General features: G+C 42.3%; 46 protein-coding genes and 1 pseudogene (1 of these 47 running past the window's edge). 27 read left to right on the top strand and 20 right to left on the bottom strand.

The window, feature by feature from the left end:
- On the bottom strand, positions 1 to 2,030 hold the 5' portion of the coding sequence (locus H6F42_RS01980) for a phycobilisome rod-core linker polypeptide (protein ID WP_190397668.1). It extends 721 nt beyond the left edge of the window; only the first 2,030 of its 2,751 coding nucleotides appear in the window; its start codon is at positions 2,028 to 2,030; the stop codon falls past the left edge of the window.
- A gap of 221 nt (positions 2,031 to 2,251) precedes the next feature.
- On the opposite strand from H6F42_RS01980, the gene H6F42_RS01985 reads away from it, so the two are divergent.
- Positions 2,252 to 2,815 carry a Uma2 family endonuclease gene (locus H6F42_RS01985; RefSeq protein ID WP_190397669.1) on the top strand — a complete coding sequence of 188 codons (564 nt, stop codon included), beginning with the start codon at positions 2,252 to 2,254 and terminating at the stop codon, positions 2,813 to 2,815.
- A gap of 46 nt (positions 2,816 to 2,861) precedes the next feature.
- On the opposite strand, the gene H6F42_RS01990 is transcribed toward H6F42_RS01985, so the two are convergent.
- On the bottom strand, positions 2,862 to 4,826 hold the full coding sequence (locus H6F42_RS01990) for a hypothetical protein (protein WP_190397670.1): 1,965 nt from the start codon (positions 4,824 to 4,826) through the stop codon (positions 2,862 to 2,864).
- A gap of 305 nt (positions 4,827 to 5,131) precedes the next feature.
- Between H6F42_RS01990 and trpC the strand changes: the two genes are divergently transcribed.
- The 7 genes from trpC (at position 5,132) to H6F42_RS02025 (ending at position 10,968) form a co-directional block, all read left to right on the top strand.
- Entirely contained in the window at positions 5,132 to 6,004 is an 873-nt protein-coding gene (gene trpC, locus H6F42_RS01995) for an indole-3-glycerol phosphate synthase TrpC (protein WP_190397671.1), read from the top strand.
- Positions 5,992 to 7,038, top strand: coding sequence for a DNA cytosine methyltransferase (locus H6F42_RS02000; protein WP_242018291.1), 1,047 nt, complete (start codon positions 5,992 to 5,994; stop codon positions 7,036 to 7,038). The genes trpC and H6F42_RS02000 overlap by 13 nt, the downstream gene beginning before the upstream one ends.
- Positions 7,025 to 8,044, top strand: coding sequence for a hypothetical protein (locus tag H6F42_RS02005; RefSeq protein WP_190397672.1), 1,020 nt, complete (start codon positions 7,025 to 7,027; stop codon positions 8,042 to 8,044). Before H6F42_RS02000 ends, H6F42_RS02005 begins: the two co-directional genes overlap by 14 nt.
- Before the next feature lie 150 nt (positions 8,045 to 8,194).
- The gene (locus H6F42_RS02010) at positions 8,195 to 9,070 is read left to right on the top strand and encodes an alpha/beta fold hydrolase (RefSeq protein WP_190397673.1); all 876 of its coding nucleotides are present in this window, start codon (positions 8,195 to 8,197) and stop codon (positions 9,068 to 9,070) included.
- A gap of 163 nt (positions 9,071 to 9,233) precedes the next feature.
- Positions 9,234 to 9,635: a Holliday junction resolvase RuvX gene (gene ruvX / locus H6F42_RS02015; RefSeq protein ID WP_190397674.1), complete on the top strand. Its 402-nt coding sequence runs from the start codon at positions 9,234 to 9,236 to the stop codon at positions 9,633 to 9,635.
- A 198-nt stretch (positions 9,636 to 9,833) separates the two neighbouring features.
- Positions 9,834 to 10,283: a photosystem I reaction center subunit II PsaD gene (locus tag H6F42_RS02020; protein ID WP_190397675.1), complete on the top strand. Its 450-nt coding sequence runs from the start codon at positions 9,834 to 9,836 to the stop codon at positions 10,281 to 10,283.
- Positions 10,284 to 10,821: 538 nt separating this feature from the next.
- Positions 10,822 to 10,968, top strand: a complete 147-nt coding sequence (locus tag H6F42_RS02025) for a chlorophyll a/b-binding protein (protein WP_190397676.1) — start codon at positions 10,822 to 10,824, stop codon at positions 10,966 to 10,968.
- A gap of 123 nt (positions 10,969 to 11,091) precedes the next feature.
- Here H6F42_RS02025 and H6F42_RS02030 read toward each other — a convergent pair whose 3' ends face one another.
- Both H6F42_RS02030 and mnmG read right to left on the bottom strand, forming a co-directional pair.
- Positions 11,092 to 11,922, bottom strand: coding sequence for a YheC/YheD family protein (locus tag H6F42_RS02030; protein WP_190397677.1), 831 nt, complete (start codon positions 11,920 to 11,922; stop codon positions 11,092 to 11,094).
- A gap of 81 nt (positions 11,923 to 12,003) precedes the next feature.
- On the bottom strand, positions 12,004 to 13,935 hold the full coding sequence (mnmG, locus tag H6F42_RS02035; protein ID WP_190397678.1) for a tRNA uridine-5-carboxymethylaminomethyl(34) synthesis enzyme MnmG: 1,932 nt from the start codon (positions 13,933 to 13,935) through the stop codon (positions 12,004 to 12,006).
- A gap of 251 nt (positions 13,936 to 14,186) precedes the next feature.
- Between mnmG and ctpC the strand changes: the two genes are divergently transcribed.
- A complete protein-coding gene (gene ctpC / locus H6F42_RS02040) occupies positions 14,187 to 15,452 on the top strand; it encodes a carboxyl-terminal processing protease CtpC (protein ID WP_190397679.1) in 1,266 nt (421 codons plus the stop codon).
- 115 nt (positions 15,453 to 15,567) lie between these two features.
- Here the strand turns inward: ctpC and H6F42_RS02045 are convergent, their stop codons facing one another.
- Together H6F42_RS02045 and H6F42_RS02050 are read right to left on the bottom strand one after the other, a co-directional pair.
- Entirely contained in the window at positions 15,568 to 16,020 is a 453-nt protein-coding gene (locus H6F42_RS02045) for a hypothetical protein (protein WP_190397680.1), read from the bottom strand.
- A gap of 240 nt (positions 16,021 to 16,260) precedes the next feature.
- A complete protein-coding gene (locus tag H6F42_RS02050) occupies positions 16,261 to 16,917 on the bottom strand; it encodes a response regulator transcription factor (protein WP_190397681.1) in 657 nt (218 codons plus the stop codon).
- A 232-nt stretch (positions 16,918 to 17,149) separates the two neighbouring features.
- Between H6F42_RS02050 and H6F42_RS02055 the strand changes: the two genes are divergently transcribed.
- The gene (locus H6F42_RS02055; RefSeq protein WP_190397682.1) at positions 17,150 to 18,202 is read left to right on the top strand and encodes a T4 RnlA family RNA ligase; all 1,053 of its coding nucleotides are present in this window, start codon (positions 17,150 to 17,152) and stop codon (positions 18,200 to 18,202) included.
- 76 nt (positions 18,203 to 18,278) lie between these two features.
- On the opposite strand, the gene H6F42_RS02060 is transcribed toward H6F42_RS02055, so the two are convergent.
- Positions 18,279 to 19,166, bottom strand: coding sequence for an ion channel (locus H6F42_RS02060; RefSeq protein WP_190397683.1), 888 nt, complete (start codon positions 19,164 to 19,166; stop codon positions 18,279 to 18,281).
- Between the two features lie 178 nt (positions 19,167 to 19,344).
- On the opposite strand from H6F42_RS02060, the gene sfsA reads away from it, so the two are divergent.
- The 11 genes from sfsA (at position 19,345) to H6F42_RS02115 (ending at position 31,698) form a co-directional block, all read left to right on the top strand.
- Complete coding sequence (sfsA, locus tag H6F42_RS02065; protein ID WP_190397684.1) at positions 19,345 to 20,094, top strand: DNA/RNA nuclease SfsA; 750 nt, start codon at positions 19,345 to 19,347, stop codon at positions 20,092 to 20,094.
- Between the two features lie 562 nt (positions 20,095 to 20,656).
- Positions 20,657 to 21,181, top strand: a complete 525-nt coding sequence (locus tag H6F42_RS02070) for a hypothetical protein (RefSeq protein ID WP_190397724.1) — start codon at positions 20,657 to 20,659, stop codon at positions 21,179 to 21,181.
- Positions 21,182 to 21,290: 109 nt separating this feature from the next.
- Positions 21,291 to 22,424 (top strand): tetratricopeptide repeat protein, encoded by a 1,134-nt coding sequence (locus H6F42_RS02075; RefSeq protein WP_190397685.1) that lies wholly within the window; start codon positions 21,291 to 21,293, stop codon positions 22,422 to 22,424.
- A 276-nt stretch (positions 22,425 to 22,700) separates the two neighbouring features.
- On the top strand, positions 22,701 to 22,925 hold the full coding sequence (locus H6F42_RS02080; protein WP_190397686.1) for an RNA chaperone Hfq: 225 nt from the start codon (positions 22,701 to 22,703) through the stop codon (positions 22,923 to 22,925).
- A gap of 271 nt (positions 22,926 to 23,196) precedes the next feature.
- On the top strand, positions 23,197 to 24,321 hold the full coding sequence (tgt, locus tag H6F42_RS02085; RefSeq protein WP_190397725.1) for a tRNA guanosine(34) transglycosylase Tgt: 1,125 nt from the start codon (positions 23,197 to 23,199) through the stop codon (positions 24,319 to 24,321).
- A 50-nt stretch (positions 24,322 to 24,371) separates the two neighbouring features.
- The gene (locus tag H6F42_RS02090) at positions 24,372 to 24,701 is read left to right on the top strand and encodes a LapA family protein (protein WP_190397687.1); all 330 of its coding nucleotides are present in this window, start codon (positions 24,372 to 24,374) and stop codon (positions 24,699 to 24,701) included.
- A gap of 146 nt (positions 24,702 to 24,847) precedes the next feature.
- Positions 24,848 to 26,581 (top strand): iron uptake porin, encoded by a 1,734-nt coding sequence (locus H6F42_RS02095; RefSeq protein WP_190397688.1) that lies wholly within the window; start codon positions 24,848 to 24,850, stop codon positions 26,579 to 26,581.
- A 226-nt stretch (positions 26,582 to 26,807) separates the two neighbouring features.
- Entirely contained in the window at positions 26,808 to 28,004 is a 1,197-nt protein-coding gene (locus H6F42_RS02100) for a BMP family ABC transporter substrate-binding protein (protein ID WP_190397689.1), read from the top strand.
- Between the two features lie 81 nt (positions 28,005 to 28,085).
- Positions 28,086 to 29,174 carry an ABC transporter permease gene (locus H6F42_RS02105; RefSeq protein WP_190397726.1) on the top strand — a complete coding sequence of 363 codons (1,089 nt, stop codon included), beginning with the start codon at positions 28,086 to 28,088 and terminating at the stop codon, positions 29,172 to 29,174.
- Between the two features lie 87 nt (positions 29,175 to 29,261).
- A complete protein-coding gene (locus tag H6F42_RS02110; RefSeq protein ID WP_190397690.1) occupies positions 29,262 to 30,188 on the top strand; it encodes an ABC transporter permease in 927 nt (308 codons plus the stop codon).
- A 205-nt stretch (positions 30,189 to 30,393) separates the two neighbouring features.
- The gene (locus H6F42_RS02115; RefSeq protein WP_190397691.1) at positions 30,394 to 31,698 is read left to right on the top strand and encodes a DNA cytosine methyltransferase; all 1,305 of its coding nucleotides are present in this window, start codon (positions 30,394 to 30,396) and stop codon (positions 31,696 to 31,698) included.
- Between the two features lie 49 nt (positions 31,699 to 31,747).
- On the opposite strand, the gene H6F42_RS02120 is transcribed toward H6F42_RS02115, so the two are convergent.
- The 3 genes from H6F42_RS02120 to H6F42_RS02130 all read right to left on the bottom strand — a co-directional run bounded on the left by H6F42_RS02120 (position 31,748) and on the right by H6F42_RS02130 (position 35,074).
- On the bottom strand, positions 31,748 to 33,469 hold the full coding sequence (locus tag H6F42_RS02120) for an NAD+ synthase (protein ID WP_190397692.1): 1,722 nt from the start codon (positions 33,467 to 33,469) through the stop codon (positions 31,748 to 31,750).
- Positions 33,470 to 33,533: 64 nt separating this feature from the next.
- Positions 33,534 to 34,154, bottom strand: a complete 621-nt coding sequence (locus tag H6F42_RS02125) for a CPP1-like family protein (protein ID WP_190397693.1) — start codon at positions 34,152 to 34,154, stop codon at positions 33,534 to 33,536.
- A 233-nt stretch (positions 34,155 to 34,387) separates the two neighbouring features.
- Complete coding sequence (locus H6F42_RS02130; protein ID WP_199288864.1) at positions 34,388 to 35,074, bottom strand: Uma2 family endonuclease; 687 nt, start codon at positions 35,072 to 35,074, stop codon at positions 34,388 to 34,390.
- A 215-nt stretch (positions 35,075 to 35,289) separates the two neighbouring features.
- On the opposite strand from H6F42_RS02130, the gene H6F42_RS02135 reads away from it, so the two are divergent.
- Both H6F42_RS02135 and H6F42_RS02140 read left to right on the top strand, forming a co-directional pair.
- The gene (locus H6F42_RS02135) at positions 35,290 to 36,276 is read left to right on the top strand and encodes a sodium-dependent bicarbonate transport family permease (RefSeq protein WP_190397694.1); all 987 of its coding nucleotides are present in this window, start codon (positions 35,290 to 35,292) and stop codon (positions 36,274 to 36,276) included.
- Between the two features lie 533 nt (positions 36,277 to 36,809).
- Positions 36,810 to 37,124: a P-II family nitrogen regulator gene (locus H6F42_RS02140; protein WP_190397695.1), complete on the top strand. Its 315-nt coding sequence runs from the start codon at positions 36,810 to 36,812 to the stop codon at positions 37,122 to 37,124.
- Positions 37,125 to 37,185: 61 nt separating this feature from the next.
- Here the strand turns inward: H6F42_RS02140 and murJ are convergent, their stop codons facing one another.
- The 4 genes from murJ to glyS form a co-directional block, all read right to left on the bottom strand.
- Positions 37,186 to 38,895 carry a murein biosynthesis integral membrane protein MurJ gene (gene murJ, locus H6F42_RS02145; RefSeq protein ID WP_190397696.1) on the bottom strand — a complete coding sequence of 570 codons (1,710 nt, stop codon included), beginning with the start codon at positions 38,893 to 38,895 and terminating at the stop codon, positions 37,186 to 37,188.
- Positions 38,896 to 39,305: 410 nt separating this feature from the next.
- Positions 39,306 to 39,605, bottom strand: coding sequence for a 2Fe-2S iron-sulfur cluster-binding protein (locus tag H6F42_RS02150; RefSeq protein WP_190397697.1), 300 nt, complete (start codon positions 39,603 to 39,605; stop codon positions 39,306 to 39,308).
- A 153-nt stretch (positions 39,606 to 39,758) separates the two neighbouring features.
- Complete coding sequence (locus tag H6F42_RS02155; protein WP_190397698.1) at positions 39,759 to 40,061, bottom strand: 2Fe-2S iron-sulfur cluster-binding protein; 303 nt, start codon at positions 40,059 to 40,061, stop codon at positions 39,759 to 39,761.
- Positions 40,062 to 40,552: 491 nt separating this feature from the next.
- On the bottom strand, positions 40,553 to 42,679 hold the full coding sequence (gene glyS / locus H6F42_RS02160; protein ID WP_190397728.1) for a glycine--tRNA ligase subunit beta: 2,127 nt from the start codon (positions 42,677 to 42,679) through the stop codon (positions 40,553 to 40,555).
- A gap of 572 nt (positions 42,680 to 43,251) precedes the next feature.
- Here glyS and H6F42_RS02165 point away from each other — a divergent pair.
- Both H6F42_RS02165 and H6F42_RS02170 read left to right on the top strand, forming a co-directional pair.
- On the top strand, positions 43,252 to 43,947 hold the full coding sequence (locus tag H6F42_RS02165) for an aldehyde oxygenase (deformylating) (RefSeq protein ID WP_190397699.1): 696 nt from the start codon (positions 43,252 to 43,254) through the stop codon (positions 43,945 to 43,947).
- Positions 43,948 to 44,022: 75 nt separating this feature from the next.
- A complete protein-coding gene (locus tag H6F42_RS02170; RefSeq protein ID WP_190397700.1) occupies positions 44,023 to 45,042 on the top strand; it encodes a long-chain acyl-[acyl-carrier-protein] reductase in 1,020 nt (339 codons plus the stop codon).
- Positions 45,043 to 45,129: 87 nt separating this feature from the next.
- Here H6F42_RS02170 and H6F42_RS02175 read toward each other — a convergent pair whose 3' ends face one another.
- The 3 genes from H6F42_RS02175 to H6F42_RS02185 all read right to left on the bottom strand — a co-directional run bounded on the left by H6F42_RS02175 (position 45,130) and on the right by H6F42_RS02185 (position 46,374).
- A complete protein-coding gene (locus H6F42_RS02175) occupies positions 45,130 to 45,282 on the bottom strand; it encodes a hypothetical protein (RefSeq protein ID WP_190397701.1) in 153 nt (50 codons plus the stop codon).
- Positions 45,283 to 45,446: 164 nt separating this feature from the next.
- On the bottom strand, positions 45,447 to 46,064 hold the full coding sequence (locus tag H6F42_RS02180; RefSeq protein ID WP_190397702.1) for a rhomboid family intramembrane serine protease: 618 nt from the start codon (positions 46,062 to 46,064) through the stop codon (positions 45,447 to 45,449).
- A gap of 151 nt (positions 46,065 to 46,215) precedes the next feature.
- The gene (locus H6F42_RS02185) at positions 46,216 to 46,374 is read right to left on the bottom strand and encodes a hypothetical protein (protein ID WP_190397703.1); all 159 of its coding nucleotides are present in this window, start codon (positions 46,372 to 46,374) and stop codon (positions 46,216 to 46,218) included.
- 348 nt (positions 46,375 to 46,722) lie between these two features.
- Between H6F42_RS02185 and H6F42_RS02190 the strand changes: the two genes are divergently transcribed.
- Positions 46,723 to 47,235, top strand: a complete 513-nt coding sequence (locus H6F42_RS02190) for an RNA-binding protein (protein ID WP_190397704.1) — start codon at positions 46,723 to 46,725, stop codon at positions 47,233 to 47,235.
- A 225-nt stretch (positions 47,236 to 47,460) separates the two neighbouring features.
- On the opposite strand, the gene H6F42_RS02195 is transcribed toward H6F42_RS02190, so the two are convergent.
- Positions 47,461 to 48,855 (bottom strand): hypothetical protein, encoded by a 1,395-nt coding sequence (locus tag H6F42_RS02195; RefSeq protein ID WP_190397705.1) that lies wholly within the window; start codon positions 48,853 to 48,855, stop codon positions 47,461 to 47,463.
- 284 nt (positions 48,856 to 49,139) lie between these two features.
- On the opposite strand from H6F42_RS02195, the gene lipA reads away from it, so the two are divergent.
- Positions 49,140 to 50,000 (top strand): lipoyl synthase, encoded by an 861-nt coding sequence (lipA, locus tag H6F42_RS02200; RefSeq protein WP_190397729.1) that lies wholly within the window; start codon positions 49,140 to 49,142, stop codon positions 49,998 to 50,000.
- 262 nt (positions 50,001 to 50,262) lie between these two features.
- Here lipA and H6F42_RS02205 read toward each other — a convergent pair whose 3' ends face one another.
- Entirely contained in the window at positions 50,263 to 51,453 is a 1,191-nt protein-coding gene (locus tag H6F42_RS02205; protein ID WP_190397706.1) for a 5-(carboxyamino)imidazole ribonucleotide synthase, read from the bottom strand.
- Positions 51,454 to 51,593: 140 nt separating this feature from the next.
- Positions 51,594 to 51,869: pseudogene (locus tag H6F42_RS22050) on the bottom strand (transposase); the annotation flags it as partial.
- Between the last annotated feature and the right edge of the window lie 209 nt (positions 51,870 to 52,078).

Consider the following 52,078-nt stretch of genomic DNA (forward strand, 5'->3'; position numbering starts at 1 on the left):
TAACGCTCATAGGGAACGGTATCTTCACCAAAGGCTTGTTCGTATTCCTTCGTACCAATAATTGCGTCAACCACTGCATAGAAACCTTTCTTCGATGCAATATCAAAGTAAGCATTCATTTCAGGACGACCGTAGGTAGGACGACCCAAGAGGCGACGGTGAGTATATTCGATCGCCTTACAGACATAGAGCTTAGTCCAATAGCGATCGCGGAAAGTAGGGGACTTAGCCAAGAGACGGACAAACTCACGAACGGAGATTTGACCACTTTCCAACTTGATTTCCGCAACCGATAGGCGCTGACCAGAGAAAGGAATGTAGCCAATAACTTGGAGGTAAATAGCACGAATAACTGCCTGAGTGGCGGTTTCGGAGTTATTAGTACTCAACCCCTTCACCAAAGAAGTTTTACCACCCTTACCAATCTTGACGCTATCGCGTTGGGTTTGGTCGAGTTTAAACACCTTCGGACTCATAGGATCGATCGCCCCAGTCGCCGCAGGATTACCAAGTTGGTTAGTAATACCAGCACCATTGCGAATCAAGATCCGACGAGTATCCTTACCAAAAGGAGCAGGAGATGCGCTGGGGTTGCGGGTTTCTTTAGGGAAAATCGCGCCAAATTGAATTTCTAGCGGATCGTGACCAGCACCGTAAACATGCTGTTCGGGCAAGGGGTGCTGATAGGAAGCAAACAAGGTAATGAACTGAGGAACCTTGCGGAAAGGAGCAGAGTAGTTAAACAGGTCAAACTGTGCGCCCCAGTTACGTGCTGTTTGCGCTTCTTGACCATAACCACGCTGATAAGGCACGGTTTCTTCGCCAAAATAGTCGTTGTATTCGCGAGAATCGATCAAAGCGTCCACTAGGGCTTTGAGACCACCCTTAGAGACGATCGCAAAGTATTTGGCAACTTCTTCGCGGCTTTCAGGAGATCTGCCGAGGAAATGCTTAAAGGCTAACTCAACGGCGCGAGAGTTAATGAAGGGTAGGAAGAACTGATCGCGGTAGAGAGGGGATTTACCTAAGCGACGAATGTATTCCTTAGTCGAGATTTCGCCATTTTTTACCTTAGAGTCTAAATCGGAGACGCTTTGGCTATAGGCGCGAGTAATGTCGCGTTCAAATACTTGACGATAGGCTGCCTTAACTACCTCATTCTTTTCCAGAGCCGATAGCCCAGGCTTCATCACAAACTTTTGACGACGCTCAGCAGTGTTGTAGTAAATCTGAGGCAAAGCAAGCCCTTGAAGATCAGGGGAATTGCGTTGACGGACTTTAGGCGATGGAGTAGCTGCTTTAAACTCAGCGATCGCTACATCCATGTATTGTTTGATAATTTCGATCGCCGCAGGATCACTCAGGAAATAACCTGCTGCTGCTTGCTTCATGGTTTGTAGAGCCACGATGGTCGCTTCGGTAGAGCAAGCGGCTTCGATGATTTCCCGCAAGCCACGCACGTTTTGAGCAAGGATATTTGGATCACCCGCCACGATCGCATAGGTGGCATAGCGCAAGAACCAAGACAAGTCCCGCAAGGACTTCTTCATGCGGTCTGCGCCATAACGCGAAATGTTAATGGGGCGGAAGTTAGCAGGTACGGGGTCAACAACTCCTGTAATGCCAGCATTACTGAAGAAATTCTTGATTGCGCCTAAAAATCCACCTTCACTAGCCTCGCTGTAAGTGGTAGTGCCAAGTTCCATACCGCGCTTGACATCAACTATGAATCCAGCGCGATCGATTTCTTGATCCAGTTTATCTTTGGGCTTTTCCAAAAACGCCATTGCTGAACCACCCGTAAAAATACGGCTAGCTGCCTTGGATACGATATTGTCCGAGTTTTTAGTCAAAACTGCGGCAATTTCAAGGCGCTTTAGTCCCGACTGAAAATATGTAGATAAATCTTCTAATTCGCTACGAGTCGCAAAGCGATCCTGTTGCTCTATCTGGGAAATTGTGGAAGTTATAGCGGTCTGGTATAGACGAGGGCGGGCATTTACTGCACCACTTGACGCTGTTACGCTCATGTGTCTGCCTTGTGATCTTTAAAGGGTATGTAAAAAGTCGAAATAATAACTACCCAGTATAGGGTTTTCCAACTTAAATATCTAACTCTATCTCATCAGAAAATGCTGCATTTACAGGTAATTCAAGCAAAAACTAACGATAAGTTTTGTAAAGCAAGTGCTTATAATGTATAAATCAAAATTTAAGAAACCAGATAGCCGATCTTACTGGTGTTAACTATATGGTCGCAACTATTGCTAAGCCGATTTCCTTAGAGGAGTTTCTGCGATCGCCAGAGACTAAGCCTGCAAGTGAGTATATCGATCGTCAAATCACCCAAAAACCTATACCCAAAGGACGACATAGTAGACTGCAAGGAAAACTTTGCCAAGAAATCAATCAAATTTCTGAACCGCAAAAAATTGCCTACGCTTTTCCAGAGCTAAGATGTACTTCTGCCGATCGCTCAATCGTTCCAGATATTGCAGTTTTCCAGTGGCAGAATATTCCGTTCCTAGAAAATGGAGAAGTCCCCGATCAGTTTAATCTTGCGCCAGATTGGATTATTGAGATTCTTACCCCTGAGCAAAACCCAAATAAAGTCATTGGCAAAATTTTGCTTAGCCTCCAACATGGTAGTCAACTAGGTTGGTTTCTCGATCCTAGCGATCGCAGTATTCTCTCATTTCTCCCTAATCAACAACCAATCTTAATGACAAATAGCGATCGCCTCATCACGCTAGAGACTATTAACTTAGAGCTAACGGTCGAGAATGTGTTTAGTTGGCTAAAAATGGGTGGATAAAGCAAAAAAGATGGGTCGCTAAGCGACCCATCTTTTTTGCTTTGCTTTATTTAGACGTAGTCAAGACTTTGATCGGGGAGGTGGTAGTTGTGGACAAATCAGTTAAGGCGGGAGGTGCTTTGGTGGGCTTAGTTTCAGACTTTGCGTCTGTTTTAGCTGGAGCGGTTTTAGCTACTTCAGGAGCTTTTACTTCAGGCTTTTCTGAAGGCTTCACATCGGCGGGGTTGCCCTTAACTGATGTAATTTCTTCCTTTTTCGGTGAGAAAATCTTACGTGGATCAAAGCTGAAGTTTTTTAGATAATCCTCCGCTTTATTGATTTCGGTTTTTGATTCCGTCTTTAGTAATAATTTTTCAGGAGCATTATCTTTAGGCGTTTCGACCTTCACTGGTGATTCTTCCTTAGCTTTCGGGGGGACGATCGCAGCAGGAGTTGCAGGCTTAGCGATCACCTTGGGAATCTCAGGGACTGAATTAAATCGGCTCTGGATTTTAGTAGGTGCTGCCTTGGTTGGTTCTACGATTGGTGTAGTTTTGACAGGAATGGGGCTTACTTTAAGGGGAGTAGCCTTTGGTGCTGTTACAACGGGGGCAACTTTGATCGGTGCAGCTAGGGGATTGGACTTAATCTTGACTGGCTCAATTGGCTCAGACTTGACTGGCTCAGACTTTACTGGCTCAACCTTAATAGGCACTATAGGGGCAACCTTAACAGGCTCAGCTTTAGGGATTACCTTAATAGGGGTAACTTTAACGGGAGCAACAACTGGCGCAACTGGCACTGGAACCACAGGAATTACAGAAGTGGGCGCAGATTCTACCTTGTCGGACTTTTCAACTTTTGGGGTTGCTTTAGGCTCGGACTTAATCTCCGTCTTAACCTCAGCCGCAGGTTTAGCATCTTTTGCTTCCTTAGCCTCAGCAGTAGGAACGGTAGGCGCTACGACTTGGCTCGATTCAGTCGAAGCTGGTGCTGATTTTGCGTCAGGGCTAGGAATTGCTTCTGGAGGCGCAGGAATTACTTCGGGGGCTGGTGGTACATAGTTAGGATCGGCGATCGCGTCAATATTGGCGATCTTTTCACCTCGCACTATACGGGAGAGGGTATCGCTACCGTTGGGCTGAAAATCGATCAAATGTGCGGAACTGTTAAATGCATTGGGAATCGGATCGCCATCATCCTCTAATAATTCGAGTTTGACCCAGTTTTTGCCATTCTTAAAGCCCTTCAGGTAAATTGGCTCCCAACGATCAAAGGTAAAGCTTTGTCCATTAACGGTTGCGCGTACTTGCCAATCTTCAACATTAGGCTCATCCTGCACCAAGGAATGTACAGGAGCATTTTGGATATAAAAATCGAGCATGACTGGCTCAGCACCATAGACTCCCACAGGACGGCTATAGGTAATAGCGGGAGTTTTCGTGTCAGGGGTATTTTCGCCAGTCTTAGTTAATACATGGAAAGTGACTTGAGCGTAAGCACCCTTATTTTTAAAGCTTTCATGCCAAGGACGCGACGCAAAGGCGCGGATGGTGTGAGTCCCTGCACTTAAGCGATCAAAGGTTACAGGTTGACCGAGATCGTAAAGGGCTTTGTATTCTTGATTGTCCAGAGTGATATGGATATGGGGACCCAGACCAAATTCCGCATTTTTGAAAATGGGTAGATTCTTAACGTCAAATTTCACACTCACTTGGGTGTCGTTAAGGATTTCTTCGGGCTTAGGGCTAACGATGTTGACCTGTGGGTTGTAGCGCTCCATCAGGCGGCTCAAGCGTTGGATTTCGTCAGGCGGAGAAACTTCTTTAACTTTAGTAACTTCTACCTGATTGACAGCAGATTTGCTCGCGGTTTGTTTTTTGTCACCACCACCGCAGGCTGTCAGGTAAAAGCACAAAGCGATCGCCATCAACAAACTGGCTAACTTTTTCCAAGGGATGGTGCGCCAAGAGGGAACTCTCGAAGTCTTTGGCTTTTCTTCGGGTTGGTTAGAGTTTGCGATCGCGCTCATAAAAACTATGCTCAACTCAGAATTACACAGGCAAATATACCGAAAAATGACCGCTTTGCTTATAAAGAAACTTCATGATTTATAAAGCAATTTCCGAAAAACCGATCTAGACAGCTTTTCCGGAAATTGCTTTATGCTAAAAATTAGGATTTTTTATAGCTGTTGCCCTCCTTGTGAGGACACAAAACCAGAAGAACAATTGCGGCGCGAAGCGCTGCAATTCGCTTCTTGGGTTTTGATTTGTCTGAATGCAAGTGACCATAGATATATGATCTTTACTTAGTTATTTTGAGTATTTTGAGTCCATGCAAGTACGCCGCCAATCTCCAATCTCTAGCACCAAAGGCTACCCGATCGCTGCTCTTAAGGATGCGCCCCAAAATATTTTAGAAAAAATTGTCTGGCATAAAGAGCGTGAAGTGGCTCAGATGTATGCCAATTTGGGTGTAGAAGTTGTGCAAGCCAAGGCTTTGCAATCACCGCCCGCCCGCGACTTTTATGGCAGCCTACAAAATTCATTAATTAAGCCAGCGCTCATCGCCGAAGTCAAAAAGGCTTCGCCCAGCAAAGGGATTTTTCGAGAAGATTTCGATCCACAGGCGATCGCTAAAGCCTACGAGCAAGGCGGCGCAAGTTGTCTCTCCGTATTAACCGACTCCGAGTTTTTTCAAGGCGGCTTTGCCAATTTGCAACTGGTGCATCAAGTTGTTGACTTACCTTTACTTTGCAAAGAATTTATCATCGATCCCTATCAAATCTATTGGGGGCGATCGCATGGTGCGGATGCCGTGTTATTAATTGCCGCAATTCTCACCGATGCCGAGTTATCCGAATTTCAAGCTTTAATTCATCATTTAGGGATGACAGCCCTCGTCGAAGTCCACACCCAAGCAGAACTGGATCGTGTTTTACAAATTCCTGATACCCGTTTAATTGGCATCAATAACCGCAATTTAGAAACTTTTGTCGTCGATTTAGCCCAAACTAAAGTTTTGCTAGATGGCTTAGATGCTTCTGTTAAAAATAAATATCTCTGGGTAAGTGAATCGGGAATTTACACCCGTCAAGATTTAGATTTTGTCCAAGATTGTGGCGCAGGTGTTGTATTAGTGGGCGAATCTTTAATCAAGCACAAAGATATTAAAGAAGCAGTTAATAGTTTGCTATGGAAATCTTAAATATCTTATATAAAGCCATTAAATTCATGAAGCAATTAACTAAATATAAGCAATTTAGTTTGTTTAGCCAAATTACCATACCAGCAATAACTCAGTACAGAGCGATTGACTTGTTTGCTGGTATTGGTGGAATACGATTAGGTTTTCAACAGGCATTTGGAAGCCAAATAGAATTTGTTTTTGCCTCTGAAATTGATAAATATGCTCGAATAACTTATGAAAGTAATTTTGGCGAAATCCCTCATGGTGACATTACTAAAATTGATCCTCAAGACATACCAGCATTTGATATTTTACTTGCTGGTTTTCCTTGTCAACCATTTTCTCATGCGGGATTAAAAAAAGGTTTTGATGACACAAGAGGTACTTTATTCTTTGATATTGCAAAAATTGTAGAATTCCATCTTCCAAAAGTTGTGTTTCTGGAAAATGTCAAAGGGTTTAAAAATCATGACAATGGTAATACATTTTCTGTTGTTAAAAGGACTCTTATTAACTTAGGATATAAAGTGTTTGCTGAAGTATTAAATGCTAAAGATTTCGGAGTACCTCAAAACAGAGAAAGAATTTATATAGTTGCATTTTTAGATAATGACAATTTTACATTCCCAATCCCACCAAAACAAAAAGTTAAGCTAGGAGATATTTTAGAAAAAGATATAGATAAGAAATATACTATATCTGACAAATTATGGGCAGGACATCAACGTCGTAAGCTTGAACATATCAACAAAGGTAATGGATTCGGATATTCCTTGTTTGATAAAAATTCAAAATATACAAGTACTATATCAGCAAGATATTATAAAGACGGTTCGGAAATTCTAATAGCTCAAAAAAATATTAACCCAAGAAAGATTACTCCAAGAGAAGCTGCTAGATTACAGGGATTTCCTGAAGAGTTCTCTCTCGTAGTAAGTGATACCCAAGCCTATAGACAATTTGGTAATAGTGTAGCAGTTCCTGTGGTCAAATCTGTCGCTGATTGTGTTTATAACTCATTGTTAAAAGTAAAAATTAATGACAATCAATAAAATAGAAATAGACAATACTAAATTTGATATTAATTTGAAATTTTACTTTTTTCTAAAACATTTAGTTAAATCCAAATTAACTGATGGTCAAATCGCTAGAACTTTAGAAACATGCAATAATTCAAGCTTGTATAACTGGCGAGTAATTGTTAATAGACTGGAGCATCTTATAGCTACATTTTCTGGTCAAAAGAAGCAAGATGATTACTTAACAGTCATTGAACAAATACAAAGTGATGAAGATTTGTCCTTATTCATTTTTAGTGTAAATCTTTATGCAATTAAAGACTTACTTCTTGCTGAAGCAAAACTAAAAAAAATAATTCTCGGTAGACGTTTAGCCTCTTTGCATCCATTATCTTTAGAATATGACAGATTATCTCTTTTGAAGCCATACTCGACTAGGGTAAATGGAGCTTTGCTATCACTAATATTTTTTGAAAAACTTGAAAATGGAATATCAAATTTCATGTCTTATGAGGTAGAACATCATTTAAAATCCCTATCAGATGATGCTATTACACTAAGACAAAAAGGAGTTGAACCGAATCAAATCTTTGCGCTCATATTTAATGAAAGTGTTAATCAATCAATTACTTCTGAATCAGGAGCAAATTACGAGGAAAGAATACTTACAGTTTTAACTAACGATATAGGAATTGACAAAAAAAGTATAACTAAAATTCATGACAATAAAGATGCAAGTACGGAATATGATTTCTTTTTTAGACTTGAAGACAATAGGACTTATGGCATAAGTGCTAAGAAGACATTAAGAGAAAGATATAAGCAGTTTATAAAAACTGCTCTTACTAGTGATATAGATGTAATGATAACAATCACAATAGGGCTTGATTTAAGTCCTAATAAAGCCGAAACAATACGCTCTCACGGTGTATATGTATTTATTGCAGATGAAGTATATGATGATCGTCAAGATCTTATAAATTTGGAGGGAATCTTTCCTGTTAGAGCATTAATCAAAGACACTCTTTTAAGTTTATAAAAATATTGATCTATAACCAGAAAGGATAAAAGGAATGATAACTACGTTAGCTATTACTAAATATGTTAATAGTTTGCTAGAAGTGGAAACTAAGTCTTTGACACAGCAAGCTATTAGCGATCGCTTTTTTAGTGAATGGTATAAAAAAATATGAGTCAAAATTTTCAATCAATATTTTTAATATTCCAGAAATTTTTACTGCCCGTTGTGCGTATTCTGGCTTTTGCCTATATTGGTTTAGCAATAGTTTTATATATTGGTCAATCAAACTTAGTCTATATGCCTAGTAAAGAGGTAATAGAAACACCTGAAACTGTCGGCATAAAGTTTGAAAATATTCGATTGACAACTAATGATAATGTCAACTTAGACGCTTGGTTTGTACCAGCTAGGGATAATGATTTAATTGGTAAAGGCGTAATTTTATTTTGTCATGGGAATGGCGGTAACATTAGCAATCGCATTAGTTACTTACCAATTTTTAGAGAATTAGGACTAGCGACGTTTCTATTTGACTATCGAGGCTATGGCAAAAGCGAAGGTAATCCTAGTGAAATCGGCACATATAAAGATGTCGAAGCAGCATGGAAATATCTCACCCAAGAGCGTAAAATTCCTGCCCAAAAAATTATCATTTATGGTGAATCTTTGGGTGGCTCGATTGCTTCCTACATTGCCGAAACCACTCAACAAGATCCCAACAATAAAGCCGCAGGGTTAATTCTTGCCTCCACATTTACCTCAATTAGCGATCGCGCTTCCGAGATTTATCCATTTTTGCCAATTAGACTGCTATCCCGCTATGCCTATAACTCCATAGAGCGATTACCCAATATCAAAATTCCTGTCCTAATTATGCATAGCACTGAGGATGAAATCATTCCTTTTCAGCATGGCGATCGCAACTTTCAAGTAGCCAATGAACCTAAAAAACTCGTTAAACTGCGAGGTGATCATAATGGAGGTTTTCTAGATTCCCTTGAGACCTATCGGAAGGGTATTCAAGAATTTATTCAAAAAATATAGCAACCCCAAAAGATAAATGACGACGCGAAACTTCGTCATTTATCTTTTGGGAATTGCAAAACCTAATCATTGCGATATACAACAGCTATATTGTAGAAAGCAAAAATTACTTGTAATCAAAAGCTAAAAGCTAATCTCCAATCCTCTAATCACTAAATTATCCGTGTTACTAGGTTTCGATCCCGGAAAACAAAAATGTGGCGTTGCCGTCATGGGCTTAGATCGTAAGCTGCATTTTCAAGCAGTGATCCCTAGCCAAGATGCGATCGCTAAAGTCGGCAACTTATTAGATAGCTATCCCATATCCTTGATGGTAATGGGCGATCAAACTGCCTCTAAGCAATGGAAAGCTCAATTGCAATCTACATTCCCAGATTTACGGATCATCACTGTAGATGAGCGCTACAGCAGTGAAGAGGCAAGGCAAAGATTTTGGCAAATTTATCCAGCAAAGGGATTGATGAAATTAGTGCCACTGGGAATGAGATCGCCCGATCGCCCCATTGACGATATTGTTGCCGCGATTTTGATCGAGCGCTACCTCAGCCGCCTTATTAGCTCTTGAACTACAGAAATTTTTTGAAACCGTTGTAAAACAACGGTTTCAAAAAATTTCTGTGGTTGGCTTTGAGGACAAAGCACTGTAAAAAGTTTTATCAAGCTTCGTAAAGTAACATTAAGTAAGCTTGAAGCGGGGGTATATAGCAATGATATCTTTGCAAATGATAACAAAGGCGTATACGCAATTTGGGAGACAATCTCAATGTCAGAAGAAACAGCAACAGCGACCTTTACTGCACCTACTCCCACAGGTAAAACTCCTATCTGGGGCGGTAGCACAGGCGGTTTGCTTAACGCAGCCTTTACTGAGGAAAAGTACCTGATCTCTTGGAACAGCCCCAAAGAGCAAGTATTTGAAATGCCTACAGGCGGCGCTGCAACTATGGTCAAAGGCGATAACTTGCTTTACTTAGCTAAGAAAGAGCAAGCCCTTGCTTTGGGTACACAGTTGCGTAAATTTAAAATCACCAATTACAAGATTTGGCGCGAATTTCCTAATGGCGACCAAGTTTATCTACATCCTAGCGATGGTGTGTTCCCTGAGAAGGTGAATGCTGGTCGTGTTGCCGCTAATAGCGTCAGCCGCAAGATTGGTGACAATCCTAATCCTATAAGCGTTAAGTTTACTGGTAAGGGAACTTACGATGTCTAATTAATGGCTTTGGCTATTAATCTATCGCTCTTATTTATTTTTTAATTTTTTGCAAAAGCTACTGCGATCGCTTGATCTCGGTGGCTTTTGTTTTGTGGAGACTCGCTGACGCGAGTAACACAGTGAGGCAAAAGCTACTGCGATCAATTGATTTTGGTAGCTTTTGTTTTGTGGAGACTCGCTGACGCGAGTAACACAGTGAGGCAAAAGTTACTGCGATCGCTTGATTTCGGTGGCTTTTGTGGTGTAGAGACTCGTTGGCACGAGTCCCATAAACCAAGATATTTTTTGAAAGTGTTGCTTCGCAACACTTTCAAAAAATATCTTGGTTTGTTTTTAGCGCAAAGCATCATAAAAGAAACTTCAGTTGCTCGACAAGGGGCTTAAGCACCTTGTTTATCATTTGCTTTTGTAATGACTCTGATAGCTTTATCGAATCTATCTTGAGTGGTATGGTCTGTTAAGAAATATAAAGTATTATTAATCCAGATAAAGATTTTTACCGCTCAAAAATCCAAACACACAGGAGATAATTGCAATGTCTGACTCTACAGAACCCAAATTTGGTTTTAATACCTTCGCTGAAACTTGGAACGGTCGTCTTGCAATGCTTGGCTTCGTTATCGGTTTAGCCACAGAGTTGCTCACTGGTCAAGGTATCCTTTCTCAAATCGGCTTGCTATAGTTTGATGGCGCTTTGTGCTTTAACCACAAATTAAACAAAACAAGAAAAGCGTTGCTGAGCAACGCTTTTCTTGTTTTGTTGGGGATAAAAGAATGGGGTGACGGAAAGTATCGACCCGTTCTTTTATCCTTTCAAATATTCAAGAATCTTTTGGAAAAGCATAATAATCTTGTCTTCGCCATTATCACGAATGAAGATATCAAAATTTGGATGAGAATTCGCTTCAATTAACCAATAGTTATTTTGATCATCTAAGGCAACATCTAGCCCAACATAGGTAAGGGGCGTTTTCTGAAAAATCGGCTGAATAAAATGATCAATTTCTTGAATGATTCGAGAATCTTCGACTAATCTCGCGATCGCACCCTCCCAATGCAAAGGACTGAGATTACCTGCAAATTTAGCTTGGGAAATGTCCTTCTCATAGAGAACTATTTGCTGTTGATTAAGGCAAACAGAGCGATATTCCTTGATGATATTAATGGGCTTCTGAACTAGGGCAACGTAGTCATAGCTTTTAGTATTAACGTTAAAAATAGTATCTAAAGCATGGCGAACTTGAGATAAATCCTCACATTTAAAAACATTACTCCCACCCGATCCTCGATTTCTTTTGACAATAACTGGAAAATCAAATTTTTCCTTTACTTGAGTGACAATTTGATCGATAGATATAAATTCTAGATACTCCAAATATTTTTCATCGCAATAGGGAGAAATGAAAGAGACTGTGTGCGGCATTTGCACAACATCTTGAAATACTTGATAGAAATATTGCTTATCTTTGAAGATCTCAGCAACTGATTGAGGAGTAAGAGGTGTGGAATAGTTAGTAAAAAAATATTCGCGATCGCCAAGGATGACTTTAACTAGATTTTGATTAGGGTGTAATATCTCATACTTAATTTCGCTTTTTTTGCAAGCGGCGATGAGCATCTTAATATTCGTGAGCATGGTTAAAGATTATAAAACTTAGAAAGAGTCAAATTTTTTGTAGCATGGCTTCGCCATGCTACAAAAAATCTGCTCTTTATTTTACTTTTTCGTAGCCAGACGATGTTGAATTTCTAAATATACTAACAATGCATTTACATCCGCAGGATTAACCCCACCAATACGGCTAGCCTGTCCGATAGTCATGGGACGGATCTTGCTGAGCTTCTCTCTAGATTCTTTAGAGAGGGTCTCAATGGCGTTGTAATCGATATCCACAGGAAGCTTGCGATCGCTATGCTTAGCCACTTCCTCAATTTGATGCTCTTGGCGCTGAATGTAACCCACATACTTAACTTCGATTTCCGCAGCAAGGCGCTCAAATCGATTCAAATCAGGATCGGCTAATCCATAGTGAATTAATTCGGCATAGTTAAATTTAGGGCGACGTAAGAGATCTGAGAGAGTAATTGCTCCACGAATGATTTCGCCTGTTTCCGATGTAATCCTCTGCCCCAGTTCATCCTTTTCCTTAACACGAGTTTCATTAAGACGTTGAACTTCTGCATGGACGCGTTCCTGCTTATCGCAGAAAAGTTGCCATCGGCGATCATCCACTAGCCCAATTTCACGTCCAATGGGAGTCAATCGGCGATCGGCATTATCCGATCGCAAGATCAGCCGATATTCGGAGCGACTGGTCAACATCCGATAGGGTTCGCGTAGCTCCTTGGTGCAGAGATCATCAATTAATGTGCCGATATAACTACTGGCGCGGGGAAGTACCACCATTTCTTTGTCTTTCGCAAATAGAGCCGCATTCATACCTGCGACTAAACCCTGTGCTGCGGCTTCTTCATAGCCTGTCGTTCCATTAATCTGCCCCGCACAAAATAGCCCTTCAATCAATTTTGTCATTAAGGTGGGATAACACTGCGTGGCGGGAATGTAATCATATTCCACTGCATAGGCAGCCCGCAGCATTTGACAATTTTCTAGTCCCGGAAGTGTTCTCAGCATTTGCAGTTGAATATTTTCAGGCATTCCCGTTGAGAAGCCTTGAATATAAAGTTCGGGAATATTTCTTCCCTCTGGTTCAATAAAGATTTGATGACTCTCTTTGTCGGCAAAACGGACAATTTTATCTTCGATACTTGGACAGTAGCGAGGTCCTTTAGCATCAATAAAGCCGCCATAAACAGGGGTAAGGTGCAGATTCTCCCGAATGATGCGATGGGTTTCGGGAGTGGTGCGGGTCAAATAACAATTCATCTGTTCCCGTTCTACCCATGCAGAAGGGTCGAAACTGAACCAGTTCTGTTCTTCATCGGAAGGCTGAACTTCCATTTTGCTATAGTCCACTGTGCGCCGATCTACTCGCGCTGGCGTACCTGTTTTCAGGCGATCGGTGACAAATCCTAAAGCATTCAAAGTTTCTGTTAAACCTGTTACCGCAAATTCTCCTGCTCTTCCAGCGGACATGGAACGATTACCCACCCAGATTTTGCCATTGAGAAATGTGCCTGTGGTCAAAATCACAGCTTTGCAAGCATAACCCACCCCAAACTGGGTCTCAACGCCGATAATCGCTTGGTTTGGATCAAGTAAGACATTAACTACCGTTCCTTCCCGTACCGAAAGATTTGGTTCATTCTCAACTACAGTTTTCATTTCCGCAGCATATTCGCGCTTATCCGTTTGCGCTCTTAACGCCCAGACTGCGGGTCCCCGCGAACTATTGAGAATTCTTTTTTGTAAATAGGTGCGATCGGTAATCTTCGCAATTTCGCCACCAAGGGCATCGACCTCATGGACAAGTTGAGATTTTGCAGGCCCTCCAACAGCAGGATTACAAGGTTGCCATGCTATGCGATCAAGATTGAGCGTGAGTAGGAGAGTTTTACAACCCATGCGTGCGGAGGCGAGAGCAGCTTCACAGCCTGCGTGACCTGCGCCCACTACAACCACTTCAAATTCATCAAGAAAATGTACTTGATCGCTTGAGTTTAGCAAATTACCCTTTATCTCGCTCATTGTTTGACAGACCTGACCAACAGAGGATTATTCTAGCCCATAGTTATAGCTGTAGTCACTTGCATTAAGACTAACCAAAAATCAAGAAGCGAGTGGCGGCGCTTAGTGCTGCTACTCGTCTTCTGGTTTAGAGTCCTCACAAGACTGGCGATCGCTATAAAATTGATCACACGCACAAAAATTCATGTGCTAGAGTTGGATTACTTTTTAATCTCGCATTCCTCACACAAATCACCTTTCAGGAAGTTGACATGGCAAAAGGCGGACTTGTACTTGGTACAACAGCAGCACTAGCTGCGGCTGTTGCAGTTGTTGGTTTTCAACTAGCAAACCCTAGCATCGCCGCATTTCGGGATAGTCCCAAAGAGATCGTTGACGAAGCTTGGCAGCTTATTAATCGGGAATATGTTGATGGTTCTTTTAATAAAGTAAATTGGCGGCAGGTCAGACGGCAGTATGTCGAAAATCGCGACTACTCATCTAAGGCTGAAGCTTATCGCTCAGTTCGCGAGATGTTGAAATTACTGGATGATCCATACACCCGTTTTATGGACCCTGAGCAATTTAAGAGTATGCAAATCGACACTTCGGGGGAACTCACGGGTGTTGGTATTCAGCTTGGCATGGATGACACAACCAAACAGTTGACAGTAGTTGCGCCGATCGAAGATTCGCCTGCGTCTAGGGCTGGGGTTTTGACTAAAGACATTATTACTTCGATCGCTAATAAATCTACAGAGGGCATGGACATTAATCAAGCCGTCGCCCTAATTCGTGGTCCTGCTGGCACAAAGGTAAAACTGGGAATCAAGCGTGGCGATCGCCAATTTGATCTTGAACTAGAACGAGCCAAAATTGAGATCCATCCCGTTAAAGCAGAATTGCGCGACACTAATGCGGGCAAAGTGGGCTATATCAGCTTGCGTCAATTTAACGCCAATGCAGCAAGCGATATGCGTAAAGCCATCCAAGATCATGTTAGTAAGGGCGCTGTTGGTTTTATCTTAGATTTGCGCTCAAATCCCGGTGGACTACTATACTCTAGTGCTGAAATTGCGCGGATGTGGCTAGATAACGCGACGATTGTTTCCACCATTGACCGTAAGGGCGAAAGCGAACGCTTAACTGCTAACCGCCAAGCTCTCACCAATAAACCATTGGTAGTCTTGGTAGACGGTGGTTCTGCGAGTGCTAGCGAAATTTTGTCTGGAGCTTTGCAAGACAATAAGAGAGCCGTCATCGTAGGTACTAAGACCTTTGGTAAAGGCTTAGTGCAGTCCGTACATTCCCTGAGCGATGGCTCTGGCATGGCGGTGACGATCGCTAAGTACTACACTCCCAGTGGTCGGGACATCAATCACATGGGCATTGTGCCAGATCGCGTAGTTGAGTTGACTAAAGAGGATCTCGAAAAACTTAACAAAAATCGTGATTTGGTGGGTACGTCTTCCGATCCTCAGTTCGCTAAAGCAGTCGATATTTTATCTGGCGAACTAAAAAGCGTAAGTTCACGCTAGTTATAAAAAAGCCTTGCTAAGCAAGGCTTTTTCGTACAAAACAAAAATTGCGGCGCAAAGTGCCGCAATTTTTGTTTTATTGCTATATAAAAAAGCCCTGCTAAGCAGGGCTTTTTTATGAGTCCACATGGCGAGTTAATACGGCTTCCATCGTACTTTCTAAATTTTGTCCTGCAATGATGCCCCCAGTTAAAGAGTAAACATTGTTATCACGACGATAGAGGGTTTGAAAACCTGTACGCATTTTCTTGTCCCCCATTACCCAATAACGCTGAATAATAGAATCAGGGCCGATAATCCCTTCACCTTCAACCTTGCCCAAGGAGCTATCATCCACCACAAAGGTAAACCGACGCTCATCGGAATCAATGCGACCTTTATAAGCCATGGTTAATTCTTCGCGATCGCTAGAGGGAAACGTCAGTTTGGTAACCATCGTGAACCAGAAATTATCTTTTGACCAACCTACTAAAGTCCTACCCTTGACACCAATGGGCATTGAGTCTCGATCTATCCAGTTACCTTCGAGAGTCCATTTCCCTGGTTGCACTAAAAAGGTATGTGCCACAGTTTTTATCGCCTAATTTTTTAATTATTATGGCTTATTTTATCGCTCTGAAGCAATTGTCAGGTCAAAAGGCAATAGAAATGTTATCTCCAATAAAGATGTCAACGCTTCGCGTTGACATCTTTAAGCTAATTCTCGGAAATGTGGCAACACTTTTGTAAATTAAAAGCCCACCCCAGTAAGGTTTTTCAAATTAAGATTTTAAATTAAGAAATGGCTTAGCCATTTCTTAATTTGGTATTAGTTGACCAGTCCCGATCGCAAAGCAACTACAGCCGCTTGAACGCGATCGTCTACCGAGAGCTTATTCATAATTCCCCTAACGTGCGTTTTGATGGTGTTGGGGCTGAGATAAAGGGTAGCGGCTATTTCAGGATTGCTCTTACCGTCCACGATGAGCCTCAGCACTTCTAATTCACGCTGTGACAAATGAGAAACATTTTCGGCTTGGGTGGGTGGCTTGAGGTGATCCATGACCTTACGGGCAATTTGTGGATCAAGGTAAGTAGCACCTTCTTTGGCGGCACTAAAAGCGGATAAAAGACTTTCTGTACTGGTTCCTTTGACACAATAGGCATCAGCTCCACTAGACATAGCGGCAATAATTTCATTATCATCGGTATGAGAACTGAGCATGACGATGTGAACATTGGGCAAATTGGTTTTGATTTTTTGGGTTGCGGCAATTCCATCTAATCTAGGTAGCCCGATATCCATCACAATAATGTCAGGGATTAATTCCTGAGCCATCCTCACCCCAATATAACCATCTTCAGCAATGCCAACTACAGTAATGTTAGGCTGTTGAGAGAGAGATTGTTCTAGTCCAAGTTGAATGAGTGGATCATCTTCAACAATTAGAACTCTTAAAGGTGGTGATGCCGTTGCCACAGTCATAATTCTCAGTTTTGTATGCTTGCCTTGATTATATAGTATAGCGGTTTTGATTTTGCCTAGGGCAAAATTAAAACCTAAAACCCTTGCTAAGCATTGCATACAGCCCTGTACACTCAAACCCGAGTCAAGAAAGTTTTTAAAGTGTTGCTTCGCAACACTTTAAAAACTTTCTTGTGATTCAATTCAATTGCTCGGAAATTGTCGTAAGCCCTAAAGTTATTGGAGAAAAAGAATGAGCGATATTAATTTGGAGAAGATTGAACAATTAATTGATGAAGGCTATATCTCCAAGCGATCGCATTTTAGTGGGGAACTTTTTATCTATAACTACACTGCCAAAGCTCAGTACGATCGCCAATGGACTCCTGAAACGATGCAATGCCGAGGGTTGATTTTGGATAAAAATGGGGCGATCGCGGCGCGTCCCTTGCCTAAATTTTTTAATCTACAAGAATACACACAAGCTTTACCTGCGGAGCCTTTTGAGGTCTATGAGAAACTAGATGGATCTTTAGGAATTCTCTATTGGTATCAAGATCAACCCTATATCGCTTCTAGAGGAAGTTTTAATTCTGATCAAGCTATAAAAGCTAATGAGATCTTCAATAGACTTTATGCTCAATCCATTCCCAAACTAAACCAATCGCTGACCTATTTATTTGAAATCATCTATCCTTCTAATCGAATTGTGGTTGACTATGGCGAGATGGAAGCCCTAGTTTTGTTAGCCGTAATTGATACTCAGTCAGGTGTTGAGTATAAAATCGAAGAGTTTGGCGAATTAGGTTTTCCTATAGCCAAAAAATATGATGGGATGAAGGATTTAAAAGTAATCGCGAACCTGAATGAGCAGAATAGAGAAGGATTTGTGATCAGGTTTGAAAGTGGTCTCAGACTTAAGTTTAAGTTTACGGAATATGTAAAACTGCATCGCGTCCTTACTCAAGTTACCAGTAGAGTGATTTGGGAAATGCTACGCGATCGGATGCCCTTTGAGGATATTTTGGAACGGGTTCCCGATGAGTTTTATAACTGGGTAAAGGAAACTAAAGCGGGCTTACTTGCTCAATACCAAGAGATAGAAGAGGCTGCAAAAGCTGATTTTAAAAGGATTATTGCGGTTGTAGATCGAAGCGATCGCAAGGAGATGGCAAAGCATATTTTAGCCTGCAAAAATCACACAATTTTATTCTCTCTCTTAGATGGGAAAGACTATAGTGACTACATTTGGCGAACTATTAAACCTAGCCATGAGAAGCCATTTATGGACAATGAAGAGGTCTAACATCCGCAGGGATTGCATTGTCCAAATGGACAGGCGTTACTTGCAAGACAAGCGCCGCACGATATTATCGCTATGATCAAATTGCGGTTGTCTCATGGAAGTAAGTGTAATCCAGATAGCGATGTCCGTCATTGCCCATAAAAATTACATCGACAAAACGTTGGTTAAACAGGAGAGTCCGAGCCGCATAGATATGGCGAGCATGGATGGTTCCTTCGATGGTTTCATCAATACCTGTAAGCGAAACCAGAATTTGAGCATGTAAGCGTTCCATTGTTTCCAAGGTCAACCCATATAGAGGACTGATTTCGTCAATAGTATGCATCACTGTCCACGACAGTAAAAATACAGGAGAGTGTTCACGAACTAACTTCAGTTCATGCAACCGTCGCATCATTTGTCCTTCTGAGGTGATTTCATCGATCATCAGATAAACTCTCAATTGTGCTTCGAGAATGTTATTCTGGCGTTCGTTGGCGGTGCGAAACATGAGTGTGGGAATGCCATTGTAGTCATGAATCGTTGCCACACGGCTGAACATTACACGGGAAGAGGATTTGGCAAATCTCGTAAAGGCGATCCCTGTAATCACAGCGAACAACATTAAACTAGCGATCGATTCTAGAGTGACCACTAGATTCGCATAAAGTGTTTGCGGATTCATCACTCCATAGCCAATGGAAGCAAGGGTTTGCACACTAAAGAAAAAAGCCTCTAAAAATCCTACTTCTTTTACACCAGCGATCGCATTGCCATCGATTAGATAGAGAAGGGCAAATACAGCATTGAGAAAGATATCAAAGAGGACTACGATCAAAAAAAATCCAAACCAAGGAATCGTTAGCAACAGATGATAGGGATCACGCAAATAGGATAGCCAAGAGTTACCACCCACAACCTGAAGCACTCCATCCCTTTGTTCAAGTTTAATTAAAGGACGGGGAAACTTACGCTTGATTCTCATATAACTAATCTGCCTGCATAGTATCTTTATATTTATAGCGCTTTGCGCTCAAATCCAAACCAAGGAATTTTTGAAGTTGTTGCTAAGCAACAACTTCAAAAATTCCTTGGTTCGTTTGATCGAAAATTGCTTTGTGGTAATATGAGCCGCTATTTTCACTCTTTACAACAAACCTCAAATGTCGCAAGTACACATTTACCCAGACTTAATGGCTGGTCGTCTCGTTAGCCGCTACAAGCGATTTTTTGCAGATATAGAATTAGATAACGGGGAACTAATTACCGCCCATTGCGCTAACACGGGACCAATGACAGGGGTATGTGAAATTGGCAGCCCTGTTTTAGTTTCCTATCACCCTAGCCCCAAGCGCAAACTTGCCTATAGTTGGGAAGCAATTTATTTAAATGAAGAATGGATAGGTGTGAATACGAGTCTACCTAATCGCGTAATTGGGAATATGCTCGATCGCCATTTATTACCAGAGCTAGAGCCATATACTAACGTGAAGGGTGAGGTCGCCTATGGCAATGAAAAGAGTCGCATAGACTTTCTATTGACTAATGATGAAAATCCAGAAGGAATTCCCAAAATTACGTCAAAAATTACGACAAACAGAACCTATGTGGAAGTTAAAAATACTACTTGGTGTCTGGGCAATCTTGCCCTCTTTCCCGACACGGTGACCACTCGCGGTCAAAAGCATTTACGTGAGCTAATGTCAGTCATGGATGATCATACTGACGCTGCCATAGTTTTCTTTATCAATCGCGGCGATTGCGATCGCTTTGCGGCCGGGAGCCAAGCTGATCCTGAATACGGGCGACTACTTGCAGCAGCGATCGCTAAAGGAGTCAAAGTCTTGCCTTGCCGATTTAAAATTGAGCCGCCGAAAATTATATATCTGGGATTAGCAAGTCTAGAAGTTTAAGCTAAATCTGTGAATATATAGGTTGCTTTGAAACCTATGTATTCACAGATTCAGTAAAGATGATTTATGTTGAGAGGTTTTTGTCTAACTTGTTAGTTAGCGGACTTCCGTAAAGGGGCTAACAATTTTCCAGAAGGTGTAAGGAACTCCAACACTCAAAACAAAATAGACTGCCAGTTCTGCCATAGTTTATATAGATGCTTTCTATGTAAAAGTCTGAATGTGTAACATATGTTACCCAGTAGATCTGTAATATACATCTTTGTCCATATTTTGGCTATCTCTAGGTGGATGATTTTATCAAGCTGTGCGTCAATCCAATACTCCATACAGATTTGCAGCAACTCGCGCCGCAAATCTCTAGGTCAAAACTATGGAATTACAGAGTTTTGCTTTACATCGCGAAAAAAACCAAAGATTGATGGCGGCACTTTGTGCCGCCATCAATCTTTGGAGTTTTGATTGCAAATTTTTGTACCAAACTAGCCAACTTATGATAGTCTGTCTGCCTAACGGGGTTACTCCTAAAAAAAACTTAATAAATCGTTTCTCACCAAAGGAAGTGATATCTGTGAAAAATCTGATCAAATGTTTACTAGGCTTGACTGCATTAGGATGCATGTCAGCGATCGCTACTCCCTCAGTCCAAGCGCAACCAGCCTATGGTAGCTACTTGGGCGTAGGTGCTAGTTTTGGCTTTACCAGTGGTAATTCTAGCCTTGGCGAAAACTCTCGTACTTCTGCTGTAGTTGCCGCACGCTACAAATTTCTCGAATTTCCTGTTTCGCTCCGCACCCAAATTCTGATTGGTAACAGTACTGCTGTTGTCCCAACGGTTTCCTTTGATGTGCCATTGAACTTTGATACCGATATTTACATTGGTGCAGGCGTAGCTTTATCTAATACCGTCGATACTACGCCCGTAGGTAACAAAAATAGCTTTGTCGTCCAACCTGGAATTGACTACACCTTGCCAAATAGTAATCTCGTCCTATTTGGAAACGTTATTTTTGCTTTTGATGCCTATCGTAATTCCCCCGGGACTTCAGCTACTTCTTTACAAACTGGTTTAGGACTGAGATTCTAAGTAAATCCGATCAGTAAATCAGATTTTAGTTTTCCGCTTGACTCTCAGTTTGATTTTCAGGTTTGATTTTTAGTAAAGATGTCCCTCGTTATGTCCGTCGTAAGCCTCCATGCAAAATCTTGTAGCTGCGTTTGAGAGTCAGTTCGCTCATAAACAGTTCTCCGCCGCTTCAGCAACGCTTCAGCAATTGCTGTCCGATTATCCTGACGAACCGCAGTTACAGATTTTGAAAGGTCGCCTATATTACGCCACTGGTCATACCAGTGAGGCGGAAACAATTTTTCGTAGTCTGCTTAAGGCTCAGTTACCTGCTCATTTGATTTCACAGGCTAGACATGGCTTGCTTGCGATCGAAATGGCTGAGGTTAATGCACGTCAAGCCAAGGTCGATGATATCTTAAAGCTTGAAGGTGGCTCTAGTCTGGCTTATTTAGCTTTGTTGCCCGTAGCTGCGGAGCAGAAAGATTGGGCGATCGCGAAACTGGCGAGAGTCTTCCGTACCGATCCCTATACAGCAAGGTTTAAAATCCCAAATCGCCATCCGAAAATTATTCGCATTGGCTCGTTAGCAGAAATGCAAGCCTATGGCGAAGAATTACAAAGCTATGGGGTTGCTACGATTTGGCTGAGTCTAGATAAGATCTCGCAAATACCCATCTATAAAGTTGAGTACTTTAGCCAAAACCAAATTAATCACCATGGTGAGCCACAGGTGCGGGCGATCGCTAATACCGATGAAATCGCTTTTACCCCTCAAGATGTCATCACAAAGGTAGAAGGGATTTTACCCACCTTTGGGGAGGTGGTCATAGTAGATGCGAAGCACAAGCTGGCGAGAAAAGAACAGATTTTAGATCGGGTGCATATCTGTGATCTGCATTTACAAACTTACAGGGTGAATGGCAAGCAAAGCGATCGCGGATGTATTTTGCGCTTTCATGATAATCACTATCGCTTTGAGGTGGGACTGCAACTGTTAGTTAAGCGATCGCTAGAGCATATTCCCCCAACCGTTCAAGAGCATTGGACGGAGTTAAGCAAATGGTTAGGGCAGACCATCACCACCGCCAAGATTGCTTCTGATTTTCAGAATTTTGCGGAGATGTCGATGAGCTATCCTGAATTTTTGCAAGCGATCGCAGAAACCCATATCAAGCTAGATCGGTTTAAACCGAGTCTATGGGATAACTGTTTCCAGTTATATAGCAGCACTATTTTCAATTATCCCCATCTCGCTAGCTAAAATCCCAAGGATTAACGTTATGCCGCTTCGCGCTGCAACGCTAATCCTTGGGTGGAAATGGAGTAAGTAAACTTGCTTTGCTATAGCAAAGCCAGAGTTAGCCAGTACAAACCAAAACCCAAAAAGCGAGTTGCGGCGCGAAGCGCCGCAACTCGCTTTTTGGGTTTTATGTCCTAAGCAAAACTTACACTGCTATATCTCAAAAGCAAATAATCAAGAGCGTAATTTAATCCAGATTAAGATGATAATATTCGTAAAACTGTCACAGGTAAGACGATGAGCGCACCAACTGCAACCAAAATCGGACTCAACACCTCTCTTCCAAGTATTCGTCGCATTCATAGCATTATTCGCGACAAAAACGAAGTTGAAATCAAACTACTCACAGGAGATCAACTACGAGGCAGAATTGTATGGATTGATGACCAATGCCTCTGTATGGATGCATCGGGACATAAAATTGTGATCTGGCAACATGCGATCGCTTTTATCAAAGGCTAAAGAAAGTTACTCCCTCCAAACCCAAGGGATTAGCATTGCGGCGCTTCGCGCCGCAATGCTAATCCCTTGGGTTTTAATACTGGGAAGGGAGTAGAGGAATTGGTATAATTATTCATTTTATAGCTGTCGCCATTCTTGTTAAGACACAAACCCAGAAAGCGAGTGATGGCGCGAAGCGCCGCAACTCGCTTTCTGGGTTTTGATTTATCCTAATCCAAGTGACCACAGCTATAAAACCGCTAGATTAAGTTTGTAATAAGGATTGTAAGCTCTGAATAACTTTACTTTTAAATTAGAGTGTCAATGCTGCCACACTGAAGCCAGAGTTGGGCAGTTTCACACCCCCCACGGAATCGTGCATACACCTCGGTTTATGCCTGTTGGCACATTAGCAAATGTGAAAACTGTCACGCCCACACAACTCAAAGACTGCCAAGCGGAAATGGTACTCGCCAATACCTATCATCTGCATCTGCAACCTGGGGAAGATGTCGTCGCAGAGGCAGGGGGCTTACACAAATTTATGAATTGGGATGGACCGATTCTTACGGATTCGGGCGGTTTTCAAGTATTTAGCCTCAGTGAAATTCGCTCCATTAGTGAGGAAGGGGTAAAGTTTCGATCGCCTCGCGAAGGCAACATGATTAACCTCACACCTGAGAAATCTATCCAAATCCAGAACCAACTGGGAGCGGATGTAATCATGGCATTTGATGAGTGTGCTCCCTATCCCGCCACCTATGAAGCCGTGAAGCTTGCAGGTCAACGCACTACTCGATGGCTAGAACGCTGTATCAAAGCCCATGATCGTCAAGATGTTCAAGCTCTATTTGGCATCATTCAAGGCGGAGTTTATCTAGATCTGCGTCAACAGTCGGCTAGAGAACTCATTCAATTTGACTTACCTGGGTATGCGATCGGCGGCGTAAGTGTTGGTGAACCTCCCGAACTCATCGAAAAGATTGTTAAAGCCATTACCCCTCTCCTGCCAAATAACAAACCTCGCTATCTCATGGGCGTTGGTACATATAAAGAAATGGCTCAAGCAGTTGCTTCAGGCATAGACTTATTTGATTGCGTCATTCCCACACGCCTAGCCCGTCATAGCGTTGCTCTAGTCAAAGGCGATCGCTGGAATCTGAAGAATCAAAAATTTAAACGTGACTACGAAAAACTAGATCAGGACTGTCCTTGTTACGCCTGCCAAAACTTCTCGCGTGCTTATCTGAGTCATTTAGTGCGATCGCAAGAAATACTTGGATACACATTGCTATCAATCCACAACATTACCGAATTAATCAGATTTACCCAACAAATGCGTCAAGCAATTATTGAAAATAGATTTGTAGAGCAGTTTGGTCACTATCTAACATCTGAAAACTTTACTAGCAAATAAAAACAAGCATGTTTCGCCTATTACTCTATTTCTGTATCTGGATCGGCTCAATGGGAATAGCCATATTTGCAAGTCAAAATATATTTCCTGTGACAATTAGACTGGGTTCATTAGAGTCGATTAGGTTGCCTTTAGGACTTGTGCTAATTTTTTGTGCAGGAATTGGCGCAGTATTGATGACTTCACTGACGACAATATCCCAAACATCGATAAAATTTACCCTACCTAACATTAATAAAAACTCAAAAGTTAACTCGAAAATACCCTTCTCCAATCAACAACCAAAACAACAACAAACCAAAATTAAAAATGAATTTACAAAGAAAAAAGCACAATATAAAGATGACTTTGATGATGATTGGAATGAGGACTGGGAATAGAATGTATTCTTAAATACATTTGTGTTGGACGGCTTTTGTTAACTTTCAAAAGTCAGGATTATTGTTACTATGCAAGAATATTGTAGTCATAAAAAACTATTTAGTATTTCATATGTAACAAATGCATTTTTAATTGGTGTGATGGTATGAAAAAAATCAGCAATATCTCAGTTCTACTTGGTCTGAGTCTGCTAGCCTCAGCTACAGGCGCGCAGGCGGAGACAAAAAACGCACAAGTACAATCTCAAAGCGTTGCTTCTGCTCCAGTAGTTCAATCTTCGATGCCTACTACGGAAGTAAAGCTGAATGAATCAGAAACTATCCGTGCTATCAATACAGAATTGAACCGCCCCAAAGAAGTAGCTCAAAACGTTACTTCCGTTTCTCAACTGAGCGATGTTAAGCCTACAGATTGGGCTTTTACCGCACTACAGTCTTTGGTAGAACGCTATGGATGTATTGCAGGTTATCCTGATCGCACATTCCGTGGTAAGCAAGCAACCAGCCGCTATGAATTTGCCGCAGGTTTGAATGCTTGTTTAGACAAGATCAATGAAATCATTTCCGCAGGTTTAGCCGACAAGGTCAGTAAAGAAGACCTTGCCACCTTACAAAAACTCCAAGAAGAGTTTGCCTCTGAACTTGCTACCCTCCGTGGTCGTGTAGATGCTCTGGATGCGAAGGTTGCTAAGCTAGAAGCTCAACAGTTCTCTACAACCACTAAGTTAAGTGGATTGGCTTTCTTCAACGTAACTGGTGTTTCAGGCAATAATGCAGTTAAAGATCCTACGGGCGCTATTGCTAAGACTCCAAACGTGACCATGAGTGGCTTGGTGTGGCTCACCTTAAATACCTCTTTCACAGGTAAAGACTCTTTAATCACACAGTTAGCTGTTGGTAACGGTACATCTCCTTTCAACAACTACACACCTCTTACAAGTGGTTTCTTCAATTCCACAGGCGTTCCATTCACCGATCAAACCTCTGGTGCAAGTGCTAATACTTTCGTATTGCGTGAATTGTCTTACTCCTTCCCAGTATTTGAGAAAGCAACTTTAGTTGTTGGTCCTCGCGTCAACTTCTACAAGTACTTCGATGGTATTCGGTTTATCTATCCTTGGAATACTAGCTTCAACTCCATCAACAGCACCTTATTGAGCAATGCAAAGCGTGGTGCTGGTGCTGTATTCATGACTCCTCTGGGCAACCAATTTGACTTCAAAGTTGGTTACTTGTCAGAAAGCAATGAATTTGGTCCTGGTCCTTCTGGAACCTCCGCCGCATCGCCCACCAGCGGATTGTTCGGTGGTAACAATGCAGTGACAGCTGAGTTAGGCTTCAAACCAAGTGATGCATTTAAGCTCCGCTTGCTCTATAGCCGTACAAATATTGCTAGCTTTGGTGGTGGTCTTGTTGGCGGCGTTGGCTTTACGCCCTCTCTTCCCGGTACAGTAGCAGGCGCGAATAATGCTCAGTCCGATGTATTTGCTGCTAACTTTGATTGGCTGCTTGCTAAAGGATTTGGCTTGTTTGGTCGCTATGGCTACAGCACTTCTAACATCAATCTAGCTATTGGTGGTTCTAGCAATGTTGTTACCCAAACTTTCCAAGTTGGTGCTGCTTTCCCCGATCTCTTTAAAGAAGGCGCTCTAGCGATGATTTCCTTCGGAATGCCCTTTAACTTTACTAGCGGCAAGAGTTCTCTAATATCTGGTGCTGGTGATGGCGGTACACAGTACGACCTAGAGTTTTCTTACGTTTTACCTGTAACGAAGAATGTTTCTCTAGTACCTTCTTTCTACACCATTTTCAGTCCTAACAACTTCAGTAGCAATCCTACTGTGTTTGTTGGTAACTTGCAGGCAGTCTTCAGCTTCTAATCACGAATTGTAAACTCTCCAAAATAGAAGGATGTGCTTTGTGCGTCCTTCTATTTTGTTTTTGGGTTCCTAATAAAAGTGTCGCTACTCTTTTGGGAATCGATATTACAGGTAGTTGGTGATACATTTGTTCTAAATGATGTTTGCTAACTTCTGATTGATAGGTATTTGCGTTTTTCATTTTTCTTAGCTCCTAGAATATTCAATCGTTAAAAGGTGTGAAGGCATGAGTCCACTCTATATTCCTCGTCGCAAGTTTATCCGAGGCGCGCTCGCTACAGCAGCCTTTGGAGCAACTTCTCAACTTTGGGTAGGCTGTTCCGAACAAGCTCCAACCAATACAGCCACTACTGGAGCTACAGGTACATCAGGTTCGCCCGCAGCAGCTTTGCTAAACATTGGATTTATCTATGTTGGACCTAAAGATGATTATGGTTATAGTCAAGCTCACTTTGAAGGCGAGACCGCGATCGCTAAGTTGCCGAATATCAAAACAGTGAGTGAGGCAAGTGTAGCCGAAACAGCAACAGTTCAAGAAACTATGCTGAGTATGATTAATCAAAACGCTGTCACAGCATTGTTTCCGACATCTTTTGGTTATTTCGATCCTCACATCCTTAAGGTTGCCGCAGATAATCCTAAAGTGCAATTTTTCCATTGCGGCGGGATGTATACGGAAGGTAAACACCCCAAGAATATTGGTAGCTACTATGGCTACATTGATGAAGCTGAATATGTCGCTGGCGTAGTTGCTGGTTTGACTACTAAGTCTGGTAAGTTAGGCTTTGTAGCTGCGAAACCAATCCCTCAGGTAGTTCGCAACATTAATAGCTACACTTTAGGCGCTCGCAGTGTTAATCCTAAAGCCACAGTTCAAGTCATTTTCACGGGTGATTGGTCGGTTCCTGTTAAAGAAGCGGAAGCTGCTAACAGCATGGTGGATCAAGGTGTAGATGTATTGACCTGTCACGTAGATAGTCCCAAGGTGGTAATGGAAACAGCGGAGAAGCGCAAGATTTTCTGTACTGGTTATCATGCTAATCAGACCAAGCTGGCTCCTAATGGCTATTTGACAGGTGCTGAGTGGGATTGGACTAGTGTATATACCCAATATGTGGAATGGTTTAAGGCTGGTAAATCTGTAACCGACGGAGGAATTCCTCACCTATTGCGTGGTGGTCTGAAGGAGAAATTCTGTAAGGTATCGCCTTTTGGTAGTGCTGTTAGTGCAGCAACTAAGAAGGAAGCCGAGAAGGTCATGGCGAAGTTTATGGATGGCAGCATGGTGATCTATGCTGGTGAGATTAAGGACAACACTGGTAAGGTGGTGATTGCCAAGGGTAAGGAGTATAAGCAGACCGATCTAGATCTAGAAAAGATGGATTGGTTTGTGGAAGGAGTTATCGGTAGCGTTAAGAGCTAACTTTAATCACACAAATAAGAAGCGCTAGGCGCTTCTTATTTGTGATTGGGATATCAACCATTGCAAAACAGCTATAAGTATATGAATTTACGCGATCGCTGGCGTTCGACATCTGAGAATATTCTCATTCCCATTGGAGCAGTTATTGCTTCCTTAGTTGTGTTTGGAATTTTCTGTGCCGTACAGGGTAAAAACCCAATAGCTATTTATGGAACTATCTATCAATCAGCTTTTGGCAATAGTTTCTCTTGGCAAGGTACGCTGATTCGATCCGCACCCTTGATGCTTACATCTTTATGTACGGCTCTGCCTGCGATGTTGGGCTTAACGATTATTGGTAATGAAGGAGCTTTAATTGTTGGCGGTTTGGGCGCGATCGCGATGGGGCTAGCTTTAGCCTCATTACCTCCGCTAATTGTACAAATCTCGATGGCACTGGCAGGAATTATCGCTGGCGGTATCTGGATTATGTTTGTCGGCGCAATTAAGTACTATCGCGGTGTAAATGAAACCATTAGTAGTTTGTTGATGAACTACATTGCGATCGCCTTGCTAAATACTTTAGTTGAAGGTCCAATGCGCGATCCTTCGAGCTTAAACAAGCCCTCTACTTTTCCCTTAGCCGCCGTCAATATGCTCCAGAGTATTCCTAACTCGCGAGTTCACTATGGATTAATTTATGGCTTAGTTGCCTGCGCGATCGCCTATTTCCTCATTCAGCGCACCACCTTTGGCTTTGCGGTACGAACTGTAGGCGGCAATATTCGCGCCGCTAAAATTGCAGGCTTACCAGTCGGCAAACTCACCCTAATCGTTTCATTTTTGGGTGGTTCTTGTGCAGGTTTAGCTGGGATGGTAGAAATTGCCGCAATCCACGGTAGCGCCAATGCTTCCCTTAATGCCGACTATGGATATAGCGGTATTCTGGTCGCTTTTATTGCCAGACAAAATCCTCTGGTTGCAGTTCTAGTGGCAGTCTTGATGGGTGGCATTCTCGCTAGTGGTAGTGCCTTACAGCGATCGTTTGGATTGCCCGACGCAACGGTTCTGCTTTTCCAAGGAATTGTATTTCTTGCCATTCTCTTTAGTGAATCCCTTTATGGTCGTTTAGACTTCTTTAAAGATCGGGAACCTGAAGTGAAAATTGATGCTTCGGCAACTGTGGTTTAGAAGCTAATAGCTTCTAAAGAAGACTATAAATGATAACTAAGAACCCTAAAAGCTAAAAGCCAAAAGCTAAAAGCTAAATTAAAAACTATGACAGACGATACACTTGGTTGGATGAGCGTACCTTTAGCGATCGTCGCTGGAACTCTTAGAGGTAGCGCTCCTTTTCTCTTTGTAAGCTTAGGTGAATGTCTAACAGAAAAAGCTGGCAAAATCAATCTTGGGCTGGAAGGGACATTGCTCACTGGAGCGATGACTGCCTATGCGGTTTCCTATTTGACAAAATCGCCTTGGTTAGGAGTGCTTGCAGCAGGTATGGCTGGTGTGGGATTAGGGTTGATTCATGCTTGGCTATCGCAACGTCCGAGGGTGAGCGATGTCGCTGTTGGGATCGCGATGATTATTTTTGGCAGTGGCATTGCTTTTTTCTTTGGCAAAGCTTTTATTCAACCCAAAGCGATTCCTCTGCCTGTCTTAGATCTAGGTGGTTGGAGCAGTTATCCTCAAGTCCAAGAAGCTCTCAAAGTCAGTCCTTTGCTTTTAATTGGCATTGCGATCGCCCCTTTAATGCAATGGTTCTTTAGTTCTACTCGCTGGGGCTTGTATGTCCGCGCTGTTGGCGATAGCCCCAGTGCTGCTAGAGCGATGGGTATTTCGGTGGTGGGTGTGCGGACTGGCGCGATCGTGGCAGGTAGTTTCTTGGCTGGGATCGGCGGCGCTTGTTTATCGCTCTATTACCCCGGATTATGGTCAGAGCGCATCTCTAGCGGACAAGGTTTAATGGCGGTAGCGCTGGTAATTTTTGGGCGATGGCAACCTGTTAATTGTCTATGGGCGGCTCTTTTATTTGGTGGCGCTCAAGCGATCGGTCCGTCTTTGCAAGCAGTGGGCGTTAGCTCCTATCGCTATTTGTTTAACGCTGCTCCCTATATCTTGACCTTAATCATTACGATCGCCACCTGTTCACCTCGTCGAACTTTAACTGGTTCTCCCGGCGCATTAGGTACAAACGAGTGATACCAAATGAATAAATGGCTACGCCATTTATTCATTTAAAAAGCATTACAGGGTTTGGTTTTAAAATCACAAAAGTGTTGTCACACTTTCGTGATTTGGTGTAAAAACCTAATAATAGAAGAGGGACGCTAAGCGTCCCTCTTCTATTATTAGGTTTTATACTACAATAGGCTTCTTGTGCTGATATCTAGATGCTTTGTGGATTATGGGAAATCAAAGACCGATCGCTGTGGATTTGTTTGCGGGCGTAGGCGGGATGACTTTAGGATTCGAGCAAGCAGGATTTGATGTACTTGCTGCTGTTGAAATCGATCCTATTCACTGCGCTACCCACGAGTATAATTTCCCAGAGTGGTCGGCAATCTGTGCAAGCGTTACGGAAATATCTGGGGATAATATTCGCACAAGATCCACCATAGGCGATCGCGAAGTTGATGTAGTTTTTGGGGGACCACCTTGCCAAGGATTCTCATTGATGGGAAAGCGCGCTTTTGATGATCCGCGCAATCAACTGGTTTCTCACTTTATGCGTTTAGTCATCGAACTAAATGCTAAATACTTTGTGATGGAAAATGTGAAAGGCTTAACATTGGGTAAACATCGCCAATTTTTAGATGAAGTAATCGAGAGCTTTAATCAGCAAGGCTACAAGGTTCTCAAAGAGTATAGAGTCCTCAATGCATCACATTTTGGAATTCCTCAACATCGAGAAAGATTATTCCTGATCGGCTGTCGTCAAGATTTAGCACTTCCCAATTACCCCTCACCGATTACCAAGCCCGCTAAAGCCAAACGTATTCCTAAAGAGCTTGTGAATCTATCAGACAGTCCGACGGTAAAAGAAGCGATCGCTGATTTACCAGATATTTCCCAATATCCAGAACTACGCGATCGCGATTGGTGTGTGGCAGATTACAAAACACCTCAGAGTACTTATGCTAAATATTTACGTGGATTGCAGATAGAACCTCATAATTTATCCTATCCCCGTATTTATAACACTCAAATCCTAACCTCCAGTATTGGCGTTCTTCATAATGATAAAACGATCGCTAGATTCCGTTTGACTGCTAATGGTGAAATAGAGAAGGTTAGCCGTTTTTTGAAGCTCGATCCCGAAGGTATTTGTAATACATTGAGGGCAGGAACTCCCAGTAATAGAGGGGCTTTTACGGCTCCCCGTCCGATTCATCCCTATCAACCCCGATGTATTACCGTTCGCGAAGCCGCCCGAATTCATTCTTATCCCGATTGGTTTCGCTTTCACAGTACTAAATGGCATGGATTTCGCCAAATCGGTAACTCTGTACCACCTCTGCTGGCAAGGGCTGTCGCTAGGCAGTTAATAGAAGTTATCGGTGCAAATCCGCGAATTCCAGAACAAACAATTTATTTAGGCAATGAGCATCTTTTACAGATGAAAATGATAGAAGCTGCAAAAAAATATGCTGTTAGTTCCCATGTGATTGCACCGAGAGTTAAAAATTGTTACAGCACTTTTGCAAATTAAAATTCAAACCCAGTGTAATTCCAAAAAGCTAAGCCATTTTGGGCTTATTCTAAGGCGTAACTTTACTGGCGATGGGCATTCGCCAGCCAGAGCCAAAGGCGCGATCGGTAATTCTTAAACCCGGGGCTGATTGGCGGCGTTTGAATTCGGCTATTTTGACTAGACGCACTACGCGATCGACGATCGCTTGATCATGTCCTGAAGCAATGATTTCCGCAGCAGACAGATGCTGGTTAATTAGCTTATGCAAAATATCATCGAGAATATCGTAGGGAGGAAGAGAATCTTGGTCGAGTTGATCGGGCTTAAGTTCAGCACTTGGCGGCTTGATGATGATGTTAATGGGAATTACTTCCTTTCCATGCTGCTTGATTTTCAAAGGAGAACTAGTCAAATTTAGCCATTCACAAATGGAAAATACTCGCGTTTTAGGAACATCAGCGATCGCTGCAAGTCCGCCATTCATATCACCATAGAGAGTGCAGTATCCGACTGACACTTCGGATTTATTGCCCGTAGATAGTAACAAATGACCAAACTTATTAGAAATCGCCATCAGCAAACTGCCACGAATCCGCGATTGCAAATTCTCTTCTGTCACATCACTGGAGCGATCGCTAAATAGCTCCGCCAAACTTGCCTCGAAGGCTTCCATCATCGACTGGATGGGAATCGTTTTTGTGGAAATTCCTAGATTTTTGGCTAGGGCGATCGCGTCGGTAATGGAATGACTGGAACTGTAGGGCGAAGGCATCAGTACGCCTAAAACATTCTCTTTGCCGATCGCTTCGGTAGCGATCGCCGCCACTAGAGCCGAGTCAATGCCACCACTCAAGCCAATCACCACCTTTTGAAAATGACATTTCTGCACATAGTCGCGTACCCCTAATACCAGAGCCGCAAAGATTTCCGCATCATCATGCTCATGATTTTCATGAATATTGGAATTATGGCGATATTCCCCTTCATTAAAACTAATCACCATTAAGTCTTCTTCAAAACACTTAGCCCGACCAACGATCGCCCCCTTATGGTTAAAAGCCATACTGCGCCCATCAAAAATCAAATCATCATTAGCCCCTACTTGATTGACATAGATCAGAGGTAGATTATGGACAATCGCACTATGGCTGAGCATCGATTGACGCAATTTCTGTTTACCCACCGCATAGGGAGAAGCAGAAAGATTTACGAGCAGGTCAACATCCTTTTCTACTAAATCCGCTACAGGATCATTGGCATAACTGCGCTTGCCCCAAAAAATCTCATCGTTCCAAATATCCTCGCAAATTGTTACCCCTACCCGCAGCAACGTTTGATCCCTAAGCTTTAAGGTAAAAACTTCACTCCCATGCCCCGCCTCAAAATAACGATCTTCGTCAAATACATCGTAGGTCGGTAATAGCCGCTTATGAAAAATTTGCCTAACTTTGCCATCTTGCAACAAAGCGGCACTATTAAATAAAGGCTTGCCCCCCATTTTGCTAGCATTGGGATTTCGTGAAACCGTACCCACTAGCACTGCAACATCATGGGGCAGGTTTTGAGCAAGATCGGCGATCGCTGATTCCATGTCGGATACAAATCGCTGATTCATCAAAAGATCGCGAGGTGGATATCCACAAATCGATAATTCCGATGTGACCACTAACTGCACATCCTGCGATGCTAATTTCTGAACTGCGGACAATAGGCGATCGCAATTGCCCACTAAATCACCAATTAGAGGATTAAGTTGCGCGATCCCAAACTTCGCATTGCCTATTGTCATAATTTGCTTACCAAAATATCAAAGGCACACCTTAAGGGTATGCCTTTGCATCTCAAATTGATTTTTAACGTAAAAAACAAGCGTGAAGCCACATCACCAACAAGATGATCGCCATTTGGATGGGGCTAGGGAAAAAGCTATCACTAACTAAACGAGACAGGACTAATACTTGATTAGTCAAAGCTGCAAGCCCCACGCCTACAGTGATCCCCGACAAAGAAATCAGTAATGCGCGTCCAAAGCGGTTTTCTTTGCGAGTTAGTAAATAAACACTGACAATCAAGCCAAAGGATAGCCAAGTTGTGGTTGCTGCTGGCACAAAAAAGCTGATTACGCCTAGTCCTGAAAAAATCCCTAGTGAAATATAAATATCTTTGGGGCTGGGGTTGTCTAATAACCTTGATAGCCAAGAGGGAGTGCGGCGCTGGGCATTATTTTGTAAAGCCGCAGGGATAGCTGTAGAAAGGCGTTCAGGATAACGAATGCGATCGGGTACAGCAATTTTGCCTTCTTTACGGGCGCGTAAACGATCCATGAGGATGGCATCGTAAGCAACTTCGATCGCTTCTTGTTGAGATTCATCCCCCTCGTATTCGCGCAATAGGCGATCGCGTGCATCACGCACTTCTTCAAAGGAGGCTTCGTCGTTGACTCCTAGTTTTTCGTAGGGAGTTGGTTCGCTCATTTTTCCAACTATATTTTTTAGATGTAAGGTGTTGTAGAGTTCGCTAGAAATCTACTAAGAAAGCAGCTAGGTAATTAATAAAAAATACTATGCAGCCTAATGACTAAATATATTAACGCTTAAACATAGTATAACGTTTGCTTTAAATACTTATCTCAACTTTTAGATAAGTAGCTAGAAGATCCAAAATCCCGTGGCTCACGCTGCGCGTGAGCCACGGGATTTTGGATCTTCTAGCTATATTTTTGGATTAGCCAAGCTCCGACTTCTGATTGGGATTTTTCACGGCTGAGCTTTAATGCTGCTTCCAGATCGGCGATCGCTAAGCCCCCTAATAATTTAGATTCCGTAATTTGCCGACTACCACCACTCAGCATTTCAAAGGCAAAGATTTTCACCTCTTGGACATCCACCACCCAATATTCACTAGTCCCCAATTGTTCATAAAGTAAGCGTTTTTTGCCTAAATCATCGTTGAGTGTGGAGCTAGATATTTCGATCACCAAATTAGGAACTGCAAATTCATCTAGATTCACAACAGAGTTACTGCGGGGAGCTAAGCTTGCGGATTCATCAATATAATAAGAGATATCAGGCTGACAGCCTTGAAATCCAGTTTTGGTATAACTACAATTGGTCAAACCCCTTGCAGGAATAGTCGCTAATGTGCAGTACAAACTAATTGCAAATATAATTAGAGTATTGTCATCTGCGTGTTCGGAACCGACTGGCATAGTTTCAATCCTCATTTGCCTAATTTGATTTTTGTCGTAATAGCATCGGGAGTCTACATATTGAGGATTTTCGAGAATTTGCACAAATTCGTCCCACGTTGCACTAATCCATTGATCGGTAACGAATGGCTGGGATATTGACTCTTGATTTTTGAGAGGTGGAGTGGCGATCGCGGTCATCTTCATAATCTCCCAAAGAAAATACTTTGCTTAATGCTATCAAACAACCCAAAACTATGGCTCACGCTGTGCGTGAGCCATAGTTTTGGGTTGTTTATAATGTGTGGTTGTGTTGCTCATAACGCATTTACGATTGCGATCGCCATAGAATTCTGTAGACTGACATCATCGATAAATTGCGTTCTTAAAAAAATCTTTTACCTATACATGGATCTGTCCAAATGGATTTAGACCTAATTGTTTCTAATGTGCTTAACCCGCCAATCCTGTTCTTTTTCTTAGGAATTTTGGCAGTCCTGATTAAGTCGGATTTAGAAATTCCACCACCAATTCCGAAATTGTTTTCGCTTTACTTACTATTAGCGATCGGTTTTAAAGGTGGAGTGGAGCTTGTCAAAAGTGGCATTAGCCAAGAAGTAATCCTGACCATGCTTGCCGCAATTCTGATGGCTTGCATTGTCCCCGTTTACTCATTTTTCATTCTCAAAATCAAGCTAGATGCCTACAATGCGGCAGCGATCGCCGCAACCTATGGCTCAATTAGTGCGGTTACCTTTATCACTGCAAGTTCATTTTTGGGCCAGTTAAATATTCCCTTTGATGGCTACATGGTAGCGGCTCTGGCTCTGATGGAGTCCCCTGCAATTATTGTGGGGCTAATCCTTGTGAGTCTATTTACTGCCGCCGAAAAAGCCGAAAAAGGCGAAGCCCGTGAATTTGCTTGGGGCGAAGTTCTCCGCGAAGCATTTCTTAATAGTTCGGTATTTTTATTGGTAGGTAGCCTGATAATTGGCTGTCTGACGGGTGAAAGAGGTTGGCATGTCCTGTCACCCTTTACCCAAGATATGTTTTATGGCGTGCTGACTTTCTTCTTGATGGATATGGGATTAGTCGCCGCCAAGAGAATTAAGGATTTACAAAAAACAGGGATCTTTTTAATTGCTTTTGCCGTTTTGATGCCGATTTTAAATTCAGGGATTGGGATTGCGATCGCGAAATTAATCTCGATGTCACAGGGAGATGCGCTTTTATTTGCCGTATTGTGCGCCAGCGCCTCGTATATTGCCGTACCTGCGGCTATGCGTTTAACCGTGCCAGAGGCAAATCCAAGCCTTTATGTTTCCACGGCTCTAGCAGTGACATTTCCCTTCAATATTATTGTGGGCATCCCCTTGTATTTGTATGTAATTAATTTATTTTGGGTCTAAATCCCCAGAGTATAGTTTGGAGATTTTGAACAAGGGGCTTAAGCCCCTTGTTCAAAATCTCCCTAGTCCAAGCAAGTTCTGTATCGCAGCTTTAAGGCTAACCAAATGTTAATTAGTCCGAACTTAGGTTAAATAAAGTACAAAACTTCCACCCTTACCCATAAAAGCGATCATAATTTTAACTAATACTCATAATTTTTAGACCCAAAAAGTATTGCTATTTCCTTTCCATTAAAAGAATAAGCATTATTAAAGTAAATGATTTGTGGTGCAGAGCAAAATCACGCATCACAAATCCTTCCTCCCAACTCACGAAAGTGTAACAACACTTTTGTGAATTAAAAATTAAACCCAGTAATACCAAATCCCGAAAGGTTTTTCCAATGAAGAAATGGCTACACCATTTCTTCATTTGGTACAAGGTTTTTTAATTAAGAAAAGGCATAGCCTTTTCTTAATTTGGTAGCACTGGGAAAACAGTAGCTCAACCTATTGATCATTCATGAATTCATTAACTTATTAGAGATAAAACTATGCAAGCGGTGAAAAGAATCGAAATAGTATCGGATTCTGTCGAATCCCATAAAATCATCAAGGTTTTGGAAAAGGTTGGGGTTCTAAACTATACAGTCATTCGGAATGTAGTGGGGAAAGGAGTTAGTGGCACTAATTCTGGAGATCTAGACATGAGTATGCTGGAAAATGACTATGTGATCGCTTTCTTTCTTGCCGATAAGACGAATCTTCTCGTAGAAAAATTAAGACCTGTAATCAATAAATTTGGTGGTGCTTGTTATATCTCCGATACGATGGCAATTAATTCTGTGGAATGTGCCACTTCAAATTAAATATTTTTCAATTTCCAAATAATAGAAGATAGGGCAAAGCCCTACCTTCTATTATTTTGGGTTAGCGACCGAAACGACGCTTAATTTGAACAGTGAGTGCATTGATTTCGGGAATTTGCAGTTGTAAGGCGATCGCCGCGAAAATACTTAAGCCGACACCACTGGCGATCGCTAAGCCACCCAATTCGGCTGCAAACTTTGCCCAAGTATTTAGCTGATCAAAATTTTGGCTAAGTAAATGATAGACACCCCAACTTGCCCCTCCAGAGATTGTACTTGCCAGAATTAAGCCTAAAATTGTTACGCTCCAACTCTTTAAGGGCAATCCATTTAAGCGGCGATCTAAAAAATACATCATCGCCATCATCGACAGCACATTTACTGAAACCGTTGCTAAGACAATACCGGGAGCGCCAAATTTTTGAACGAGAAAGTAATCAAAAAGCCCGTTCAAAAAAATATTGACAATGCTGATTTTAAAAGGTGTATCCCCATCACCTAAAGCGTAAAACACCCTCACCAATACATCTCGCCCCAAATATACAAACATCCCCACCGCATAAGCCATTAAAACTGCGGCGGTGAGTTGCGAGTCCTCCGAGGTAAAGGCATAACGCTCATAAACCACCTGCGAAATAGGCATCGCCAAAGCCACCATTAAGCCACTTAGGGGCAGCATCGTCAAAGCGGTGAGCATTAATCCTTGGCGAATCCTTTGTTTTAGTTCATCCCAATTTTCAGGATCTGTGAGTTTGGAAAGTACAGGAAAAAGTGGCACAAGGATGACATTGGACAAAATCCCCAAGGGAGTTTGAACGAGGAGTCCTGCGTAGCCCATTGCTGAAACTGCCGCCGCCGCATTAGGAATAAAAGAAGCAAAAAATAAATCTGTCCAGACATTGATTTGCAGCATTCCCGATGAAAAGGTGGCGGGAAGCATAATTCTCATTACTTCCTTCACTTCAGGACGCTGAAAGTCAAAACGGAGTCTAAATCCACCCATGCCCGACTTAAGCTGTGCGGGTAATTGGACTAGCCACTGGAGGACAGCACCCGCAAGGGTTGACCATGCTAAGACTGCGCCACCTAACATCGCATTTTCGGGGAGCAGCATTTTGCTTCCCATTGTCCAAAATAAGCCGCCTATGCCAATTAAAACCGTCAGGCTGGAAAAAATCGGGCTAACCGATGGCAACCAATAGGCATCGGCGGCATTGAGTGCGCCAAAGCCAATGCCCACAAGTCCCGCTAAAATCGCCATCGGTGACATGATCTGAAACTGTTGGATGGCGATGTCTTTAGTAACTTTCAGATTTTGAATTGCTTCGGGGCTAATCCCTTTAGCCAATAATTCTGCCTCTGGGGTAAATAGCCCTGGGGCAACAAGATGCATTAAGGGTTCGGCAAAAATCACTAAGGCAATGCTCACCAATAGCAAGATACCTGTAACGATGGTGGTGATGCTATCGATGATGGGGGCTACCTGTTGGCGATCGCGTTTTGCTAAAACACTGACGATCGCACTATGAAAAGGTCCATTAATGCCGCCCAGTAAAATCAATAAAAATCCGGGGATAACATAGGCAAAATTGTAAGCGCCATAGGCTGCACCATTACCAAAGGCTGCCGCGATCGCCACTTGACGCAATAGCCCAAATATTTTGCTGAGTAATGTGGCAACTGCCACAATTGTTGCGATGTTTAAGAGCGATCGCTTAGCAGTTTGAGGTGCTTGAGTTTCGTTGGCTCTATCTTCTTCGTTACCAGACAAAATTTGTGCTGCCCCTTACAATTTTAACTCTGAAAAATGTAACACCAAATCACTACCCAAGACACAGTCTTGCCTCCGATTGATACCAATTCACCCAAGTGTCTCTACACTTTTGCCAATCAAAAACTAACCTCGTAAGCTTTTCCAACTGAAAAATATAGCAAAGCCAGAGTTAGCCATTACCAACCAAAACCCCAAAAGTGAGTGGCGGCGCTTTGAGCCGCCACTCACTTTTGGGGTTTTATGTCCTAAGCAAAACTTACATTGCATAGCTACGTCATTTTCCGAAAAAGCGAGTGGCGGCGCTTCGCGCCGCCACTCGCTTTTGGCTCGCTACAAAAAAGCTCCGATCACTGCTGGGAATGATCGGAGCTTTATAATATCTACGAAAGTTTGAGCAAAGAGATTACTTAGTAAAGATCTTCTTCTTTATGGGTTTCGATAACGACATCGGATGTAGGCTTAGCAACACAAGTCAAAACGTAACCTGCTTCAATTTGATCGTCATCAAGGAAAGACTGATCGCCTTGATCTACAGTACCACTTACGATTTTACCTGCACAGGAGGAGCAAGCGCCAGCACGACAGGAGTAAGGAAGGTCTAGCCCTTTCTCTTCTGCTACATCAAGAATGTATTCGCTGTCTTCTACTTCAATGGTTTTATCGATGCCTTCAGCTGCGTTGATAAGCTGTACTTTGTAAGTAGCCATATTTTCTTTAATAAACCTGTTAAGGATTGCAGACCCAATCATAAGTTATATCTGAGACCGAAACAAGATAGATGCTAAGAATTAAAAAAGCCACGATCTCTGAATACATCAGCTAGCGATCGCGGCTTTTAGAATATTTATATGAACAAAATACTAGTAAAGATCTTCTTCCTTATGGGTTTCAACCACAAGGTCAGACTGGGGATAGGTTACACATAAAAGCGCATAACCAGCTTCAATTTGTTCGTCATCTAGGAAAGATTGATCTCCTTGATCAACTTCACCGCTAAGGACTTTACCTGCACAAGAAGAGCAAGCACCTGCACGGCAAGAGTAGGGAAGATCGATGCCTTTTTCTTCGGCAACGTCTAAAATGTACTCATCCGAAGGAACATCAATAGTTGTGTCAAGACCAGCAGCTTCGTTAATTAGTCTTACTTTGTAGATATTCGCCATAAACGTAATAAACCTCTTAAAGATTGCAATCAACTCAATAAACCAAGGCTTTAAGTTGTACTTAAGTACAGGCTTGTGGCTTAGCTTCGCTTATCTCTATTACCCATAAGGGCTTTAAAACGAATCATATCGCTCTTGGCAGCAAAGAGAACAATCAGGTTTTTATTTCTATCATTGGTCATAGGTGATAGTTATAGAGCGTCATTAAATGACGACAATTAGCGCAAATCCAATCTAGCAGTAGATTTAAAGCTTTATTTTGACATTTCAAAACCATGAGTATTCGTAGATATTTTAATTCTTAGAATAAGTTTTTTTTATCTTATCTGTAGATGTAATCACAGACTAGTTTTTGATATGAAAATCCAATCAAAAAAAACATAGAGAATCGCGTCGCGACTCTCTATGTTTTTTTGAATCTCACAAAACTGGCGATATCTAATCACACAATAAATAAATGGCGGCGCAAAGCGCCGCCATTTATTTTGTGGCTATTTTAATATGGAGCTAAAGTTGGCTAGCTGACGACTATAGTTGCGGATCAGCCCCAACATATTTAGGCGATTTTTGCGAACTTCAGGATCATCAGCCATAACCAAAACATCATCAAAGAATTTGGCTAAAACTGGCGCGATCGCCTTGATGCCTTCCATGAGTTGTTCATCGCTTGGCTGATGCGGTAAAGCGGCGATCGCTTGGTATAGCGCTTGCTCCGCAGGTTCAGTTAATTTTGCGGTTGTCACGACGGTTTGCACATCGACAGTGGTACTGTCTAAATCTCCCTGTGCGGCAAGGCGAGAAGCGCGGACAATTGGCTCATAAATTGCGCCGAGGGTTGCGCCTTCGCGAGATTTTTGCAAGAAATGAGCGCGTTCTTTAATCCGAATCAGACTGCTCAAACCTTGCAAAGTATAGTCAAGGTCGTCGTTTCCTGTAACCGCATCAACTAGATCGTATTCAATGCCCTGTTCTGCCAAAATTGTGTCGCAGCGTTGCTTAAACCATTTGTAGAGATTTTCTAAGACGTTTTCCGCAGGCTTAGCTAATAAATTTTGATCGGCATAGATGGCGATCGCCGCCTGTAGTAACTTTGGTAAATCAAGAGCAAATTCATTATCCCAAGCAATTTGCACCACCCCTGTAGCGGCTCGCCGTAGCGCAAAAGGATCGGAGGAACCTGTAGGAATAATGCCTAAGCCAAAAATCCCAACTAACGTATCAATGCGATCGCTAATCGCTACAATTTTGCCAGTTAAAGAAGTCGGCAAAGCATCTCCCGCCCCCTTAGGCTGATAATGCTCGCGAATACCCGTGGCTACAGCTAAAGGTTCATCACTAGATATGGCATAGTAATAACCCATCTGACCTTGCAGTTCAGGAAATTCCTTGACCATCTGGGTGACCAAATCAGCTTTAGCGAGTTGGGCGGTGCGATCAATTAGGGTGAGATCGGCTTCCGTGACTTCTAAATTGGCGATCGCCGCAACTACTAACTGGGCGATCGCCCGAATGCGCGTTACTTTGTCCGATACCGAACCTAATTGCGCTTGGAAAGTTACTTTTTCCAGCAAAGGTAAAAAAGTTTCTAAATGTACCGCGCGATCGCTATCGTAGAAAAATTTACCGTCGGATAACCGCGCCCGAATGACTCGACCATTACCTGCGGCAATTAAACGCGACTTATCAGGATCGCCATTGGAAATCGTAATAAAGCGGGGGAGTAATTGTTCAGGATTTTTAAACGAATGTACGGGGAAATAGCGCTGATGACTCACCATTTCCGTCTTAATGACGGGCTGAGGCAAATCCAAAAATTCCCGTTCAAATTCACCAATAACTGCCGTCGGAAATTCCACTAAGTAGGTCACTTCCTCCAACAGATCATCAGGAATATCGGCAGCACCGCCGAATAACTCCACAATGCTATTAATTTGAGTGACGATATGGGTGGTGCGTTCCTTACCATCAACGATTACGAAAGCTTCGCGCAACGTCGCCACATAATCTTTCGCAGTATCAATAATTACTGGGCGCGGATGCAAGACGCGATGACCTTGGCTAATGCGATCGCTCTGCACATTTTCTAAGCTAATCGATAAAATTTCTGAATCAAAAAGAGCCACTAGCCAACGAATTGGACGAGGGAACTTCAGATCACCGTTACCCCAACGCATCAAGCGCTTACCTTCGAGGGAAGTGATCCAAGATACGGCTAGCTCTTGCAAAATATCGGCAGTCTCACGCCCAATAATTTGCTGATTGGCAAAGACAAAAGCGCCCTTATCAGTTTCTTTAACAACAATATTCTGAAGATCGATACCCTTAGATTTAGCAAAACCCAGTAAAGCCTTAGTCGGCTCTCCCTGTGGATCGCCATTCACAAAAGCCGAACCTAGCGCAGGGCCCTTAAGTTCGACCGTGCGATCGCTTTGTTGGATGGGCAAACCCTCAATTAGCACCGCCAACCGACGAGGCGTACCGTAAACAGTGACTTTACTCGTAGTTAGTTGGTGTTCATCTAAATTTTTAGGGATGCGCTCTTGCCACTGGCGTAAAGCATCGACGATAAAACTAGCGGGTAACTCTTCAGTACCAACTTCTAACAGAAAACTTGCCATAACCACGAGTTGAGGGACAATTCTCAGTTTAACGCCTTGATGTGCAATCCCAACCTTTACCCGAAACCCCATCCAAAAAAATTTTTTAAGGGTTTGTGTCCCCCCTTTCGACAACAACACAAACCCTTAAAAATAGCGCTTATACCAAATTAAGCAATGGCTACGCCATTGCTTAATTTAAAAAACCTTACTGGGTTTGTTTTTTTAATCACAAAAGTGTTGGCACACTTTCGTGATTTGGTATTACATAGCGGGTAGATTTAGCGCGGGCAAAGCTCGCGCTAAATCTACCAAAAAACCAATAAATTTCTTACTCCCTTCCCAGTGAAAAATTAGACGTTGAGGCGCTTCGCGCCGCAACGCTAATTTTTCACTGGGAAGGGAGTAGCATGGAGTAAGTGCTAAAAAAATTACACTTTAAAAAAATTAGAGCGTTTCCATCTCAATTGCTGCAAAGAGAGGTGAGTCAGTGTTTTGCGCTGACTCACCTTTCTTTATAGGATTGTGCTACTTAGCATAAAATAGCTAGAGATTAACTTTTATTGAGCAGGGATAACTGAAAGAGGCAAAACATGGGGCAAACACTTGAAGCTGTAGCGATTGATTATCACACCGAAAAATATCGCGATGCCTACAGTCGAATCAATGCGATCGTCATTGAAGGTGAAGCTGAGGCTTACAGCAACTATCTCCAACTAGCGGAGCTGCTGCCCGAATTTACTGAAGATTTTACCAAACTCGCAAAAATGGAAGATCGTCATAAAAAGGGTTTTACCGCTTGCGGCAAAAATCTTAGCGTGACTCCAGACATGGACTTTGCGGAAAAATTCTTTGCTGAACTCCACGGCAATTTCCAAAAGGCTTTTGCAACAGGGGATATCGTTACTTGTCTATTGATCCAATCGCTGATTATCGAGTGCTTTGCGATCGCTGCATATAACATCTATATTCCTGTAGCCGATCCTTTTGCTCGCAAAATCACTGAAGGCGTAGTCAAAGACGAGTATTTGCATCTTAACTTTGGTGAAGAATGGTTGCAAAATCACTTTACTGAGTCTAAAGAAACTCTCGAAACCGCCAATCGCCAAAACCTACCCATCGTCTGGAAAATGCTGAACCAAGTCGAAAACGATGCCAAAGTCCTTGGCATGGAAAAAGAAGCCTTGGTAGAAGATTTCATGATCCAATACGGAGAAAGTCTTAACAAAATTGGCTTTAACACCCGCGACATCATGAAAATGTCCGCAATGGGTTTGGTCGCAGCTTAATCACCGTTTAAACGCGCCAATGGCGCGTTTAAACAAAAAAATTCGTTGACAACTGATAACTGGTAACCGCAATCGATGTTTGGTCTCATTGGGCATTTGACAAGTCTTGAACACGCTCAGTCTGTAGCAAGGGAATTAGGCTATCCCGAATATGCCGATCAAGGTTTGGAATTTTGGTGTAGCGCCCCTCCCCAAATTGTCGATCGCATCAAAGTTACAAGTGCCACAGGTCAGCAGATCGAAGGCTTATATGTAGAATCATGCTTCTTGCCTGAAATGCTAGCAGGTAGCAAAATCAAAACCGCCATTCGCAAGATTCTTAATGCAATGGCTCATGCTCAAAAGCATGATATCGACATCACCGCGCTAGGTGGTTTCTCATCAATTATTTTTGAGAACTTTAACCTGAGCCAAATGTCGAGCGTCAGAAATATTCAATTAGAATTCAACCGCTTTACCACAGGCAACACTCACACAGCCTATATAATCTGTCGCCAAATTGAAGAAGCTAGCCGCAAATTTGGCATTGATTTAGCCAAAGCTACTGTCACGGTGTGTGGTGCAACGGGAGACATAGGCAGTGCTGTCTGTCGCTGGCTGGATGTGCGGACAAATATTAAGGAGTTATTGCTAGTAGCCCGCAATCAAGAGCGTTTGCAAGAATTACAATCGCAGCTAGGACGCGGTAAAGTCTTAAGTATCGAAGAGGCTCTGCCGCAGTCCGACATCATTGTCTGGGTCGCTAGTATGGCAAAAGGCATGGCGATCAACTCCTCTACCCTTAAGCGTCCCTGTATCTTGATCGATGGTGGCTATCCCAAAAATATGTCTACCCTCGTCCAAGAAGATGGTATCCACGTCATTGATGGCGGCATTGTCGAGCATAGCCTTGATATAGACTGGAAAATCATGAAAATTGTAAATATGACTGCTCCCGCTCGTCAGCTTTTTGCTTGTTTTGCAGAAGCAATGCTTTTAGAGTTTGAAGGATGGCATACCAATTTCTCGTGGGGGCGAAATCAAATCAGTATCGAAAATATGGACAAAATTGGCGAAGTCTCAGTCAAACATGGCTTTAGACCTTTAATCAATTAAATCCCCACAGAAAAGCCTAGCTAAGCTAGGCTTTTTTTGCTTACAAAATAAAAAAGCCTAGCTAAGCTAGGCTTTTTTATTGTTTATTTATGTAGTGTGAGACTTCCAATTATGGGTGGTAGCTTCAGAGATAGTCATGCCGACATCCTGCGCTGCACGTCCTAAAGCCGATTCTTCACGTAATTTGTCATTCTTACGATTACGGATAGCAGCATTTCTAGTTTGATCTTGAAGAGACATAGTGCTAACCCTCTAATTAATTAATTTTTGTTGTCTATAAATTAACATAAAATTGTATCTATTGCTACCAAATATTCAAAAAAATATAATTTATTTGTTAATTTTTATAAACTCATTACTAAAAAAAAGGAAGCTCAGTGAGCTTCCTTTTTTTTAGTAATGAGTTAAGCACCCTTACTCGGTGAGAGTAGCTTTGCCGCGATGATGCCACCGATGAAACCAAACAAATGTCCTTCCCAAGAAATATAAGATCGCGTAGGCAATACCCCCCAAATTAGACTGCCATAGGTAATCGCGATCGCAATAGAAATAGCGATCGCCACAAAACTACGCTCAAAATAACCACGAAATAGCAAATAGCCGAAATAACCAAAAATCACTCCACTCGCGCCAATATGGACAGAGCAGGGTCTGCCTACTAGCCAAGTCCCCAAACCACCCACAAAAGCGGATATAGCTGACACAAAATAAAAATCACTAATATTTCGGAGCATAATCAGCCAGCCCAAAATAATAAATGGTGCTGTGTTCGCCGCAACATGATAAAAACCACCATGCAAAAATGGCGCAAACAAAATACCGCGCAAGCCAACCAAACTCTGAGGCACAATCCCCAAAGCATTGAGTCCACGACTCAACCCACAACCATTAGCAATCACTAAAATCCGCTCTAGGATCACCTCATTCAAAATAACGACAACCCAAAAAGTTGCCACAAACCCCGCCAATATTTTTATTTGAGTTTTTAGCTCTTCACTAATTGTTTGTAGCTTCTGCTTCACAGCTTTTACCTCATCTATAAGGCTATTAGATTTTTAACTAATTCAAATATAGCAATACCAAATAACTGCTTCAGCTTTGCGCTCACTCTTAAATGCAATAAATTCCTGAAAGACTTGCTTTGCAAGTCTTTCAGGAATTTATTGCATCGTCCTAAAGCTTTTCAACAATTCGCACATTCACATGCGGTTCATTCTTGAGCTTTTCCTTAACTCGGTTTTCAATTTCCTGCTCTTGCTTCTTTTGAGAATCATTTAAAGATTGAGCAAGCCATAAACAGTAAGAAACGATAAAAGCTCCTAGAAATTCCATGTAAATTTTATGTAAATTTATTATGGCGGATACTACATTAAATAAATTTTAGGAGTCAAGCAACTTAGCCAAAAAATTACAACAACTTAATATAAGGATGTTAGAAAGACTGAGATTATTCCAATTTTGATACTTTCATTACATTATGTTTTCAAGATGGTCGTTTTGTATGTTATGTTGTTACATGTCGCAAGAGTGCCATATCAATTTGATTAATCGCAGGTAGCACGTAATCAATAGCTCCAATTTAAGCTAGCAAGTAGCGAACAAGTTTTTTAAACAAGTTTTTTGTAGCGGCTGCTCTAGTCACCTGCTGAAGATTTTATAGCGTAGAGGTTTTCTATTATCATGTCCATTCGCCTTTATGTTGGCAACTTGCCAGCAGAATTAGATCGCCAAGCTCTAGAAAAAATTTTCAATGAATCAGGTGATTCAGTATCTTTGAAAGTTATAACCGATCGCAAGACGGGTAAATGCCGAGGTTTTGGCTTTGTGACCGTTGGCTCTGATGAAGTTGCTGACACTGTCATTGAAAAGTTTAACGGTTATGACTTTAACGGTGCTGTACTAAAACTAGAAAAAGCATTGCCCCGTACTAAGGGCAAAGCAGAAGATGGTTCTGACATCGAAGAAGGTTCCGAAGATTTGGTAAAAGTTGAAGGTGAGGTTGCATCTAGCAGTGTTGCCGCTCCTGTCAAAGCAGCTTCAAAGCGCAAAAAACGTAACAACCCTAAGAAGACAACCTCAAGTTCTTCTAGTTCTAGCAGTAGTAATGAAGCTCATCAACCCGATCCACGTTGGGCTTCTGACTTAGAGCGTCTAAAGCAACAGCTTTTAGCCGCCCAAGGTGCAGCTAAATAACTCTAAAAAAGAGAGGAGGTGCTAAAGCATCTCCTCTCTTTTTTATGGAGTAGAAGGCAAGATGCTTTGCTCTCCTCCTCTATCTTCATTACATATTAAGAGGCGGCGCTTCGCGCCGCCTCTTAATATGTAGGGTTACTCTAAGCAATGGCTACGCCATTGCTTACTTTGGTATCACCAAGGCTATAAAAGAACAAAATAGCGCCGCTATTTTGTTCTTTTGGATTATTGAACAGGTGTTGTCGCTTCAGGTACTTTGGGATAATAGGGTCGCTCATCGGTGATGGGAGGACGGAGCCAAAATCTAAGGGTATAAAAAACCAGCTCTTTAATTTCAGTCCATGCCCTTTCTGATTGAGCAAACGAGTTAGCACTAAACAGAAAATACTCGGGACGAATTTTAATTTCTTTGGCAATGGGTGCAGGACATTTTTTATAGAGTTGATTTTGCTTTTCGGGGATATATCGCTCAAGGGGAATCACGCGAGAGCGAAAGGAGCGATAGTCCGTAGTAATTAAAGAAACATTGAAATCTTGATTTCTAAAGGATAAAAATGCGCGAGTACCTTCAATGGGTGAAGTGATCAATAAAACTTTTTGATTATTACGATTACTCTCTTTAATTTGATCAGTAACTTGAGGAATTTTGTTTTTGATGATGTCTTTAATTAATTTATTGATTTCATCACCACTACTTCTTATACTTAATCCCGATGGCTCGATAATTATGGAATCACGGAGTGCAGCAATAATATTTGGCGAATTAGGAAAAGAAAGAAGATTAGATAGGATGTCACACATTTGATCGGCTTCAGTCAAATCAATCTCAGGTAGCCCTGCATCAGTAGCCGCTGGATTTTTGGTAAAGTAATTAGTATATCGAGGGTCATAGCCCAAACTAGTAATTTCTTCTTTAATAATTGCTTTAGTTCTATTTGGTAAAGATTCGGATTGAATTTGGCAGGGATAGCCTTTGGTAGGTGGATAGGTAGTTTTTCTTCCTCCACTTAGTAAGATATAAGGCTTGGGAATTCGTTGCGAATTAGTCCATCTTTTAAGTGCTTCTTGAAGGCGAGGAATATAAGGAGCATTGTCGGCTAGTACAACAATTAGATCAAAAGCTTCTCCTTCAAAATCTCGCTGATCTTGCTCTGTCAGGTTAACTATGGGGCGGCGAAAGGATTGTTCGCTAGCATTTACTGATTGCTGTTCTAAATAACAATTAAATAGATCTGAGGTAGCGTTATTAGTGGCGATCGCAAAGATAATTAAGACTATTAGTAATTCTTTGGTGACTATGGCTATTTTTTCTATAGCTCCTTTGTTATCGACTTTATCGCCGCTTTTAATTTTGATATCTCTGAGTCTTAACCAATGATTAAAAAATAGAAGTAATAATATTATTCCAGTTAAGGTAAAGGGGAAAGAGAGAAAGTCAATAACAGTTTTAGGAATTGGTTCTTCAACAAACTTAAAGCTGGCAAAAATAATGACAACTAAAGCTGTAAAGATAACCAAACCAAAGAGTCGGAACCAATCCTTAGGAATGGCTCTAAATAGAATAATAAAAACTGGGATTGCAATAATCCATATCAGAATATTGGTTAATAGATCGAACAAGATCCCTCCAAAATTCTCTAATAGTCCTCATGCGGAAATGACGCTATAAGTAGCTGGGAATAATTAAAACCTAAACTCAAAACCTGTAGCGCACGCTGCGCGTGCGCTACAGGTTTTGGGCTTTTATATTTAATTGCATCTTGCTACTTAAAATGTGTCAGTGCAATATGCTAGTCAATAGAGTTGCATCTGTAAAGGGTTTTATCAGGTTTTATCTGACTTTTTATGGCATAACTCTACCGAGGGATAATCCCTCTCCTAAATTTCTATTAGCCGTAAATAACATGCCCGCAAAAGAAGAGTTACGTTTACCTAGTTGGTTGCGTCCGCAAATTGGTAAAGCTAGTGAAATTTCTGAAGTTCAGAAAATTATTAAGCAAAGGGGAATTCATACCATTTGTGAAGAGGGACGCTGTCCGAATCGGGCGGAGTGCTACGCCCAAAACACGGCAACTTTTTTGTTAATGGGTCCAACCTGTACTCGCGCTTGTGGGTTTTGCCAAGTTGATAAAGGGCATCGCCCCATGCCCCTTGATCCCAATGAAGCGGAGAAAGTGGCTGAGGCGGTGAATTTGTTGGGTTTAGATTATGTGGTGTTGACTTCGGTGGCGCGAGATGATTTGCCTGATCAGGGAGCGAGTTGCTTTGTGGAGACGATGCAAGCTATTCGCCGATCGCGCCCCCATGTAAAAATCGAGGTGCTAACCCCTGATTTTCGAGGCGATCGCCATTGTATCGAAACTGTAGTTACAGGGCAGCCTGTTTGCTATAACCATAATATTGAGACAGTGCGGCGGCTACAGGGAAAAGTGCGGCGAGGAGCTAAGTACGAGCGATCGCTATCGGTTTTACAAATAGTCAAAGAGCTTGATCCCCTTATTATTACAAAGTCAGGCTTGATGGTCGGGCATGGCGAAACTGTAGCGGAACTCACGGAAACCATGCAGGATCTCTATGCAGTTGGTTGCACTTCTCTCACGATTGGTCAGTATTTGCGCCCATCTTTAGAGCATTTGCCAGTGTGTAAATATTGGACTCCTGAAGAGTTTGATGAGTTAGGGGCGATCGCTAAGCAGATTGGATTTACCCATGTGCGATCGGGTGCGTTAGTACGAAGTTCCTATCATGCGGGGCAAACTTCTTAAAATAGTTCCTATCAACATAAAAGTGGTGACGCTTTGCGCCGCCACTTTTATGTTGGCAATTTTAATAAAAAAATAGCGGCAAATGGCAACGTCAGTAAATCCATTTCCCGCTAGCTCTTGTTCAATGAAACAATTGAGACGCATACATAACTTCCCACGAAGCGAAAAGGGTTTTCATCAGCTAAAGCGCTTATTTGAAATGCTTCCTATATCAGCATTTTGGCTTGAACCGTCAAAGTAGAAATATCGCGCAGCGATATTTCTACTTGCTGTACCAAATGCTTTCAATGCGATCGCTAATCCCAAGAGCCAGATCATGAGTATCTGCCAAAATTGTGACATGACCTAATTTCCGTCCCACTGACGAACTCATTTTGTTATACCAATGAACATGCGTATTAGGGAAACTCGCAATCGCTTTCAATTTCTCTCCATAAAGCGAATTATCCATAAACTTTTCGGAATCTGCCCAAGATACTTTCTCAAAACCTAAGAGATTAACCATCACCGCAACGGGAACAACCATGGATACTTCGCCGAGATTTTTACCACTCACCACCCGCAATAATTGCTCAAATTGCGAAGTCTGGCAGCCTTCGATGGTGTAATGTCCTGAATTGTGGGTGCGGGGGGCGATTTCGTTAACGCTTACTTCGCCTGTGGCAGTTAAAAAGAACTCAATGCCAAATACACCGATCGCCTCAAGGGTGGTCACGAGCTGCTTGGCAATCGCTTCTACTTTTTGGCTGATGTGGGGATTAATGCGTGCGGGGGCGATCGTACGACGGCAAACTTGATTAGCTTGGATGGTCTCAACCACTGGATAAATGGAAATCTCTCCTGATTCCGATCGCGCGGCAATGACGGCTAGTTCAAGTTCAAAGGGAATAAAAGCTTCGGCGATCGCAGGAGCTTTGTGCATACTTGCCCATGCAGAACGCAGTTCTATTTCATTGGCAATTACCCAAGTACCTTTACCGTCATAGCCATGTCTTCGCGCTTTGAGTACCAATGGATAATTTAATTTTGTGGCGGCTGCGAGGAGTTCCGTTTCGTTATCTACACTGTAAAACTCAGGAGTGGGAATATGGCGATCGCGAAAATGTTGGCGCTGCTTCAGTTTATCGACGGAGATCGATAAAGTTTCCAATTTCGGTAAAAACAATAATTGGCGATCGCCTTTACGATTTACCCGATCTATCAGTTCTTGTAAAGCTACGAGATCGACAAATTCATTCTCAAAGGTAATTACTTCGCAATTCTCCGCAAGTTTGGCGGTAGCCTGTGCATCGTCAACTTTGCCATAAATCACGCGATCGGCGATCGGCACTGCCGAATCATCAGGGCTACCTGCCTGTACAGCGAGATTTAGCCCCAGACCTTTGGCAGCGATCGCCATCATCCAAGCCAGTTGTCCGCCACCAATTACCCCGATTTGTTGTCGAGTATTCACTAAAAAGCCCTACATCAAAATCCACAAATAGCTTTTAATTATAGCTTTAAGTAGCTAGGCATAATTAAAAACCCAGAAACAAAACCTGTAGCGCAGAGTGCGCTACAGGTTTTGTTTCTTTAAATGAAAAAGCTGTTGGCTCAATAGGTGAAACGGGGAGGTAAAGCAAGTAGAGATTGAAGCAAAGCACAGAGCAAAGCTTTACCTCTTCTCCTAGCATTATGAACAAACTCAAAGAAGCTCAAATATACAGGCAACTTTTCTTGAGAAATACCACGATGAGGACGTAACCAAGAACGCAAAAGCGACCAAAAGCCTTCCATCGTATTGACATGAACTTCACAAAAGCCATCACCATCTTCATCTCTTGCATATTCACCTACCCCATGACAAACAGTTTTGTGTGCATAGCCCCAATCTTGTAAGGCAGGGTTATTTCAAGAAAGGTTAGGAGGAACCAGAAAAAGGCTAGTGACAGACGTAGAGGTATTTTGTAATAATTTAATCCAATAAAGTTAAATAAGCCAGAAAATGAGTAATAGTCTAGTTGATTATCTCAAAGAGATACCAGATCCGCGCAAGGCAAAAGGAAGGCGAGATGAATTATGGCAAATCCTGCTGATAG

The sequence above is a fragment of the Pseudanabaena sp. FACHB-1998 genome (genome assembly GCF_014696355.1).
Taxonomy (GTDB): domain Bacteria; phylum Cyanobacteriota; class Cyanobacteriia; order Pseudanabaenales; family Pseudanabaenaceae; genus Pseudanabaena.

Bases quoted from the DNA above. Each gene is read 5' to 3' on its own strand.
- H6F42_RS01985 (WP_190397669.1), top strand. From the start codon at position 2,252: ATGGTCGCAACTATTGCTAAGCCGATTTCCTTAGAGGAGTTTCTGCGA.
- H6F42_RS01990 (WP_190397670.1), bottom strand. From the start codon at position 4,826: ATGAGCGCGATCGCAAACTCTAACCAACCCGAAGAAAAGCCAAAGACT.
- trpC (WP_190397671.1), top strand. From the start codon at position 5,132: ATGCAAGTACGCCGCCAATCTCCAATCTCTAGCACCAAAGGCTACCCG.
- H6F42_RS02000 (WP_242018291.1), top strand. From the start codon at position 5,992: ATGGAAATCTTAAATATCTTATATAAAGCCATTAAATTCATGAAGCAA.
- H6F42_RS02005 (WP_190397672.1), top strand. From the start codon at position 7,025: ATGACAATCAATAAAATAGAAATAGACAATACTAAATTTGATATTAAT.
- H6F42_RS02010 (WP_190397673.1), top strand. From the start codon at position 8,195: ATGAGTCAAAATTTTCAATCAATATTTTTAATATTCCAGAAATTTTTA.
- H6F42_RS02020 (WP_190397675.1), top strand. From the start codon at position 9,834: ATGTCAGAAGAAACAGCAACAGCGACCTTTACTGCACCTACTCCCACA.
- H6F42_RS02025 (WP_190397676.1), top strand. From the start codon at position 10,822: ATGTCTGACTCTACAGAACCCAAATTTGGTTTTAATACCTTCGCTGAA.
- H6F42_RS02030 (WP_190397677.1), bottom strand. From the start codon at position 11,922: ATGCTCACGAATATTAAGATGCTCATCGCCGCTTGCAAAAAAAGCGAA.
- mnmG (WP_190397678.1), bottom strand. From the start codon at position 13,935: ATGAGCGAGATAAAGGGTAATTTGCTAAACTCAAGCGATCAAGTACAT.
- ctpC (WP_190397679.1), top strand. From the start codon at position 14,187: ATGGCAAAAGGCGGACTTGTACTTGGTACAACAGCAGCACTAGCTGCG.
- H6F42_RS02050 (WP_190397681.1), bottom strand. From the start codon at position 16,917: ATGACTGTGGCAACGGCATCACCACCTTTAAGAGTTCTAATTGTTGAA.
- H6F42_RS02055 (WP_190397682.1), top strand. From the start codon at position 17,150: ATGAGCGATATTAATTTGGAGAAGATTGAACAATTAATTGATGAAGGC.
- H6F42_RS02060 (WP_190397683.1), bottom strand. From the start codon at position 19,166: ATGAGAATCAAGCGTAAGTTTCCCCGTCCTTTAATTAAACTTGAACAA.
- sfsA (WP_190397684.1), top strand. From the start codon at position 19,345: ATGTCGCAAGTACACATTTACCCAGACTTAATGGCTGGTCGTCTCGTT.
- H6F42_RS02075 (WP_190397685.1), top strand. From the start codon at position 21,291: ATGCAAAATCTTGTAGCTGCGTTTGAGAGTCAGTTCGCTCATAAACAG.
- H6F42_RS02080 (WP_190397686.1), top strand. From the start codon at position 22,701: ATGAGCGCACCAACTGCAACCAAAATCGGACTCAACACCTCTCTTCCA.
- H6F42_RS02090 (WP_190397687.1), top strand. From the start codon at position 24,372: ATGGGAATAGCCATATTTGCAAGTCAAAATATATTTCCTGTGACAATT.
- H6F42_RS02095 (WP_190397688.1), top strand. From the start codon at position 24,848: ATGAAAAAAATCAGCAATATCTCAGTTCTACTTGGTCTGAGTCTGCTA.
- H6F42_RS02100 (WP_190397689.1), top strand. From the start codon at position 26,808: ATGAGTCCACTCTATATTCCTCGTCGCAAGTTTATCCGAGGCGCGCTC.
- H6F42_RS02105 (WP_190397726.1), top strand. From the start codon at position 28,086: ATGAATTTACGCGATCGCTGGCGTTCGACATCTGAGAATATTCTCATT.
- H6F42_RS02110 (WP_190397690.1), top strand. From the start codon at position 29,262: ATGACAGACGATACACTTGGTTGGATGAGCGTACCTTTAGCGATCGTC.
- H6F42_RS02115 (WP_190397691.1), top strand. From the start codon at position 30,394: ATGGGAAATCAAAGACCGATCGCTGTGGATTTGTTTGCGGGCGTAGGC.
- H6F42_RS02120 (WP_190397692.1), bottom strand. From the start codon at position 33,469: ATGACAATAGGCAATGCGAAGTTTGGGATCGCGCAACTTAATCCTCTA.
- H6F42_RS02125 (WP_190397693.1), bottom strand. From the start codon at position 34,154: ATGAGCGAACCAACTCCCTACGAAAAACTAGGAGTCAACGACGAAGCC.
- H6F42_RS02130 (WP_199288864.1), bottom strand. From the start codon at position 35,074: ATGAAGATGACCGCGATCGCCACTCCACCTCTCAAAAATCAAGAGTCA.
- H6F42_RS02135 (WP_190397694.1), top strand. From the start codon at position 35,290: ATGGATTTAGACCTAATTGTTTCTAATGTGCTTAACCCGCCAATCCTG.
- H6F42_RS02140 (WP_190397695.1), top strand. From the start codon at position 36,810: ATGCAAGCGGTGAAAAGAATCGAAATAGTATCGGATTCTGTCGAATCC.
- H6F42_RS02150 (WP_190397697.1), bottom strand. From the start codon at position 39,605: ATGGCTACTTACAAAGTACAGCTTATCAACGCAGCTGAAGGCATCGAT.
- H6F42_RS02155 (WP_190397698.1), bottom strand. From the start codon at position 40,061: ATGGCGAATATCTACAAAGTAAGACTAATTAACGAAGCTGCTGGTCTT.
- glyS (WP_190397728.1), bottom strand. From the start codon at position 42,679: ATGGCAAGTTTTCTGTTAGAAGTTGGTACTGAAGAGTTACCCGCTAGT.
- H6F42_RS02165 (WP_190397699.1), top strand. From the start codon at position 43,252: ATGGGGCAAACACTTGAAGCTGTAGCGATTGATTATCACACCGAAAAA.
- H6F42_RS02170 (WP_190397700.1), top strand. From the start codon at position 44,023: ATGTTTGGTCTCATTGGGCATTTGACAAGTCTTGAACACGCTCAGTCT.
- H6F42_RS02175 (WP_190397701.1), bottom strand. From the start codon at position 45,282: ATGTCTCTTCAAGATCAAACTAGAAATGCTGCTATCCGTAATCGTAAG.
- H6F42_RS02185 (WP_190397703.1), bottom strand. From the start codon at position 46,374: ATGGAATTTCTAGGAGCTTTTATCGTTTCTTACTGTTTATGGCTTGCT.
- H6F42_RS02190 (WP_190397704.1), top strand. From the start codon at position 46,723: ATGTCCATTCGCCTTTATGTTGGCAACTTGCCAGCAGAATTAGATCGC.
- lipA (WP_190397729.1), top strand. From the start codon at position 49,140: ATGCCCGCAAAAGAAGAGTTACGTTTACCTAGTTGGTTGCGTCCGCAA.